Raw genomic sequence first — 54537 nt, forward strand, 5'->3', positions numbered from 1 at the left:
ATGATCACGTCCGACTGCTCCACCGACTTGAAGGTCTGGGTGCCGGCCGAGGTGCCCAGCGTCTGGCCCAGGCCGTAGCCGGTGGGCGAGTGGCAGACGCGGGCGCAGGTGTCGACGTTGTTATTGCCGAAGCCGGCGCGGATCAGTTTCTGCACCAGATAGGTTTCTTCGTTGGTGCAGCGGCTGGAGGTGATGCCGCCCACCGAATCCTTGCCGTACTTGGCCTGCAGGCGCTTGAACTCGCTGGCGGCGTAGCCGATGGCCTCGTCCCAGCTGACTTCGCGCCACGGGTCGGTGATCTTGCTGCGGATCATCGGCTTGGTGATGCGGTCCGGGTGGGTGGCGTAACCCCAGGCAAAGCGGCCCTTGACGCAGGCGTGGCCCTCGTTGGCCTTGCCGTCCTTCCACGGCGTCATGCGCACCACCTGGTTGCCCTTCATCTCGGCCTTGAAGCCGCAGCCGACGCCGCAGTAGGCGCAGGTGGTGATCTTGCTGTGTTCCGGCTGGCCGAACTGGATCACCGATTTTTCCTGCAGCGTGGCGGTGGGGCAGGCGTCGACGCAGGCGCCGCACGACACGCACTCGGATTCCATGAACGGCTGATCCTGTCCCGGCGACACGCGCGATTCGAAGCCGCGGCCGGAGATGGTCAGCGCGAAAGTGCCCTGGGTTTCCTCGCAGGCGCGCACGCAGCGGTTGCAGACGATGCACTTGGCCGGGTCGTAGCTGAAGTACGGGTTGGACTCGTCCTTCTTGCTGTCCAGGTGGTTGGCGCCGGCCAGGCCGTAGCGCACTTCGCGCAGGCCGGTAACGCCGGCCATGTCCTGCAGTTCGCAGTCACCGTTGGCCGCACACGTCAGGCAGTCCAGCGGGTGGTCGGAGATATACAGCTCCATCACCCCCTTGCGCAGGCTCTGCAGCTTGTCGCTCTGGGTGCGCACCACCATGCCGGCTTCGGCCGGGGTGGTACAGGAGGCGGGAAAGCCACGGCGGCCGTCGATTTCCACCAGGCACAGCCGGCAAGAGCCAAACGGCTCCAGGCTGTCGGTGGCGCACAGCTTGGGCACCATGGTGCCGGCCTCGGCGGCGGCGCGCATCAGCGAGGTGCCTTCCGGCACAGTGACCTGCTGGCCGTCGATTTCCAGGGTGACCATGCGCTCGGAGACGCGGGCCGGGGTGCCGAAGTCGGTGTCGTGAATCTGGGTGTTCATCGTCTGTTCCTTACTCTGCCGCGTCGTTGGCGCCGAAGTCTTCCGGGAAATGGTTCAGCGCCGACAGCACCGGGTAGGGCGTCATGCCGCCCATCGCGCACAGCGAGCCGTGCAGCATGGTGTCGCACAGGTCGCGCAGCAGGTGGATCTGCTGCGGACGGTTTTCATTCTGTTGAATGCGCTGGATCACCTCGACGCCGCGCGTCGAGCCGATGCGGCACGGGGTGCACTTGCCGCAGGATTCGATGGCGCAGAACTCCATCGCGTAGCGCGCCTGCTCGGCCATGTCCACGCGGTCGTCGAACGCCACCACGCCGCCGTGGCCGACCACCGCGCCCAGCGCGGCGAAGGCTTCGTAATCCAGCGGGGTGTCGAACTGCGATTCCGGCAGATAGGCGCCCAGCGGGCCGCCCACCTGCACCGCGCGGATCGGGCGGCCAGTGGCGCTGCCGCCACCAAAGTCATGCAGCAGCTCACGCAGCGTCAGGCCGAAGGCTTTTTCCACCAGCCCGCCATATTGCAGGTTGCCGGCCAGCTGGAACGGCAGCGTGCCGCGCGAACGGCCCATGCCGTAGCCGGCGTAGAAGGCGGCGCCGCGCGCCAGGATCACCGGCACGGTGGCCAGGGTAATCACGTTGTTGATCACGGTAGGTTGGCCGAACAGCCCGGCCAGCGCTGGCAGCGGCGGCTTGGCGCGCACCACGCCGCGCTTGCCCTCGATGCTTTCCAGCATCGCGGTTTCCTCGCCGCAGACGTAGGCGCCGGCGGCCTTGCGCACTTGCAGGCGGAAGGCGCGGCCGGAGCCGAGAATGTCGTCGCCGAGGAAGCCGGCGGCGGTGGCCAGGGCAATCGCCTGGTTCATTACCGCCACCGCGTGCGGGTATTCGGAGCGGATGTAGATGTAGCCTTCGCTGGCGCCCACCGCCAGGCCGGCAATGGTCATGCCCTCGATCAGCATGTACGGGTCGTCTTCCAGCACCATGCGGTCAGAGAAGGTACCGGAGTCGCCTTCGTCGGCATTGCACACCACGTACTTCTGCGCCGCCTGCGCCTGCGCCACGGTGCGCCACTTTATGCCGGCCGGGAACGCCGCGCCGCCACGACCGCGCAGGCCGGAATCCAGCACCGTCTGCACGATGTCGCTGCTGCTCAGCGCCAGCGCCTTGCGCAGGCCGGCAAAGCCTTCGTGCGCCTGGTAGTCGGCCAGCGACAGCGGGTCGGTAATGCCGACACGGGCGAAGGTCAGGCGTTCCTGCTGCTTGAGGTAGGGGATGTCGTCGGTCAGGCCGTGGCACAGCGGGTGCTCGGCGCCGGCCAGCAGCGTGTCGAACAGCGCCGCCACGTCCTCGGCCGCCACCGGGCCGTAGGCGACGCGGCCTTGTGCGGTCTGCACTTCCACCAGCGGCTCCAGCCAGAACAGCCCGCGCGAGCCGTTGCGCACCAGCTCGATGGCCACGCCGCGGCGGGCCGCTTCTGCGGCCAACGTGGCGGCAGTGTCGTCGGCGCCCAGCGCCAGCGCCGCGGAATCACGCGGCACGTACAGTTTGATTGCGCTCATGACGCCTCCTTCAGGCCGGCCAGCACGCGGTCCAGCTTGCCGGCGTCAACGCGGGAAAGCATCTTGTCATCGAGCTGGATATTGGGGCCGGTGGCGCACAGCCCCAGGCAGTACACCGGCTCCAGGCCGATGTCGCCGCTGCGGCCATGCAGGCTACAGCCCAGCGCCTGTTCGGCGTGCGCGGTCAGTTCGCGGCTGCCGCGCGCCTGACAGGCTTCGGCCTGGCAGATCTGCAGCGTGTGCGCCGCCGGCGGACTGGTGCGGAAGTGGTGGTAGAAAGTGATGACGCCGTGCACTTCGGCACGGCTCTGGTTCTGCGCCTGGGCGATATCGGCCACCGCCCAGTCCGGGATGTAGCCCAGCGTGTCCTGCACCGCGTGCAGGATAGGCAACAAGGCGCCGGCTTGCTGCTGGTGTGCCTGGAGGATGGCCTGGACTTGCGTGCGCGCCAGGTCTTGTTGCGTGGTCATGGAGGCTCCTCTGTTGAGCGTCTGCCGTGCGGGCATGTCATGGCGGGATTAACACGATTGTCGCGCCGAAGGCGGTGGCCGATCTGTCTTTATCCGACGCCAAATGGTCGAGAACACGCGACAGCCATATGCACTGCTAAGCATAATATCCGCCACGCTTTTGTGCAGAGTGCTAGCTTATGCGCCAGATATCAATATGAATCGCATGACCGGATAAATATGCAGCCAAAACATAATATGGCGTCGCAGCTGCGGGTACATAGCCAGCTGGTATGGGGCGTGGCGGGCGATGGCGGTGAGCAGATCCCCTTCCGGCTGATTGAGCTGCTGACCGCGGTGCATGCCCACGGCAGCCTGCTGACGGCGGCCAAGGCGTGCGATACCTCCTACCGCCATGCCTGGGGGCTGGTGCAGCAGGCGCAGCAGTTGCTGGGGGTGCCGCTGGTGACCATGGCGCGTGGCCGTGGCGCGCGGCTTACCCCGCTGGGCGAGCGGCTGGTGTGGGCCAACCACCGCATCAAGGCGCGCATCGGCCCGTTGCTGGAAACCCTGGCCTCGGAGATCGAATCCGAGCTGCGGCTGGCGTTGCAGGCGGTGGGTGCGCCGCTGCGGTTGCATGCCAGCCACGGTTTTGCGGTGGAAAAACTGATGCGTACGCTGAGCGAGGCCGGCATGGCGATCGACCTCAAATACCGCAGCAGCCAGGACGCGGTGGCGGCGCTGCAGGCTGGCGAGTGCGATCTGGCCGGCTTTCACGTGCCGCTGGGCGAGTTCGAACCGGCCATCGTCGCCAGCTACGCCGCCCACTTCGACCCGCAGAAGCATTGCGTGATCCACATCGTGACGCGGCGCCAGGGGCTGATGCTGGCGCGCGGCAACCCGCGCAAGGTCTACGACATCGCCGACCTGGCGCGGCCGGAGGTGCGCTTCGTCAACCGCCAGCCCGGCTCCGGCACGCGGCTGCTGCTGGACAAGCTGCTGCAGAAGGCGGGCGTGGCGCCGCAGCAGGTGCACGGTTACGAGCAGGCGGAGCTGACCCACGCCGCGGTGGCGGCCTTTATCGCCAGCGGCATGGCCGATGTCGGGCTGGGCATCGAAACCGCGGCGCGGCGCTTCGACCTGGATTTCCTACCGCAGCAGAACGAGCGCTATTTCTTTCTGCTACAGCGCGACATGCTGCAGCACCCGACGCTGCAGCGCATGTTGGCCGCCTTGCAAAGCACGGCGTTCCGCGACGCGGTCGGCCAGCTGGCCGGCTACGACGCCGCCAGCGCCGGTAGCGTGCTGGGGGTGGACGAGGCGTTTGCCAGCCTGCGCGCCTGAGCCGGCGGCCAGCAGGCTATTATCCGGAGATGCGGCTTGCGCCCCGCCTGTACGGCGCGGCGGGGCCATTTTGGCTGGCGGGCCGCAACAAGGTTGGCCGCAGCGCGCCAGCGCGCAGTATTCGAGTGGAGTGGCGATGACAATCGGAGTCGGTGGACAAACACAGGCGCAGGCGCTGGCAAGCCTGCACGACATGACCGCAGGTGTGCAGCCGATCGCGCTGGACGAATACCGCCAGCGTATCGCCCGCGCACAGCAGCGCATGCAGGCGCTGGGCATTGATGCCATGTACCTGCATGCCGGCACCAGCCTGACTTACTTTACCGGCCTGCAGTGGCGGCCGAGCGAGCGGCTGGTGGGCGCCATCCTGCCCAGCCGTGGCGAGGTGCAGTTCATCGCGCCGTGGTTCGAGCTGGGCACCATCCGCGACTTCATGCTGCTCGACGGCCCGGTGCATACCTGGCACGAGGATGAAAGCCCGTACCAGCTGCTGGCCGAGCTGTTGCACGGCCTGCTGCCGGCGCAGGCGGCAAGCGTGCTGGCGCTGGACGAGAGCACACCGTATTTCGTGGTGTCCGGCCTGCAGCAGCACTGCCGCCAGCTTAGCCTGCTGGATGCGCGGGTGATCACCGCCTGGTGCCGTATGCACAAGTCGGCGGCCGAGCTGGCGCTGATGCAGCGCGCCAAGCAGATGACGCTGGCGGTGCAGCAGGCGGTGGCCAGCACGCTGTACGCCGGCATCACCACCACCGAGGTGCAGGCCTTCATCCAGCAGGCGCACCGGCAGGTGGGCGCCAGCGGCTCCACCTTCTGCATCGTGCTGTTCGGCGAGGCCACCGCCTACCCGCACGGCGTGCGGCATGCGCAGACGCTCAAGGATGGCGACATGGTGCTGATCGACACCGGCTGCGCGCTGCACGGCTATCTGTCCGACATCACCCGCAGTTATGTGTTCGGCACGCCCAGCGCGCGGCAGCGGCAGGTGTGGAACGCGGAAAAGGCGGCGCAGGCGGCGGCGTTCGCCGCGGCGCAGATCGGCACCGCTTGCGGCGCGGTGGACCGTGCGGCGCGGCGCCAGCTGGAAGCCGACGGCTTCGGCCCGGGCTACGCCTTGCCCGGTCTGCCACACCGCACCGGGCATGGCATCGGGCTGGACATCCACGAGTGGCCATATCTGGTCAGCAGCGACCAGACACCGCTGGCCGCCGGCATGTGCTTCAGCAACGAGCCGATGATCTGTGTGCCGGGCGAGTTTGGCGTGCGGCTGGAGGACCATTTCTACATGACCGACGCCGGGCCGTGCTGGTTTACCCAGCCCAGCCACAGCATCGACGACCCGTTCGGGCTGGGCGGCTAGGCGCACCGCTGGTGCGCCGGCAAAGGTTGGCCGCAGCCGTCGCGTGCGGCCAACGTTGGTGGCGGGTGCGGGGTTTATTGCGGCAGGTGGTACTGCTGCAGCAGCTTGGCGAACTCGCCGCTCTTGTGCAGCGCCTGCAGCCCGCGGTTGAATTCGGCGGTCAGCCTGGCGTTGTCGGGGCGGGAGCGGGTGAAGCCGACGTACAGCGGCATCACCGCGACCGGCGGATTCTGCCAGTGGATTTTGGCAACCTGGGCGCTGGGCAGCGCCGGCAGCAGCGAGCTGGCCAGCACCTTGTCGATCAGCACCAGGTCCAGCCGGCCGGCGGCCAGTTTTTTCAGATTGGTCAGGTCGTCGTTGGCCGGCTCGACGCGCAGCCGGGCGGCGTCGAAGGCATCCGGGTTCTTGTAGTCGCGCACCACGCCGATCACATAGGGCTTGAGCGCCGCCAGCGTATCGACCGCCAGCGGCTTGTCGTGCCGCGCGTAAAAGCCGATCACGGTGTTGACCAGCGGCGCGCTGTAGCGCAGATAGTCGGCGCGCTCTGCCTGGTACCACACCGCCATCACGCCATCGAACTGGCCGCCGTGCACTTCGGCCATCAGCCGTGCCCAAGGGCGGTAGTGCAATTGCAGGCGGTAGCCGCGCTTGGCCAGCGCCGCACGGGTAATGGCGGCCACCACGCCATCGTTCGGCAACGCCGGCGAGAAGTAGGGCGGGTAATCGGTGGTGGCCAGATTGATGGTCTGGTCAGCCACGGCCGCTTTGCAGCACAGCAGCAGACAAAGGGCGCGGATCAGTCGTGACATAAAGCGTTTGCTCGTAGTGGCCGGCGAGCCGCTGCCGCGCGGGTAGTGCGTGGGCTGGCCGGTTTTGCGCCGGGCGCCGGGTTGACGCCAGACGCGCTGCACGGCCGGACATGGCCGTGGCCGCGGTGGCTGCCAAGGTTGGCCGCAGCGGCTGCCGGGTTTTTGCAGCAAGCTTGTACACTCGAAGCGGAATCCGCTGCAAGTGCCTTTACCATCGGGAGCGACCATGACATTAGCGCAACTGCTTGCCGATTATGGCTACCTGGCCGTTTTTTGCGGCACGGTGCTGGAGGGGGAAAGCATCCTGCTGCTGGCCGGCTTTGCCGCGCACCAGGGTTATCTGTCCTGGCCGCTGGTGGTGCTACTGGCGCTGTGCGGCGGTACGCTGGGCGACCAGCTGTTCTTCTGGCTGGGGCGCCGCTACAACACGGCGCTGCTGCGCCGCCTGCCGGCCGGCGAGCAGCGCGCCGAGCAGGTCAACCGCCTGCTGCTGCGCTACGACGCCGGGGTGATCATCGGCGTGCGCTTCATGTACGGCTTGCGCGTGATCGGCCCCATCGTGATCGGCATGAGCCGGGTGCCGGCCTGGCGCTTTGTCTGTTTCAACCTGCTGGGGGCGGCGATCTGGGCGCCGCTGATCGCCGGCACCGGCTTCCTGTTCGGCCAGTCGCTGCAGTGGCTGTTTGCCGATCTCAAGCGCTACCAGGAGACGGCGCTGCTGGCCGCGATCGCACTGCTTATCGTCGGCAAGCTGCTGCTGCGCTGGCGGCAGCGCCGGCGCTCAGATCACATCCGGGTCGATGAATAGCGGCGAGCCGTCGCTGAAGCGGGAAAGGCGGAACGGCGCCGGGTCGACCACCGGCGTGACGCCGCGAAGCAGGTCGGCCGCCAGCCGCCCGGCGCCGGGGCCAATGCCGAAGCCATGGGCGCTGAAGCCGGTGGCCAGCACCAGCCCCGGCAGCTGCGCCACCGGCGAGATGACCGGAATCAGGTCCGGGGTCAGGTCGATGCGCCCGGCCCAGGCGCCGGCCAGCGTGGTGTCGGCCAGGGGGGCACGGCCCTGTTTCAGCCGCTGCAGTGCGCGCCGCGCCACGCCCAGATCGGGCGCCGGATCGTAGATGCGCTCGGTTTCAAACACCGACACCTGGTCGGCGCGGCGGTTGCGATGCTGCCGCCAGTGCTGCACGAAATGCCGCAGGCCAAAATGCAGCTTGATATGGCGCCAGTTGCGCCACAGCAGCGGGGCGAAGTCGCGCAGGAAGCGCAGCCCGTCCGGCACCACATCAAAAATCTCGTCTTCGCGCAGCGTCAGGGTAAAGCCATCGTCCAGCCGGCGGCGCAGGCAGAAATCACTGGAGCAGAAGGTGCCGGGAATGATGGCGGCACTGGCGCTGGTGCGCGCCACGGTGGCGCGGACATTCAGTTGCGGCAGCCGCACGCCGTGCTGGCGCAGAAACAGCGACGACCAGGCGCCGGCCGCCAGCAGCACCGATGGGGCGCGAATGCTGCCGTGTTCGGTGATGACCCCGCCGACCTTGCCATCTTCCAGCAGCAGCGCCCGCGCCGCGGTGTGCTGGTGCAGGCTGACCCCGGCCTGGCGCGCGGCGGCGGCCAGTGCCGGCACCGCGACGCCGGGTTCGGCCCGGGCGTCGCTCGGGGTGGCGATGCCGCCCAGCCACGGCGCCGCACCGGATGGCAGCAGCGCTTCCGCCTGCGCCGCATCCAGCTCGTCGACCTGGATGCCGGCGGCGCGGCCATTGACTGCCCAGCGCTGCCAGCGCGCCAGTTCCTTGGCGTCGCGAGTCAGGCTGATCAGCCCGGTGCGGCGAAAGCCCAGATCGGTGGCGATGCTGGCCTGCAACTGCTCCCAGCGCGCCAGGCTGTGCACGATCAGCGGCAGCTCGCGCCGGTCGCGCCCCTGCTTGCGGACCCAGCCCCAGTTGCGGCTGGATTGCTCGGCGGCGATCAGCCCTTTTTCCAGTACCGCCACGCGCAAGCCGTGGGCGGCCAGCTCCAGCGCCGCGCTGATGCCGATGACGCCGCCACCAATGATGACCACATCGGCGCTGGCGGGCAGCGCGTCATCGCTGCTGGTGGGGGTAAAGGGCTGGGCGAGTGTGCTGGCGGCGGTAGCGGTAGACATGGCGGGCGAGGGGGCAGTGATGACAGAGACTGCGCAAACTAGGTGAACGGGCCGCGCGATGCAATCTCAATAAGTGATTTACATATGCCGGGCGGCGCCGTTACACCGCCGGCGGGCGGCACAGCGCGGTGCAGACCTCGCGCACGCAGCCGCGCAGCCAGCGGTGCCCCGGGTCGGCGTGCAGCCGCGGGTGCCACAGCAGCGATACCGTGATTTGCGGCGCCGGAAACGGCAGCGCAAAGCTGTGCATGCCGGCGCGCAGATTGCCGCTGTGCTGCTCGGGCACGCAGGCGATCAGGTCGCTGCCGCGGGCCAGCGTCAGCGCGGTGGCAAAGCCGCCGACGATGGTGACGATGTCGCGCGTCAGCCCGAACGGCTGCAGCGCGCTATCCAGCGGCCCGGTGACCACGCCGCGGCGCGAGATGGCGATATGCTGGCCGGCGGCAAACTGCGCCAGCGTGATGTCGCCGTGGCTCAGTGGGTGCCCCTGGCGCACCACGCCGATGAAGCGGTCGTGGAACAGCGTCTGCACGTGCAGCTCCGGGCTGGTGGCGGCGCCGACCACGCCGGTGTCCAGATCGACGCTGCCGTCCCGCAGCGGCGTGCTGTCCTTGTCCTGCTTGGGCAGGAAATGCAGCCGCACGCCGGGCGCCTGCTGGCCGATGCGCGCCAGCAGCGCGGCGCCGAAGTTCTCCACAAAACCATCGCTGCTGCGCAGGGTGAAGGTGCGCACCAGTTGGCTCAGGTCTGGCGTCTGCGCCGGGCGCAGCACCGTTTCGGCACCCTGCACCAGCTGGCTGACCTGCTCGCGCAGCTCCAGCGCCCGTGGCGTCGGCACCAGGCCGCGGCCGGCGCGCACCAGCAGCGGGTCGCCGGTGACCTCGCGCAGCCGCGCCAGCGACCGGCTCATTGCCGACGGGCTGAGCTGCAGGCGTTGCGCCGCACGCGCGACGCTGCCTTCGGCCAGCAGCACGTTGAGGGTCAGCAGCAGATTGAGATCGGGGAGTGCCATGAGGCACCTTGGCATAGCCGATAGCTGGCGTCAAACGCAACGATATAGTGCAACCCATGCGTCTTCCGCCATGTCAGGTCGCCGCCTATGCTGGCAGCAGTTACCTAGTGGAGAAGCCAGATCATGTCACCCCCCCCGTCTACCGCGCGTGCGGCCAACGTTGCCGCCGCGGCTCCCCGGCTGGCCTTGCTTGGCCTGTCGCTGCCGCTGCTGTTGTCCTCGCTGGCCACCAGCAGCGCCAACATCGCGCTACCGACCCTGGCCGTGGCCTGGCAGGCGTCGTTCCAGCAAGTGCAGTGGGTGGTGATCGGCTACCTGCTGGCCATCACCAGCCTGATCGTCAGCGTCGGGCGGCTGGGGGATCTGCTCGGCAGCCGCCGCCTGTTGCTGGGCGGCATCGCGCTGTTCAGCCTGGCGTCGCTGTTGTGCGCGCTGGCGCCGACGCTGCCGCTGCTGATCGCCGCCCGCGTGCTGCAGGGGCTGGGCGCGGCGGTGATGATGGCGCTGACGCTGGCGTTTGTCGGCGAGCTGGTGCCAAAGGAAAAAACCGGCAGCGTGATGGGGCTGCTGGGCACCACATCGGCGGTGGGCACCGCGCTGGGGCCGTCGCTGGGCGGCGTGCTGATCGCCGCGCTGGGCTGGCGCGCCATCTTCCTGCTCAACGTGCCGCTGGGGGGGCTGGCGCTGTGGCTGGCGTGGCGCCACCTGCCGCAGGTTGGCCGCAAGCCGGTGCGGCAATGGCGAGATTTCGATATTGCCGGCACCTTGCTGCTGGCCGCCGCCCTGGCCGCCTATGCGCTGGCGCTGACGCTGGGACGCGGCCAGTTCGGCAGCCGCAACCTGGCGTTGTTGGCGGCGGCATTGCTGGGCGGCGGGCTGTTTGTGTACACCGAGGCGCGGGTGACATCGCCCTTGCTGCAGCTGCGCTTGTTCCGCCAGCCCGTGCTGCGCAGCAGCCTGGCCAGCAGCCTGCTGGTGTCCACGGTGCTGATGGCCACGCTGGTGGTGGGGCCGTTCTATCTGGCGCAGGCGCTGGGGCTGGCCACCGGGACGGTGGGCATGGTGGTGGCGGTGGGGCCGCTGGTGGCGGCGCTGAGCGGGGTGCCGGCCGGGCGCCTGGTCGACCGCCTGGGCGCGGCGCGTATGGTGCTGCTGGCGCTGGCCGCCATCGCGCTGGCCTGCGGCTTGCTGGCGGTGCTGCCGCTGCGCTTCGGCGTGGCGGGCTATCTGCTGCCGATGGCGCTGCTGACCGCCGGCTATGCGCTGTTCCAGACCGCCAACAATACCCAGGCCATGGCCGCCATCGATGTGGCGCAGCGCGGGCTGATGTCCGGCATGCTCAATCTGGCGCGCAATCTGGGGCTGATCAGCGGCGCGGCGCTGATGGGGGCAGTGTTTGCCGCCAGCGGTGGCGGCAGCACCGCCAGCCCGGCGCTGGTGGCGCACGGCCTGCACACCACCTTTGCCGTGGCGCTGGCGCTGATCGCGCTGGCGTGGCTGTTGAGCGCCGCCGTGCGCCTGCGGCAGCCAGGGTTGGCCGCAGCGGCCGCCGATGGCCAGCAGCCGTAGCCTGGCGCTGGCCTGCGCGTGCCGGCTTAGGGTATGGCGGCTGCCGGCACGGTTACTTCATGCCACAACTGCTCGACGATAGCTTTCAGCTGCAGCGACTCCTGCCAGCGGTCGGTGATGTCCAGCCCGTCGGCGCCGGTGATGGCATACGGCGCCGGCCCCAGCTCGCAGGTGAACGACAGCGTGTCGCCCGCCGCCGCGCGCGCTCGCCAGCTGTGCATGCCGTAGCGCCACCAGTGCTGGAACTGCTGCAGCCACGGCTGGTGCTGGGCAAAGCGCAGCGGCACCTGCACCTGGTGGCCGTTGGATACCCGGCCGTGAAAGCCCCAGCTGTGATCCAGAATGGTGTGCATCTGCTGCTGGTCCGCCGCCGCCGGCGGCAGCGGCAACTCGCGCGCCACCACGTAGTGCGACAGGTCGGCCAGCAGCTTGAGGTCGGGCAGCTGCTCTAGCACGTCCAGCGTGAACAGCAGGTCGTTGGTCAGCCGGTAGCGGTGGGTTTCCACCAGCACCGGAAAGTCCACCTGCTCCGCCAGCCGCTGCCAGCCTTCCAGCACGCGGATCGCCTCGCGCAGCGTGCGCGGGCGCAGGTCGGCCTGGATGGTGATGTGGTGGCAGCCGAACTCGCTGCCCATCTCCAGCGCCGGCTGCAGGCCGTCGATGTCGGTGGGGAACACCTGGCCCTCGGCCTGCAGCCCCAGCTCCCGGGCGCTGGCCGCCAGCCGCTGCACGTGCGTGCGCCGGTAGTAGTGGTCGGTAAAGCCGTCGAAACCGGCGGCGGCCAGCTGCTGCAGGTTGTCCTCCACGCTGGCGGTGTGGCCGTGGGGATGGATGCCTTCCATCGCCCACATCGATTGAAAGATCAGCAACGGCTTAGACACTGGTCACTCCTTTTAGCAGGGATTTCAGGCTGCAGGCCGGGTCGGCCAGCGCGGCGGCGGACAGCGCCTTGCCGCTGCGGATCAGCATCTCCGCCAGCTTGATGTCGCGGGCGATGCTGTTGCCGGCGCCCCAGCCGCAGGCGCCCTGCAGGCGCTCCGCCGTATCGAGGTAGAACAGCAGCACGCCGTCATCCGGCAGCGCACGGGTTACACAGTTGGCCGCAGCCTGCAGCTGGCCGGCCAGTTGCAGGCTGTGGTCGAACTGGTCGGACCAGAACCACGGCAGCGCGGCATAGGCGTCGTCGGCACCCAGCAGGGTGCGCGCCACGTGGCGGCCCTGTTCCTCGGCGTTGCGCCAGGTTTCCAGCCGCTGCGGCTGGCCGCTGACGGGGCAGGGAAACTCGCAGGCGTCGCCCACCGCGTAGATGTGCGCGTCGCTGGTGCGCAGCCGGGCATCGACGCGGATGCCGTTGCCCACCGCCAGCCCGGCGGCGGCGGCCAGCTCGGTGTTGGGCTGGATGCCGATGCCGACCAGCACCGTGTCGCAGGCCAGCAGCTCACCATCGGCCAGCGCCACCGCGCTGACGCTGCCGTCGCCGCGGAAGGCCGCGATCTGGCAGCCAAGGCGCACTTCCACACCACGCGCGCGGTGCAGCGCCAGCAGTTTTTCGGAAATCAGCGGTGGCAAGGCGCGTGCGGCCAACCTGTCGCCGGCTTCCAGCACCGTCACTGCGCAGCCCAGCTGCCGCGCGCTGGCGGCCACTTCCAGGCCGATGAAACCGCCGCCGACCACCAGCAGCCGCTGCCCGGTGTGCAGCCGTGGCCGCAGAGCGGCGGCGTCGTCCAGCGTGCGCAGCAGCTGCACGCCGGCGAGATCGGCTCCCGGCAAGCTGGCATGGCGCGCGCGGCCGCCGGTGGCCAGCAGCAGCCGGTGGTAATCCAGCTCGCGGCCGTCGTGCAGGCGAATGCGCCGCGCCTGCGGCTGGATGGCGGCAACGCGCACGCCGGCCAGCCGCTCGATGGCTTGTGTCTGGTACTGCTCGGCGCTGCCGATGTGGCAGGCGTCCGCCGGCTGGCTGTCCAGCAGCAGCTGCTTGGACAGCGCCGGGCGCTCGTACGGCAGGTGCGACTCGTCGCCGATCAGCAGCAGGCGGCCGGCGTAGCCCTGTTCGCGCAGCGCCAGCGCGGCGCGGCCGCCGGCATGGCCGGCACCGACGATGATGATGGGGGCGGGATGGTTCATGGCGCGGCTCCGTTCAGGCGTCGGCCAGTGCGATCCACACCCGGCCGCCTTCCAGCTTCACCGGGTAGGTCTGCAGGTTGACGCATACCGGCGCGCCCAGCGCCTTGCCGCTGCGGTAGTCGAAGCGGCCGTTGTGCTTCGGGCATTCGATGATGTGGTCCATCACCAGGCCGTCGGCCAGATGCACTTTTTCGTGGGTGCAGGTGCCGGCGGTGGCGTAGAACTGGTCATCCGGCGCGCGGTAGATGGCATAGGTGCGGCCGGCGTGGTCGAAGCGCAGTACGTCTTCCTGCTCGATGTCATCGACATCACAGGCGGCGATCCAGTGGCTCATGGTGGGGCTCCTCGGGGTGGGTGTCGCCGGCGTTGGCCGGCGCTGTTGTCGGTGTTCAGGCGTAGCTGCGCACGGCTTCAGGGTTGGCCGCAACGCCGTGACTGGTCGGCAGTGGCGGCAGCTGGCGCGGGATGGTGTAGCCGGGGTCGCTGCGCTGGCGCCACAGCGCCGGAATGATCTCGCGGTAGGCGTCGGCCAGGCCGGGGTGGGCTGGCGGGCACTGCTCGCGGATCAGCGCGTGCAGCTTGGGCAGGTTGTAGAACGGCACCATCGGGAACATGTGGTGCTCCACGTGGTAGTTCATCTTCATGTACAGGAAGGCGAACAGCGGGTTGAAGATCACGGTACGGGTGTTCAGGCGGTGGTCCAGCACGTCCTCGGCCAGGCCAGCGTGCTGGGTGATGTTGAACACCTGGGTCAGCGGTGAGCCGTAGAAGCGCGGCAGCACGATGAACATTGCCGGCAGGATGCTGCCGCTGTAGATGCAGGCGGCGATGGTGGCGGCGAAGATCAGCGTGTAGACCTGACTGGCGCGGATCATGCGGCCAACCTCGGACGCCGGCACGAAGGAGCGGGTGGCGCTGCTGACGCTGCCGAAGGCGTGGCGGATGGTGCGCAGCAATTCGATGCTGCCGGACTTGAGGAAGAAGAAGTCGGCCAGCAGCCCGGCCAGTTTTACCGGGCGCGGAAAGGCGATTTCGCGGTCGTTGCCGACGATGATGGTGTCGGTATGGTGGCGGGCGTGGCTCCAGCGCCAGAACACGGTTTCATGCAGCGCCAGGAAGGAGGTGAGCTGGAAGAAGAAGGTGTTCAGCCAGCCAGTGCGAAACGGTGTGCCGTGCGACAGCTCGTGCGAGCCGTGCTCGCCGGCGGAATACAGCAGCCCGTACAGCAGGAAGGCCGGCACCGCCCACGGCGTGCCCCAGGCGTGGTAGGCCAGCACGCCGCTGCCGAGCAGCAGCGCCAGCCAGCTGCCCAGGTATTTCAGCGCCTGCCAGTCGTCGCGCTGCATCAGCTGCTTCATCTGCTTGCGGTCTACCTGGCAGGCAAACCACTGTGCCGAGACCAGCCCTTTGGCGGCGGCTTCTTGGCCGCACGGCCCTTCGAGACTGTAGTTCCGTGCTTTCATGTTTTTTATCATTTTTTATCATCCTCATGTGTATGTTTGTCTAGATGAAGCGGCCGTAACAACTTGTTGCCAATCAAGGCTGTTGCTCGGTAAATCGAGTATAATCAGCAACGTGAAAGGCACAATCCTGATGCCTCATTTTGCATCAGTAGCTATCACGACATCCTGCGATATATTTGATAAAAAACCTCATGATGGAGGGCAGCGGCATGGGGCCGACAATGACGGATGTGGCCAGAGAGGCCGGGGTGGGGCTGGCCACGGTGGACCGGGTGATCAACAAGCGCGCCAGCGTCAGCCAGGAGACGGCGGAGCGGGTGCTGGCGGCAGCCGAGAAGCTGGGCTTTCGCCGCGCCAGCCTGATCCGCGACCGGCTGGACGAGCGCACCGCCGGCTACCGGCTGGGCTTTATCCTGCAAAAGAGCAGCACCCACTTCTACAGCGAGCTGGGCAGCGTGCTGGAGGCGACGACCCGGACGCAGATGCAGCCCGCCGGCAAGGCGCTGGTGGCGTTTCTGGACGAGCTGACGCCGGAGCACGTGGTGGCCAAGCTGTACGAGCTGAGCAAGAAGGTGGACGCCATTGCGCTGGTGGCGGCCGATCACCCGCTGGTCAGCCAGGCCATCGACGACATCACGGCGCGCGGCATCCCGGTGTTCGCGCTGATTTCCGACCTCACCGCCGTCAGCTGTAGCGGCTATGTCGGCATCGACCACCGCAAGGTTGGCCGCACCGCGGCGTGGGCCATTTCCACCATCAGCCCGGCGCCGGGCAAGGTGGGGGTGATCGTCGGCAGCCACCGCTACCTGTGCCAGGAGCAGAGCGAGATGAGCTTCCGCTCCTATTTCCGCGAGTTCGCGCCGCAGTTCCAGGTGCTGGAAACGCTGATCAGCCTGGAAGACATCCACCTGGCGCAGTCGGCAACGCTGGAGCTGCTGAAGCAGCACCCGGACCTGACCGGCATCTATATCGCCGGCGGCGGCATCGAGGGCGTGCTGCAGGCGCTGAAGGACGGCAATCCACCGCCGGGGCTGGTGACGGTGTGCCTGGACCTGACCGCGGTGACGCGGCAGGCGCTGATCGAGCGGCGCATCAACATGGTGCTGTCGCACCCGCAGGAATGGCTGGCCAGCCGGCTGGTGGAGGCGATGGTGACCGCCATTCAGGACAAGGCGGCGCGCGGCTCGCTGCAGAACAGCCTGCCGTTCATCACCTACACCCCGGCCAACGTGTAGCGGCGCTCAGGTCGAGCCACGGATCAGCAGCTCGCCCGGCAGGTTGAGCGACTGCGGCGGCAGTTCGCCTTTCAGCATGCGGATAAGCGCCGCGACCATCTGCGGCAGCGGCTGGCGGTAGCTGGTGAGGTTGAACGACGGTGTGGCCGCCAGCTCGTCGCCGTCGTAACCGACAATGGCCAGATCCTGCGGTACGCGCAGGCCGAATTCATGGCGCGCGGTTTCGATGGCGCCAATGGCCAGCGCATCGTTTTCGCACATCAGCACGTCGATACGCTCAGCCGCCGAGGTGTGCTGCAGGTAGGCGCGCAGCACCTGCGCCGCGGCATTGCGGTCGTAGCTGCCGGCGCGCAGCTCCGGCACCGGGGCGCCGCAGTGTGGCTGCCAGAAGGTGTTGAAATGCTGTTTGCGTCCCAGCGCGGTGGACAGCGAGCGTGGCCCGGACATGAAGCCGGGGCGGCGGTAGCCGCGCTGCCACAGGTGCTGGTTGATCTCGGCCATCGACACCCTGGCATCGCAAGACACCGCCGGGATGTGCGCGATGGTGCTTTCCCGCGCCAGCACATATAGCGGCGGGCGCGAAGCGGGCAGCGCCTGCTCGTTCAGCGCCTCGTCCTTGAAGTCGGTGCCGACCAGGATCACCGCGTCTACCTGGCGCTGGTCGGCATCCAGGATGGCGGATAGATGATCGAAGTGCTGGTTGATGTTGATCAGCACCGCGGCCATCTGCTCGGCCTGCAGCGCCTGGGTCAGCACTTCCAGCACCGGCAGTTTGTATGGGTTGGCAAAATCGTCTACCAGGATTGCCACCAGATTGGTGGTCTTGGTCGCCAGGCTGCGCGCCAGCAGGTTGGGGCGGTAGCCCAGCTTGGCAGCCTCCTGCAGCACGCGTTCGCGGCTGTGTTCGGCGATGGATGCGCCGGGGGTGAAGGCACGGGTGACCGTCCATTTCGACACGCCGGCGGCACGTGCCACATCTGCCGCCGTGGCGCGGCTGGATTTGCTCATGTTGCCTCCGTGGAATTTATTTTCCGATTGTAATTTTAAAAGAAAATTATTTCTTGACTTCGTGTCGAGGCGGCTACTAATGTAACGCTATTGCAACCGGTAGCAAAGCGCTGGCAGCGAGCAAGGCCACAAGCCGGCGCGCTCGCTGCCAGGCCGCTCGGCCGGCAGTCTGCCGGTTTTTGCAACCGGTAGCATAAATGGGCGGCATGTTGCGCCGCCGCGTCGCCCACCCGGTCGTGGGCCGTGATGCGGCCAGGGCCGCCGGTTTTAGCAATAGGTTTGCAACCGGTTGCAAGCGCAAGGGCCGCACAGTGTCGGCCAAGCCTGAATACACCTTGGAGATTGAGATGAGCAGTCAGGATCAGCAGCAAGCCAGCCCGTTCACGCTGGCGGTATGTGCCGAAATGGTGTTTCGCGATTTACCCATCGTGGAGCGTATTCACCGCATTCACGACCTGGGCTTCCAGGTGGAAATCTGGGACTGGACCCGCCACGACATCGATGCGCTGGTGCGTACCGGCGCCACCTTCTCCTCGATGACCGGCTACATCCGCGGCACGCTGGCCGACGCTGCCGGTGCCGAGCAGCTGCTGCACACCGCGCGCGAATCGATCCCGGTGGCCAAGGCGCTGGGTATTCCGCGGCTGAACCTGCACGGCACCGGGCTGGACAACAAGGGCCTGCCGGTGCAGCCGGCGCACCACGTCAGCGGCTCCATGTGGCTGCAGGCGCGCGACACCCTCAATCAGCTGGCGGACTTGGGCGAGCGCGATGGGGTGACCTTCGTGCTGGAAAACCTGAATACCGCGGTGGATCACCCCGGCGTGCCGTTTGCCCGCGCCGAAGACTGCCTGGCGCTGGTGGCGGCGGTGAACCGCCCCGGCCTCAAGCTGATGCTCGACCTGTACCACGCCCAGATCGGCGAGGGCAACCTGATCGAGCTGCTGCACAAGTGTGCGCCGCATATCGGCGAAATCCAGGTCGCCGACGTACCCGGCCGCTGCGAGCCGGGTACCGGCGAGATCAACTATCCGGCCATCGCCCGGGCGCTGCAGGCGCTGGGCTACCGCGGCAGCATCGGCCTAGAAGCATTTGCCTCCGGCGACGACGAGCTGGCGCTGCGCCGCTTCCGCGACGCCTTCACGCTGCCGGCCTGAGCCAGCTGCTGCATTCATCCCCCACAACATAAAGGAGTGAGACATGTCTTCCACCAAACCTGTCGCCGTGGCGCTGATTGGCGCCGGCCGCATCGGCGCCTCGCATGCCGAGATCGTTGCCCGCCGCCTGAAAAACGCCACCCTGGCCGCCATCGCTGACCCGGCGCCCGGTGCCGCCGCGAAGTTGGCCGACAAGCTGGAATGCCCGCTGGCCTACACCGATGTCGATGAGCTGCTGGCCAACCCGGCGATCGAGGCGGTGATCATCGCCACACCGGCACGTTTCCATACCAACCTGGCGGTCGCCGCCGCCCGCGCCGGCAAGGCGGTGTTCTGCGAAAAGCCGATGGCGCTGACGCTGGCGGACGCCGAGCTGGCCATCGCCGCGGCGCGCGAGGCCGGGGTGCCGCTGCAGGTGGGCTTCAACCGCCGCTGGGACCGCGCCTTTGCCGACGGCAAGGCGGCGATCGAGGCCGGCAAGGTCGGCACGCCGCAATTGCTGCGCTCGCTGACCCGCGACCCGGGCCCGTTTGGCGCCGACCCGGCGCGCATCCCGTCGTGGACGGTGTTCTTCGAAACCCTGATCCACGACTTCGATACCCTGCTGTGGCTGAACGCCGGCGCTCGGGCGACCGAGGTGTACGCGGTGGCCGACGCGCTGGTGCGCCCGGACTTCAAGGACAAGGGTTTTCTGGATACCGCGGTGGTTACCATCCGTTTTGATAATGGTGCGGTGGCAGTCGCGGAGGCCAACTTCTGCGCCACCTATGGCTACGACATCCGTGGCGAGGTATTCGGCTCCGGCGGCATGATCAGCATGGGCGATGTGCGCCGCTCCAGCATGACGCTGTTCGACAAGGATGGTGTTTCCAACGATACCTGGCGGCTGGATACCGACCATTTCATCGACGGCTACACCGCCGAGCTGCATGCCTTCGTGGCCTCGGTGCGCAGCGGCCGCAACAGCGGCCCGGACGGGGCGGATGCCAAGGCGGCGCTGGAAATCGCGCTGGCCTGCATTGCCTCGGTGACCGAGCGCCGCCCGGTGGCGCTGGCCGACATCCGCGGCCGCTAGTGGTCACCGCAGTAGTCATAACCGTCCGTCCGCGCCGCTGGCCATGCGGTGCCTGTTGCCGGCGCGGACGGGCAACGCAGTAGCAGTCTGAAACAGCGTCATTTTCCGGCGGTCTTCCTGCGGGGAGGCGGCAGGTAATTCGGTGGTACTTAAATAAAATACAGGAGATACACCAATGAAACGTTTCATCAAACATGCTGGTTCTGTGGTGCTGGTTTCCCTTGCCATGCAGGCCATGCCGGCCTCCGCCGCCCGGCTGGGCGTGACCATGGCTACCTTCGACAACAATTTCCTGACCATTCTGCGCAACAACATGAAGAGTTACGCCGCCAGCCAGAAGGGGGTGAACCTGCAGCTGGAGGACGCGCAGAACGACGTTGGCCGCCAGATCAGCCAGGTGCAGAATTTCATCGCGCAGAAGGTGGACGCCATCGTGGTCAGCGCGGTGGATACCAGCACCACGCCCAAGATCACCAAGCTGGCGCAGGCTGCCGGCATCCCGCTGGTGTTCGTCAACCGCATGCCCACCGACAAGACCCTGCCGCCGAAAGTGGCGTTTGTCGGCTCGGATGACTCGGTGTCCGGCACCATTCAGATGAAAGAGGTGTGCCGCCAGCTCAACGGCAAGGGCAGCGTGGTGATCATGATGGGCGACCTGGCCACGCAGGAGGCGCGGCTGCGCACCAAGTACGCGGAAGAGGTGATGGCCAAGGCGCCGTGCAACGGCATCAAGGTGGTGGAAAAGCAGACCGCCAAGTGGTCGCGTACCGAAGGCCGCGATCTGGTGATGAACTGGATGACCGCCGGCCTGAAGTTCGATGCCGTAGTGGCCAACAACGACGAAATGGCGCTGGGCGCGATCCAGGCGCTGAAGTCTTCCGGCAAGCTGGACAAGACCGTGGTCGCCGGCATCGACGCCACTCAGGATGCGCTGAACGCGATGAAGACTGGCGACATGAAGGTAACGGTATTCCAGGACGCCGCAGCCCAGGGCAAGGGCGCGGTGGATGCGGCGATCCGGCTGGCGGCCGGCGAGAAGGTGCCCAGCATGATCTGGGTGCCGTACGAGCTGGTGACCGCGGCCAACTACAAGAACTATCAGAATCGTAACTGACCGTTCCTGCCTGGTGGCATCGTGGCGCTGCCGCCAGGCAGGTGTGGTGGTGTGCTAGTGCAGTGCTCTCCCTGTTTCGACGTTTTCGGCACCCGCGTGGTGCCGTTTTTTTTTGTGTGGCGGGCCTGCTGGCGGTAGTCACCGGCGCGGCGGGCCGCCGCATGCAACAAGCGCCAACCGGATGGCTGGCGCTTGCGCGTGAGCGCCGGCCAGGCTGCCGGCCGGCAAAGGTTGGCCGCAGCCTAAGCCTGCAGCTCCGGCAGGTTGGCAAACAGCTGCAGCGCGTCCGGATTGGCCAGCGCGGTCAGGTTGTTTACCGGCTCGTTGTGGATCACGTTTTTCACCGCCAGCTCCACGATCTTGCCGCTGATGGTCTTGGGGATGTCGGCCACGGCGATGATCTTGGCCGGCACGTGGCGCGGGCTGGCGCCGTTCTTGATCTTGTCCTTTATGCGGCCAACCAGCTCGTTGTCCAGCTCCTGGCCCTCGCGCAGCTTGACGAACAGCACCACGCGTTCGTCGTCCAGCCAGCGTTGGCCCACCACGATGCTTTCCAGCACCGCGTCGAAGGTTTCCACCTGGCGGTAGATCTCGGCGGTGCCGATGCGCACGCCGCCCGGGTTCAGCACCGCGTCGGAGCGGCCGTAGATGATCATGCCATCGTGTGCGGTCAGCTCGGCGTAGTCACCGTGGCACCAGGTGTCAGCGTAGCGCTCGAAATAGGCCTTGCGGTATTTCTCGCCGCTGTCGTCGCCCCAGAAGCCCACCGGCATCGACGGGAACGGCTGGGTGCACACCAGTTCGCCCTTCTCGCCGCGCACCGGCTTGCCGGCGTCGTTCCAGATTTCCACCGCCATGCCCAGGCCGCGGCACTGCAGCTCGCCGCGGTACACCGGCAGGCTGGCGCAGCCCAGCGCAAAGCAGGACACGATGTCGGTGCCGCCGGAAATGGACGCCAGGTTGATATCCGCCTTGATCGCCTGGTACACCCAGTCGAAGCTTTCCGCCACCAGTGGTGAGCCGGTGGAAAACACCGCGCGCAGGCAGGTGAGGTCGTAGTCGCGGCCCGGCTGCAGGTTGATCTTGCGCAGGCCGTCGATGTACTTGGCCGAGGTGCCGAAGTGGGTGCAGCGGTAGGCCTGGGCGTAGTCCCACAGCACGCGGCCGCCCTTGGCGAACGGCGAGCCGTCGAACAGCATCAGCGTGGCGCCGCTGGCCAGGCCGGATACCAGCCAGTTCCACATCATCCAGCCGCAGGTGGTGAAGTAGAACAGGCGGTCGCCGGCGTGGATGTCGGCGTGCAGCTGGTGTTCCTTCAGGTGCTGCAGCAGGGTGCCACCGTGGCCATGCACGATGCACTTGGGTTTGCCGGTGGTGCCGCTGGAGTACAGGATGAACAGCGGGTGGTTGAACGGCAGCGGGGTGAACTCTACCCGGCTACCCACCAGCCCGGCGACAAAGCCGTCCAGCGTCACCGCGTGCGGCAGGCTGGCGGCCAGCTCGTCGCTGTCGCCGACATAGGGCACCACGATGATTTTTTCCACCGACGGCAGGCCGGCGGCAATCACCTGCAGCTTGTCGGCGATGTCGATGCGCTTGCCGTTGTAGAAGTAGCCGTCCGGGCAGAACAGCAGCCGCGGTGCGGTCTGGCCGAAGCGGTCGATGGCGCCGTCGGTGCCGAAGTCCGGCGAGCAGCTGGTCCACACCGCGCCCAGGCTGGCGGCCGCCAGCATGGCGGCCAGGGTTTCCGGCATATTGGGCATGTAGCCGGCGACGCGGTCGCCCGGCTGGATGCCGTGCACCTGCATCGCCTGCTGCAGGCGCGACACCAGGTCGTTCAGCTCCCACCAGCTCAGCTCGCGCTTGACCTGGTCTTCACCCCAGAACGTCACCGCCAGCGTGTCGTCGCGGCGGCGCAGCAGGTTCTCGGCGTAGTTGAGCCGGGCTTCCGGAAAGAAGCGCGCATCACGCATATTGCCGTCGTGCTGCAGCGCAATGCTGCCCTTGTCGCCCACCACGCCGCAGTAATCCCACACATGGTTCCAGAAGCGGCCGGGCTGGCTGACGCTGCCTTGCCACAGGCTGGCGTAGTCCGGGTAGGCGCGGTTATCGGCCAGGGCGGCCAGCTTGCCGAAGGCGGTCAGGTGGCTGGCGGCGATGCGCGACGCGCTGGGTTGCCACAGCGGGGTATCCGGTGCCTGCATTGTGCGTTCTCCTCTGGTGGGGCAGGTTGCTGCGATTTATGCGGATGGGGCAGTGTACTGCAGTGCCGCGATCAAGGTGGCGACCGCGGCAGCTGCGGCCAACGTTGGCCGCAGCGGTGTCATTTACTGCCCCCGCGGCACGGGGGCAGGGCGGGGCTTAGCCCGGGATGGCGCGCACGGTGTTGTCGATGGCGCCAAAGATGCTGTGACCGGCGGCATCGAACATCTCGATATGCACGCGGTCGCCGTGTTTCATGAAGGCGGTGCGCGGCTGGCCCTGTTCGATGGTCTCGTACATGCGTACCTCCGCCAGGCAGCAGTAGCCGACGCCGCCGTTTTCCACGCTGGAGCCCCACAGGTCGCCCTGCTTGTTGGACACCGTGCCGCTGCCGATGATGGAGCCGGCGCCCAGCTCGCGGGTCTTGGCCACGTGCGCCACCAGCTGCGCAAAGTTGAAGGTCATGTCCACGCCGGCATTGGGCTGGCCGAACACGGTGCCGTTCAGCGCCACGGTCAGCGGCAGGTGCAGCTTGCTGTCGTGCCAGGCGCTGCCCAGCTCGTCCGGGGTTACCGCCACCGGCGAGAATGCCGATGCCGGCTTGCTCTGGAAGAAGCCGAAGCCCTTGGCCAGCTCGTTCGGAATCAGGTTGCGCAGGCTGACGTCGTTGACCAGCATCACCAGGCGGATGGCGCGGGCGCAATCGTCCACGCTGGCGCCCAGCGCCACGTCGCCGGTGACCACCGCCACTTCGGCCTCGAAGTCGATGCCCCAGCTTTCGGCGGCGACTACTTCGTCGCGCGGGCCGATGAAGCGGTCGGAGCCGCCCTGGTACATCAGCGGGTCGGTATGGAAGCTGGCCGGCAGCTCGGCACCGCGCGCCTTGCGCACCAGCTCCACGTGGTTGATGTAGGCGGAGCCGTCGGCCCACTGGTAGGCGCGCGGCAGCGGACTGGCGCACTGGTGCTGGTCGAACGGCTGCATGTTGGCCGCAGTGCCGGCATTCAGTTGTTCGTACACCACGTGCAGTTGCGGCGCGCAGTCATGCCAGTTGTCCAGTGCTGCCTGCAGGGTGGCGGCGATGTGGCCCACGGTGCAGCAGCGGGTCAGGGCGCGGTTGACGACTACCAGTGTGCCGTCGCGGCCGCCGTGGTTCAGGGTGGCGAGTTTCATGTCAGTTTTGCTCCTTGTAGCTGCCGTCGTGCATCCAGCGCGCATGCTGCGGCGCTTTCTTGGTCACTGCCCACTCGTTGAGCATGTCCCATTTCACATCATCCAGCATCTGCAGCATTGTCGGGGTGGCGGTGTTGCAGGCCAGTTCCAGGCGGTGACCGTTGGGGTCGAAGAAATAGATCGACTGGAAAATGGTGTGGTCGGTGGGGCCGATCACGTCGATGCCGGCCGCCTGCAGCCGCGCCTTGGTGGCCAGCAGCGTGTCCATGCTGTCCACCTCCAGCGCCAGGTGCTGCACCCAGGCCGGGGTGTTCGGGTCGCGGCCCATCTCGGCGCGGGTGGGCAGCTCGAAGAAGGCCAGGATATTGCCCTGGCCGGCATCCAGGAACACGTGCATGTACGGGTCCGGCGCCTTGGTGGACGGCACTTCGTTCTCGGCGATGGCGAGCACGAATTTCATGTCCAGGTGTTTTACGTACCACTCCACGGTTTCTTTCGCGTCTTTGCAGCGATAGGCCACGTGGTGGATTTTGTTGATCAGCATGGTGTTGTCTCCCGGTGCGTGCAGGTCTGGCTGCGGGTGGAACCATACGACAAGATTAGATAATGATCAATCGATTTGCTATTAACGAATAACGTAACCGTCACAGGGCTGCTACACTTGCCCGCGAATCCGCCATACGACTGCAGATCATGGAACTCGAAAAAGACACTCGCCGCGGCATCCAGTCCATTGAAGTGGGCGGCGCGCTGCTGCAAACCCTGGTGCGCTTCGGCACCCCGATGATGCTGAAAGACCTGGCGCGCGAGGCCGGCATGCCGCCGGCCAAGGCGCATCCCTACCTGGTGAGCTTCGGCAAGCTGGGGCTGATCGAGCAGGACAGCGTCACCGGCCTGTACCAGCTGGGCAGCTTCGCCTTGCAGATGGGGCTGACCGCGCTGCACGAGCTGGACGCCATCAAGGTGGCCAGCGAGCAGGCCGCCATGCTGTCGCTGGCGATCCAGCAGAACGTGGCGTTGGCGGTGTGGGGCAACCACGGTCCCACCGTGGTGCGCATCCAGGAATGCAACCGCATCGTGCACATCAATATGCGCGCCGGCAGCGTGATGTCGCTGCTGGATTCCGCCACCGGCCGTGTGTTTGCCGCCTACCTGCCGGCGCATCTCACTGCCGAGCTGCAACAGCAGGAGCTGGCGCACAAGCCGGCGGCCGAGCGCCCGGATGTGGCCGCCATGCTGGCCGAAGTGCGTGCGCACGGCATGGCGCGTGCGGTGGGCTACCCGCTGGCCGGCATCAATGCGCTGTCGGCGCCGGTGTTCGACAACGGCGGCCAGCTGGCGCTGGTGATCACCACGCTGGGGCCGGCGGCCGAGTTCGACCCGGACTGGCACGGCACGCTGGCGCAGCAGCTGCGCGGCTGTGCGGCCAACGTCTCCACCCTGCTGGGCTATCGCGGCAACGCCTAGCCGGCAAGGTTGGCCGCAGCGGGTATAACGAAGCATCGGCCGCTGATACGCTGGAGGTGCCGCATGTTTACCGATCGTCAACAAGCCGCGGCACAACTGCTGCAGGCGCTGGCCGGCTACCGCGGGCAACAGCCGCTGGTGCTGGGCATCCCGCGCGGCGCGGTGCCGATGGCGCGGCAGATCGCCGACGGGCTGCAGGGCGAGCTGGACGTGGTGCTGGTGCGCAAGCTGGGCGCGCCGTGGTCGCCGGAGCTGGCCATCGGCGCGGTGGACGAAAGCGGCGCGGTGTATCTGGACGCACTGGCGGCCAGCATCGACCCGGGTTACATCCGGGAGGAAACACAGCGTCAGTTGGCGGTGATCCGCCAGCGCCGCGCCAGCTATACCCCGGTGCGGGCGGCGGTGCCGGTGGCCGGACGGCTGGTGATCGTGGTGGATGACGGTCTGGCCACCGGCGCCACCATGTTGGCCGCCTTGCAGGCGTTGCGGCGACAGCAGCCGGCGCGGCTGGTGTGCGCGGTGCCGGTGGCACCGGCGGACACCCTGCGGCGGGTCCGGCAGGTGGCCGACACTGTGGTGTGCCTGCAGGTGCCGCATGGTTTTTCCGCCGTCGGCCAGTTTTATCGTCATTTTGAGCAGGTCAGCGACGACGAGGTGATGGCCGCGCTGGCAAGCCCGCCGCCGCCGCATCCCCGCTGAATCGGCTTCATGCCGGGCTGTAGCCGCGGGCCTTGGCATACTTGGAGCCCGGTTCGCGCACCAGTGCCTCGGCAATGAACCAGGCGGTATCGGCCAGTTTGTCCAGATCCACCCCGGTGTGATAACCCAGCCCGTGCAGCAGATACACCACGTCTTCGGTGGCCACGTTGCCGGAGGCGCCCTTGGCATACGGGCAGCCGCCCAGGCCGGCCACCGAGCTGTCGAAGGTACGCACCCCGGCCTGCAGCGCGGTGTGGATGTTGGCAATCGCCATGCCGTAGGTGTCGTGGAAATGGCCGGCCAGCTTGGTCACCGGCACCACTTCCGTCACTGCATCCAGCATCGCCGTTACCTTGTTCGGCGTGCCCACGCCGATGGTGTCGCCCAGCGAAATCTCGTAGCAGCCCATGTTGTACAGCGCCCGCGCCACCTCGGCCACCTTGTACGGGGCGATGTCGCCTTCGTACGGGCAGCCCAGCACGCAGGACACATAGCCGCGCACCTTGATGCCGGCCGCCAGCGCGCGTTTCATCACTGACTCGAAGCGCTGCAGGCTCTCGGCAATACTGGCGTTGATGTTCTTGTGGCTGAACGCCTCACTGGCGGCGCCGAACACCGCGATCTCGCGCACGCCGGCTTCCAGCGCCGCATCCAGCCCCTTGTCGTTGGGCACCAGCACCGGGTAGTCGATGTGGCTGTCCATATCCAGCGCCTGCAGCACCTGCAGGCTGTCGGCCATCTGCGGCACCCACTTCGGCGACACGAAGGCGCCGGCCTCGATGCAGCTCAGGCCGCTGGCGGCCAGCTTGTGGATCAGCTCCAGCTTGGTGGCCAGCGCGACGGTGTGCTTTTCATTCTGCAGCCCGTCGCGCGGGCCGACTTCGACGATTTTTACGTGGGTCATGTTGTATCTCGCAAATTGTTCACTAGTGGATCTGGCCATCAATAACGGCGCAGCCAAAAGCCAAGGCGGATGATTACCAAGCCAATTGCTATCCAGAACATCTGCAGCAACGTTGATGTGATGCCGATCGGAATGAGCGGCTCCAAAGCGTGCAATACACCACTGTACCTGGATGGTATTTTTAACTTTTGTGGTGACTCGGCTAACCACTCATAGAGCTTTCCCCACCCTGCAAGGGGAGGGCGGGCCGCGATGTCGTAATACAAGTCGTAGCAATGGATTGCTGTAAACAGTAATCCGGCCACAACTATCAGCCACGCGGCCCGCTTGCCGCTCCTGTCATTGCCTTGCAGTGGCTGATAACGCTGCATCGTGACTCAGTCCGCCTCGAAATCCACCAGCTCGTCGCCGTCGCTGACCTGCTCGCCGGCGGCAAAGTAGAACGCCAGCACCTTGCCGTCTGCCGGCGCGGCGATGGTATGTTCCATCTTCATCGCTTCCAGGATCAGCAGCGGCTCGCCCTTGGCGACAGTCTGGCCGTTTTCGGCCAGCAGTGCCACCACGCGGCCCGGCATCGGTGCCTTGAGATGGGTCTCGCCGTGCACGCCTGCTTCTTCATAGGCGTAAGGGTCGTGGTAGTCCACGGCAATGCGCTCGCCGTCGGCAAACAGCACGCGCTGCAGCCCGTGGCGCACCAGGGTGGCCTGCAGCTGCTTGCCGCCAAGCTTGGTCGCAAGGCGCGAGCCTTGCAGGCTGGCGCTGGCGTGGAAAGTGTCATCGCCGATATTGAGCACGAAGTCCTTGCCGTCGTAACGCAGCAGCACGTCGCAACGCTGCTCGCCATGGGCAAAGCCGAGGCGGCGCTCCAGCGTGCCGTTCAGGCGCCAGCCCTGCAGCGCGCCGAAGGCGTGGCTGTCGCCGCTGGCTGCGGCCAACGTTTCGCCCACTGCCAGCAGCGCCAGCTGCTCGCTGGACGGTGCGGCGGGGACGGGCAGCAAGCTGTCGTGGTAACGGGCGATCAGGCCGGTGTCCACGTCGCCGCTGGCAAACGCCGGGTTGGCGGCAATGCGGCGCAGGAAGCGGATATTGGTGGTGACGCCCACCACCTGGTAGGCGGCCAGCGCGGCGTCCAGCTGCTGCAGTGCCGCCTCGCGCGTTTCGCCCCACACGATCAGCTTGGCGATCATCGGGTCGTAGAACGGCGAAATGGTATCGCCCTGCAGCACGCCGGTATCGACGCGCACGTGGGCGGATTCCGCCGGTGGTTGCAGGTGCACCAGCGTGCCGGTGGCCGGCAGGAAGCCCTTGTCCGGGTCTTCGGCGTAGATACGCGCCTCGATGCTGTGGCCGTGGATCGCCAGCTGCTGCTGTTGCAGCGGCAAAGGTTGGCCGCAGGCCACTTTCAGCTGCCACGCCACCAGATCCTGGCCTGTGATCATCTCGGTAACCGGATGCTCCACCTGCAGGCGGGTGTTCATTTCCATGAAGTAGAACTGCCCCGACTCCACGTCCATGATGAATTCCACGGTGCCGGCGCCGACATAGCCGACGGCGCGCGCGGCAGCCACCGCCGCTTCGCCCATTGCCTGGCGGGTTTCGGCCGGCAGGTGCGGCGCCGGGGCTTCTTCCAGTACTTTCTGGTGGCGGCGCTGCACCGAGCAGTCACGCTCGAACAGGTAGACGCAGCCGCCCAGGCTGTCGGCGAACACCTGGATTTCCACATGGCGCGGGCGGGTCAGGTATTTCTCCACCAGCACCTTGTCGTCGCCGAAGCTGGCGCGTGCCTCGCGCTGGCAGCTGGCCAACGCGGCGATAAAGTCGTCACTGCGCTCCACGATGCGCATGCCCTTGCCACCACCGCCGGCGCTGGCCTTGATCAGCACCGGGTAGCCCATCTTGTCGGCTTCGGCCTTCAGGAACTGTTCATCCTGATTGTCGCCGTGGTAGCCGGGCACCAGCGGCACGTTGGCTTTTTCCATCAGCGCCTTGGCGGCGGACTTGCTGCCCATGGCGGCGATGGCGGAAGCCGGCGGACCGATGAAGGCGATGCCGGCGGCCTCGCAGGCGGCAGCGAAGTCTTCGTTCTCCGACAGGAAGCCGTAGCCCGGATGCACTGCCTGTGCGCCGCTTTGCTTGGCAAGGTCGAGGATCAGATCGGCCTTGAGGTAGGACTCGGCGGCCGGCGCCGGCCCCAGGCGGTAGGCTTCATCCGCCAGTTTGACAAAGCGGGCGCTGGCGTCGGCATCGGAATACACCGCCACGGTGCGGATGCCCATGGCGCGGGCGGTCTTGATCACGCGGCAGGCGATTTCGCCGCGGTTGGCAATCAGAATCTTGGTGAACATATCGGGTTGATCCCTTTTCTTGTGTCTGCCCTGCAATGGTCCGGGCATGGTGGGCACGCTGCGCTTTGCCCACCCTACAGTGGCGGTACTCGAGCATCGGGTGGGCTAAGGCTATCCGGCCGTGCCCACCAAGCTGGTGTTGCTGGCTGGCGCGCGATGCTTGCCCATCCTGCGTCCATGTGTGCTCCCTGCGGCCAACGTTGGCCGCAGGGGCAGGGTGCTCAGTCCTTGTTCCAGCGTGGCGGGCGCTTGTCGAAGAAGGCCGCCAGCCCCTCGCGCGCTTCTTCGGTGATGCGGATGGCGGCGATGCGGTGCGCGGTGTCGGACAGCAGTTCGTCGGCAAACGGCGAGCTGTCGCGCAGTGCGCCCAGCAGCTCCTTGGCGGCGGACAGAGCGTGCGGGCCGCCGCGGCACAGTTCGGCGGCTACCTCGGCCACGCGGGCATCCAGCTGCGCCTCGTCCACCACTTCGTGCACCAGGCCGATGCGCAGCGCACTGGCGGCATCGATGCGCTCGGCGCTGAGGAAGTAGCGCCGTGCCTGGCGCCAGCCGATGGCGTCCGCCACGTACGGGCCGATGGTGGCCGGGATCAAGCCCAGTCGCACCTCGGTCAGCGCGAACTTGGCGCCCGGGGTGGCGATGGCGATGTCGCACACCGCGGTGAGGCCGGTGCCGCCGGCCATGGCGGCGCCATGGATGCGGGCGATCACCGGCTTCTTGCTGCGGTAAATGCCTTTCAGCATCGCCGCCAGCTTGCCGGCGTCTTCCAGGTTCTGCGCCTCGCTGTAGCCGGCGGCGCGGCGCATCCAGTCCAGATCGGCGCCGGCGGAGAAGCTCTTGCCGCGCCCGGCCAGCACGATCACGCGCACGCTGTCGTCGTGGTTCAGCTCGCGGAACGCCGCTGCCAGATCGCCGATCAGGTGCTCGTTCATCGCATTGTGCAGCTCCGGGCGATTCATCCACACGGTGGCGATCTGGCCGGCGCGTTCGATTTCCAGGGTGCTGTAAGTCATTGGAAAACCCTTTCTTTATTTGCCACGGACCTGGCGGTCATTACCGCGGTGGTTGTCCATGCTGGCGCTACTGGCGGCGGGTTGGAACATCACATGCGGAACACGCCAAAGCGCGTTTTTTCCACCGGCGCCGACAGTGTCGCTTCCAGCGCCAGGCTCAGCACCTCGCGCGTCTGCGCCGGGTCGATCACGCCGTCGTCCCACAGCCGCGCACTGGCGTAGTAGGGGTGGCCCTGCTGCTCGTACTGTTCGCGCACCGGCGCTTTCAGCGCTTCTTCCTGCTCCGCGGTGAAGGCGTCGCCCAGCTGTTCCTTTTTCACCTGCGCCAGTACGCCGGCGGCCTGTTCGCCACCCATCACCGAGATGCGGGCATTCGGCCACATCCACAAAAAGCGCGGCGAGTAGGCGCGGCCGCACATGCCGTAGTTGCCGGCGCCGAAGCTGCCGCCGATCAGCACGGTGAACTTGGGCACGCTGGCGCAGGCCACCGCGGTGACCAGCTTGGCGCCGTCCTTGGCGATGCCGCCGTTCTCGTATTTCTTGCCGACCATGAAACCGGTGATGTTCTGCAGGAAGATCAGCGGGATGCCGCGCTGGCAGCACAGCTCGACGAAGTGCGCGCCCTTGAGCGCGGATTCGCTGAACAGGATGCCGTTGTTGGCGATGATGCCGACACGGTAGCCGTTAAGACGGGCAAAGCCGGTGACCAGGGTAGTGCCGTAGTTCTGCTTGAATTCGTCGAAGTCGGAATCGTCCACCAGCCGGGCGATGATCTCGCGCACGTCGAACGGCTTTTTCGCGTCGGCCGGAATCACACCGTAAATTTCGTCGGCGGCGTAGCGCGGCGGGCGCGGCTCGCTGCGATCCAGCTCGCCCTGCTTACGCCAGTTGAGGTCGGACACGATGCGGCGGGCGATGCCCAGCGCGTGGGCATCGTTCTGCGCCAGATGGTCGGCCACGCCGGAAATCCGGGTATGCACGTCGCCACCGCCCAGTTCTTCCGCTGTCACCACCTCGCCGGTGGCGGCTTTCACCAGCGGCGGGCCGCCGAGGAAGATGGTGCCCTGGTCCTTGACGATCACCGTCTCGTCGCTCATCGCCGGCACGTAGGCGCCGCCGGCGGTGCAGCTGCCCATCACCACCGCGATCTGCGGGATGCCGGCGGCGGACAGCTGGGCCTGGTTGAAAAAGATGCGGCCGAAGTGGTCGCGATCGGGGAATACCTCGTCCTGCAGCGGCAGGAAGGCGCCGCCGGAATCGACCAGGTAGACACAGGGCAGGCGGTTTTCGCGGGCGATTTCCTGCGCGCGCAGGTGCTTTTTCACCGTCATCGGGTAGTAGGTGCCGCCCTTGACGGTGGCATCGTTGGCCACGACCAGGCATTCGATGCCGCTGATGCGGCCGATGCCGGTAATCACTCCGGCGCCAGGCGCGTCATCGCCATACATGCCGTATGCGGCCAACTGCGACAGCTCCAGGAACGGCGAGCCGGGGTCGAGCAGCAGGTTGATGCGCTCGCGCGGCAGCAGCTTGCCGCGTGCCACGTGCTTGTCGCGCGCCTTGTCGCCGCCACCCAGCGCAGCGCGGGCGACCTTGTCTTTCAGATCGGCCACGATGGCATGCATCTTGGCGGCATTGGCCTGGAAGTCGGCGGCGCGGGGGGAGAGCTTGGATTCGATTACTGGCATGGGTAAGAACCTTTTATTCCGGCCACGGAAGCCACGGCAGGCATGGAAGCCACTTCCACGCACTGCCAGGGGTCGGGGGATGGGTTGTGCCGTGGGTTCTGTGGCAAAAATCAGCGGGTTTCGGCCATCAGCTCGCGACCGATCAGCCAGCGGCGGATCTCGCTGGTGCCGGCACCGATTTCGTACAGCTTGGCATCGCGCAGCAGGCGGCCGGTGGGGTATTCGTTGATGTAGCCGTTGCCGCCCAAGCACTGGATGGCGTCCAGTGACATCTGGGTGGCGTTCTCGGCGGCGTAGAGGATGGCGCCGGCGGCATCCTTGCGGGTCTGACGGCCGGATTCGCCGCGGTCCAGTGCCTGGCCCACGGCGTAGACGTAGGCGCGGCTGGCGGACAGCTTCACGTACATATCGGCCAGCTTGCCCTGCATCAGCTGGAAGTCGCCGATGGCCTGGCCGAACTGTTTGCGGTCATTCAGGTACGGCACCACCACGTCCATGCACGCCTGCATGATGCCCAGCGGGCCGGCGGACAGCACCGCGCGTTCGAAGTCCAGACCGCTCATCAGCACCTTGACGCCGTTGCCTTCGCCGCCCAGCACGTTGGCCGCAGGCACGAAACAGTCGTCAAAGAAGATCGGGTAGGTGTTGGAGCCGCGCATGCCCAGCTTGTCCAGCTTGCTGCCGTGGCTGAAGCCTTTAAAACCCTTTTCCACGATGAAGGCGGTGATGCCTTTCGGGCCGGCGTTGATGTCGGTCTTGGCGTATACCACCAGGGTGTCGGCATCGCCGCCGTTGGTGATCCACATCTTGCTGCCATTCAGCAGGTAGCCGCCGTCCACCTTGTCGGCTTTCAGTTTCATGCTCACCACGTCGGAGCCGGCGTTCGGCTCGGACATGGCCAGCGCGCCGACGTGTTCGCCGGAAATCAGCTTGGGCAGGTATTTCTGCTTCTGCTCGGCATTGCCGTTCTTATAGATCTGGTTCACGCACAGGTTGGAGTGCGCGCCGTAGGAGAGGGCTACCGAGGCGCTGGCGCGGGAGATTTCTTCCATGGCGATCATGTGCGCCAGGTAGCCCATGTTGGCGCCGCCGTACTCTTCCGACACGGTGATGCCCAGCAGGCCCAGGTCGCCGAACTTCTGCCACAGGTCGGCCGGGAACAGGTTGTCGCGGTCGATATCGGCGGCACGCGGCGCGATCTCGCTCTGGGCGAAGTCGCGCACGGTTTCGCGCAGCATGTCGTAGGTTTCACCAAAGTCAAAGCGCAGGCTGCTGTACATGTTTCTCTCCTCTGTGTTCGGTGCGGGGTGGCGGCGCATGGCTTCTTGATAGCTGCTTTTCACCCCGCTGATGGTCTTATCTTGAATTACGCTTACGTTAACGTCAATACGCAATGACAAAACCATCCACAGCGGATGGTCTACAACGACTCAGGGTGTGGCGTCCTTGCCGGTCATGGTGTCGATTACCTGACGGCAGTGGCTTTCCAGGATGTCGATCTCGGCCAGCACCGCGTCGATATCCTGGCGCTGCTCTTCCAGCTGCAGCTTGCGGTCGGACAGCAGCTGCAGCAGTTTCAGCGATTGGCTGGCCTCGTCGCGCGCCAGTTCGTACAGGTCCAGAATCTCGCGGATCTCCGACAGCGCCAGACCAATGCGCTTGCCGCGCAGGATCAGCTTCAGTCGCGCGCGATCGCGGTGGGTAAACAGGCGCTGGCGGCCTTCGCGCTGTGGCTCGATCAGGCCCTGTTCTTCGTAGAAACGGATAGTGCGTAGCGTGATGTCGAAATCGCGGGCGAGATCGGAAATGGTAAAGAGGCGTTCTTCGCTCATGGTGGTTCCTGTTGGTCTGGCGCGATTGTAGCGTTTTTTGTCCCTACTGCCCGACAAGTACTTGAGCTTACGTTAACGTAATAGTAAGTTATCTGCAAAACGACAACAGCATCGCCAAGCGGAGAGACCTCACCATGACCCTCACAGCCAGTTACGTACATGGCGGCAGCGAGCAGCCGCTGATCGGCCAGACCATCGGCCAGTTTTTCGATGCCGCCTGCCAGCGCCATGCCGGGCGCGACGCGCTGATCGTGCGCCAGCAGGGCGTGCGCTGGAGTTATGCCCAGTTTGGCGAGCAGGTGACACGGCTGGCCTGTGGCCTGCGCCGGCTGGGGCTGCAGCCGGGCGAGCGCATCGGCATCTGGTCACAGAACAATACCGAATGGGTGTTGATGCAGTTCGCCACTGCCAAGGCCGGGCTGGTGCTGGTGAATATCAACCCGGCTTACCGCCGTAGCGAGCTGGAGTACGCGCTGAACAAGGTGGGTTGCCGCGCGCTGGTGCTGTCGCCCAGCTTCAAGAGCAGCGACTATCTGGCGATGCTGAACGACCTGGCGCCAGAGTTGGCCGCCAGCCAGCCGGGGCAGTTGCAGGCAGCCAAGCTGCCCGATCTGCGCTGGGTGATCCGCCTGGGCAACGAGGCGACGCCCGGCATGCTGAACTTTGACAGCCTGCTGACCGAACCCGCCGCCAGCGAACGTCAGGCCTTGGTCGAACTGGGGCAGACGCTGCAGTTCGACGACGCCATCAACATCCAGTTCACCTCCGGCACCACCGGCAGCCCCAAGGGCGCCACCCTGACGCACCACAACATCCTCAACAACGGCTTTTTCGTCGGCGAGGCGATGCGGCTGACCGAACACGACCGGCTGTGCATTCCGGTGCCGCTGTACCACTGCTTCGGCATGGTGCTGGGCGTACTGGCCTGCCTCACCCACGGCAGCACCATCGTCTTCCCGTCGGAGGCCTTCGAGCCGCTGGCGGTGCTGCAGACGGTGGCGGAAGAAAAATGCACTGCGTTGCACGGCGTGCCGACCATGTTCATCGCGGTGCTGGATCACCCGCGCTTCGCCGAGTTCGACCTGTCCACGCTGCGCACCGGCATCATGGCCGGCAGCCCGTGCCCGATCGAGGTGATGAAGCGGGTGGTGGCGCAGATGCACATGGCCGAAGTCACCATCGCCTACGGCATGACCGAGACCAGCCCGGTCAGCTTCCAGAGCTACACCGACACGCCGCTGGAAAAAAAGGTGGCCACCGTTGGCCGCATCCACCCGCATGTGGAAGTGAAGATTGTCGATCCGCAAGGCCGCATCGTGCCGCGCGGCGAAACCGGCGAGCTGCTCACCCGCGGTTACTCGGTGATGCTGGGTTACTGGGGCGACGAGGAGAAAACCCGCGAAGCCATCGACGCCGCCGGCTGGATGCACACCGGCGACCTGGCGGTGCTGGATGCCGACGGCTACTGCAATATCGTCGGCCGGGTGAAGGATATGGTGATTCGCGGCGGCGAGAACGTGTATCCGCGCGAGATCGAGGAATTTCTTTACCGTCATCCCAAGGTGCAGGACGTGCAGGTGGTGGGGGTGCCGGATGCCAAGTACGGCGAGGAGCTGTGTGCGTGGATACGGCTGCGCGATGGCGAAAGCTGCACCGTGGAAGAGATCCGCGCCTTCTGTGACGGCCAGATCGCGCACTACAAGATTCCGCGTTACATCGAGTTCGTCGACAGCTTTCCGATGACCATCACCGGCAAGATCCAGAAATTCATGATGCGCCAGCAGATGAAGCAGAAGCTGGGCCTGGAAGAGAGCAAGACGGCCTGAGCAGGCCGGTTGTCCCTGATTGCCCCGCAGCTGCGGGGCTTTTTTATGGTCATGCCGCTGACTTGCGCGGCGGCCACCATGACGGAAGCCGACTAAACTGAAACGATCGGCTACAATGCGCGCCATTATTGATGGAGATTGATCATGACCCAATTCGACGAGGCCGACCTCACCCGCCTGGAACTGCTGCTGACCCCGCTGTCGCAGGCCGGCACCACCATGCGTCCGGATGAAGTGCAGGGTTTCTTCGCCGCGCTGGTGTGCGGGCCGGATCGCCTGGATATCGATACCTGGCTGCCGGAAGTGCTGGGCGATGCGCCGGCTTTCGACAATGCCGAAAATGAAGCCGAAGTACGCGTGCTGCTGCAGAAATTCTACGACGCCACCGCCGAAGCCATGGCGGATGGCGATCTGCCGGAAATGGTGCTGTACGAGGAAGAAGGCGGCGAAGAGGCCGACTTCCGCCCGTGGTGCAATGCCTTTATGTACGCGCTGGACGTGGTGCCGACCGACTGGTTCGAAGCGGCCGACGACGAAGGTTTCGAAGACCTGCTGATGCCGGTGATGGCGCTGGGCGGCATGTTCGATGGCGAAGACGGCGAAGCGGCGCTGCTGCAGTTTGGCGAAACCGAGCTGAACGGCTTCAAGAGCGAGTTCGAAGACGCACTGCTGGCGGTATACAGCTATTGGCGCGCCAAGGAACAGGCGCCGGTTACCCTGCGTCGCGAAGGCGACAAGGTTGGCCGCAACGATCCGTGCCCGTGCGGCAGCGGCAAGAAGTACAAGGCCTGCCACGGCCGCAACTGAGCGGCGGCCAACCAGGCGAGATGTTCAGCGGCTACCGGACCCGGCACAGTCGGGCCGTGCCTGACAGGTGATGGCATCCGCCGCCGTCCTGCTGTTATGACCAGCCCGCAGGGCTGCGCCATGCTCACAAACCCCGTGCCCCGGCACGGGGTTTGTTTTTGCCGGCTACACTCAGAACGTAACCGGGAGAAGCATCATGAAGCTGGGGCTGGAAGCAATGCTGCAGCTGTTGCAGGAGGTGGAGCAGGGCGATCCGCTGGATTTTGCCGATCTGCCGATGGACGAAGAGCAGCTGCGGCGGCTGGTGATGATCGATCTGCTGCAGCGGGATGAGGCGCTGCAGGCCGAGGCCAGCCCGGAGGAATGCCAGCTGATCTACATGCTGTCCACCGCGCGGCTGGTGTTGGAAAACCTGCTGCTGCACCTGCAGTTGCTGCGGCTGGAGCAGCCGGAAGGCACCGCCGCGGAGCAGCTGCAGGCGCTGCTGCGGCGCTTTCGCGGCCCGCGATGATGGCTCAGGGTTGGCCGCAGCATGAAAAACGGCGCCGCAAGGGCGCCGTTTGCGTTGGCCGCAAGGTTGATCAGAAGGCGAAGTGCTCGTCTTCCAGTGCCATCAACGGCTGGGCGCCGCTCTTGATGCTCACCTTCAGTGCTTCCACTTCCGGCAGTAGCTTGGCGTAGTAGAAGCGGGCGGTGGTGATCTTGGCCTGATAGAAGGCATCGGCACCGGTTTCCAGCTTGGCGTAGGCCACTTCCGCCATGCACGCCCACAGCCAGGCATAGGTCAGGTGACCGACCAGGCGCAGGTAGTCGGTGGCGGCGGCGCCGGCAGCGTCGCGATCCTGCATCGCGGCCATGCCCACGCCCATGGTGATGTCGCCGACTTCCTTCAGCAGCTTGCTCAGCGGGCCGACAAACTCGGCCAGCTGCGCATTGCCTTCATTGGCCTGGCAGAACTTGTGGATCTGCTTGCTGAACTTGCGCAGCTTGGCGCCCTGGTCCATCAGCACCTTGCGGCCCAACAGGTCGATGGCCTGGATGCCGTTGGTGCCTTCGTAGATCTGCGAAATGCGGCAGTCGCGCACCAGTTGCTCCATGCCCCATTCGCGGATGAAGCCGTGGCCGCCGAATACCTGCATGCCAAGGTTGGCCGCATGGTAGCCGTTGTCGGTCATGAACGCCTTGGCGACCGGGGTCAGCAGTGCCACCAGATCGGCGGCGTCCTGACGCGCGTCGGCGTCCGGGTGCTTGTCCTCGATGTCCAGCTGCAGCGCCAGCAGCGCCGACAGCGCGCGGCCGGCCTCGGTGTAGGCCTTCTGCGTCAGCAGCATGCGGCGCACGTCCGGGTGCACGATGATCGGGTCGGCGGCTTTCTCCGGGAATTTCGGTCCGGTTAGCGCGCGCATCTGCAGACGCTCGCGAGCGTAGGCCAGCGCACCCTGGTAAGACGCCTCGCCAATGCCCAGCCCCTGCATGCCGCAGCCCAGGCGCGCGGCGTTCATCATGGTGAACATGCAGGCCAGGCCCTTGTTCGGCTCGCCGATCAGCCAGCCCTTGGCGCCATCGAGGTTGATCACCGCGGTGGCATTAGCCTTGATGCCCATCTTGTGTTCCAGGCTGCCGCAGTACACGCTGTTGCGGCTGCGATCCTGGTGGAACTTGGGCACGATGAACAGCGAAATGCCCTTCACGTCCTTGGGGGCGTCCGGCAGGCGCGCCAGCACCAGGTGGATGATGTTGTCGGACAGGTCGTGCTCGCCGGCGGAGATGAAAATCTTGGTGCCGGTAATGGTGTAGCTGCCGTCGCCGTTCGGCTCGGCCTTGGATTTGAGCAGGCCCAGATCGGTGCCGCAATGCGGCTCGGTCAAACACATGGTGCCGGTCCAGCTGCCATCCACCAGATGAGGCAGGTAGGTGGCCTTCTGTTCATCCGTGCCGTGGGCGTGGATGGCGGAATAGGCGCCGTGCGACAGGCCGGGGTACATCGACCACGCCACGTTGGCCGCACACTGCATTTCCATCACCGGGAAGGCCAGCGATTTGGGCATGCCCTGGCCACCGAAGGCCGGGTCGCAGTCCAGCGCCGGGAAGCCCAGTTCGCAATACTGTTTGTATGCCGCCTTGAAACCCACCGGCGTGGTTACCGACTTGGTGGCGGCATCGAACTGGCAGCCTTCCTCGTCGGCCTGGCGGTTCAGCGGCGCCAGCTCGTTCTCGCAGAATTGGGCGGCGGCCTCCAGATAAGAGCTGAAGATGTCCTGGCTGGCCTCCTGGTAACCCGGCAGTGAGGGCAGAATCTCCTGAACTTTGATCAGCTCGTTCAGGACAAAGTCAAAATCGCGCAGCGGTGCTTTATAAGCAGGCATCATGGTCTCCGTTGTTGTCGCGCGACCCGGCGCGTGGCCGGGTCGGTTTCCTCGTGTTGGCCGGGTGGGCGGCCGTAGTGCTCTGCTCGTGCGGCAGAACTAATCAAACGACTGTTTAAATTATTCCAGCCGTTTTGGCAACTTACATTTCTGAACACCATTCGCTGGAGCTGGCATGGCAAGACTGAAGCGCTGGGTACGCGGCAAGATGGAAATCGCCCATGGCTGGCTGCAGGCGCCGGCGTTGCGCTTTCTGCGTCCTTATCTGGACCGGCCGGAGCTGTGGAGCGTGCAGCGCCGCAACGTGGCGCGTGCGGTGGCGGTGGGCATGTTTGCCGGACTGATGCCGGGGCCGACACAGATGCTGGCCGCCGGCGCGCTGGCGTTGCTTTTTCGCATCAACCTGCCGGTAGCGCTGATCTGCACTCTGTATACCAACCCGTTTACCTATCTGCCGTTGTACTTCCTGGCGTTTCGCTTCGGTTTACTGTTACTTGGTCAGCATACGACGGCTACAATGCCGATCATGCCGGCGGGTGCCTGGTATGACATTGCATTTTGGGGGCCACAACTTGCCCATTGGCTGACAGAATATGGCAAGCCCCTGCTGCTGGGGGTGCCGGCGCTGGGGTTGACGCTTGGCGTGCTGGGCTACTGTCTTGTCATGCTGTGCTGGCGCCTGGCCGTGCAACATCAATGGCAACACCGAAAGACACAGCGTGGATCTGACCGAAAAAACTCTCCGTAGCGAACAGGTATTCAGTGGCGGCTTTCTGCAAGTGACCCGGGCAGAAGTCTCGCTGCCCGACGGCAAGGTGGCGACACGCGAATTCATCCGTCACCCGGGTGCGGCGGCGGTGCTGGCGCTGACCGACGATGGCCAGCTGGTGATGGAGCGGCAGTATCGCTATCCGGCCGGGCGCGAGTTCTGGGAAATTCCCGCGGGCAAACTGGATCCGGCGGAGTTGCCGCACGACACCGCCCGGCGCGAGCTACTGGAAGAAACCGGCTTTACGGCCCGGCAGTGGCTTTATTTGGGCAAGGCCTGGCCGTGTATCGGCTATGCCGACGAGGTGATCCACTACTACCTGGCCACCGGCCTGCAGCTGCAGCAACGGCAGCTGGACGAGGGCGAGTTCCTGGAAGTGCTGCTGCTGCCGCTGGATGAAGTGCAGCAGATGGCGTTGAGCGGGGAAATCGCGGACAGCAAGACCATTGTCGGCCTGCACTGGCTGGCCGCATGGCAACAGGGGAAGCTCGCTGGTGAAACCGTTTGAGAGCCACTACCAGGATCGCCGCGTTGGCCGCCGCATGCGCATGGGCTGCCGTGCCAAGTTCAAATCGCTGCACACCGGCGAGACGCACTATGGCGAGTGTGTCGACCTGTCGGTGGACGGCATGGCCATCCGTTGCTCTTACGTGCCGCAGCACGGCGAGAAGCTGGAAGTGGTGGTAATCGTGCCCGGGGTCGGCAGCGTGCCGATGCGGCCACTGGAGGCTACGGTGGAAGTGCGCCGCTGCAACGAGGTGGAGCGCGGCAAACTGTATGAGATCGGTGCCCGCATTCTGCAGCGCCGTGCATGAATACAGAATAATTAAGCCAGCATTAAAAAAGCCGACGGAATGTCGGCTTTTTCTTACTTGCACTTTTTTGCTGTGCTATACCCAATCAAAGAACAGCTTTTCCGCGACAGCTGACAACTTGGCAAGGGGGATCTGGCACGGCAATCACGCTTCTGCCAGGGTCTCGTTTGCCTCCACCAGGAGGGTGACGCCATGACCCCAGACATCTTCAGTCACTACGCTTCCCGTTACGACCGCACCCGCGAAGAGGAATACACCATTCAGGAGTTCCTCGAACTGTGCAAACGTGAGCCGATGGCCTATGCCTCGGCCGCCGAACGCATGCTGATGGCGATCGGCGAGCCGGAGGTGATCGATACCCGTCACGATCAGCGGCTCTCCCGTATTTTCAGCAACAAGATGATCCGCGTGTACCCGGCCTTCCGCGAATTTTTTGGAATGGAAGAGGCCATCGAGCAAGTGGTGGCCTACTTCCGCCATGCGGCACAGGGGCTGGAAGAGAAGAAACAGATCCTGTACCTGCTGGGTCCGGTGGGTGGTGGTAAGTCGTCGATTGCCGAAAAGCTGAAGGAGCTGATGGAGCGGGTGCCGTTCTACTGCATCAAGGGCAGCCCCGTGAACGAGTCGCCGCTGGGGCTGTTCAACTACGATGAGGATGGCGCCCTGCTGGAAGAACAATACGGCATTCCACGCCGCTATCTGCGCGCCATTCCCAGCCCGTGGGCAGTGAAGCGTCTGCACGAGTTCAACGGCGACATCAGCCAGTTTCGCGTGGTGAAGCGCTACCCGTCGGTGCTGAAGCAGATCGCGGTGGCCAAGACCGAACCGGGCGACGAGAACAACCAGGACATCAGCTCGCTGGTGGGCAAGGTGGATATCCGCAAGCTGGAAAGCTACGCCCAGGACGACCCGGATGCCTACAGCTACTCTGGCGGCCTGTGCCTGGCCAACCAGGGCTTGCTGGAATTCGTGGAGATGTTCAAGGCGCCGATCAAGGTGTTGCACCCGCTGCTGACTGCCACCCAGGAAGGCAACTTCAAGGGCACCGAGGGCTTTGGCGCCATTCCGTTCGACGGCATCATCCTGGCGCACTCCAACGAAAGCGAATGGAAGCAGTTCCGCAACAACAAGAACAACGAAGCCTTCCTCGATCGTATCTACATCGTCAAGGTGCCGTACTGCTTGCGGGTGTCGGACGAAATCCGTATCTACGACAAACTGCTGAGCAACTCTTCGCTGTCCGGCTCGCCCTGCGCACCGGGCACGCTGAAAATGATGGCGCAATTCGCGGTGCTGTCGCGGCTGAAAGATCCGGAGAACTCCAGCCTGTACAGCAAGATGCAGGTGTACGATGGTGAGAACCTGAAGGACACCGATCCGAAAGCCAAGTCGCTGCAGGAATACCGCGACTTTGCCGGGGTGGACGAGGGCATGAACGGGCTTTCCACCCGCTTTGCCTACAAGATTCTGTCCAAGGTGTTCAACTTCGACCACACCGAGGTGGCGGCCAACCCGGTACACCTGTTGTACGTACTGGAACAACAGGTAGAGCGCGAGCAGTTTCCGCCGGAGCTGGAGCAGAAGTACCTTACCTTCATCAAGGAGTATCTGGCGCCGAAGTACGTCGAGTTCATCGGCAAGGAAATCCAGACCGCCTATCTGGAAAGCTACAGCGAATACGGCCAGAACATTTTTGACCGCTACGTCACCTTTGCCGACTTCTGGATCCAGGATCAGGAATACCGTGACCCGGACACCGGCGAGAGCTTCGATCGTACGTCGCTGAATGCCGAGCTGGAGAAAATCGAGAAACCGGCGGGGATTTCCAACCCGAAGGACTTCCGCAACGAGATCGTCAACTTCGTACTGCGGGCGCGGGCCAGCAATGCCGGCAAGAATCCGCAGTGGACCAGCTATGAAAAGCTGCGCACCGTGATCGAGAAAAAGATGTTCTCCAATACGGAAGAACTGCTGCCAGTGATCAGTTTCAATGCCAAGGCCAGCACCGACGAGGCGAAAAAGCACGAAGACTTCGTCAATCGTATGGTGATCAAGGGCTACACGCCGAAGCAGGTACGGCTGCTGTGCGAGTGGTATCTGCGTGTGCGCAAGTCGTCCTGAGTCGCAGGTAGCAGGTTGGCCGCCAAGTGCGGCCAACCGCTGCCGGTTTCGCCGTCAGCAGGCTAGGAGGCAAGCATGTCGCATATTATCGACAGAAGACTGAACGGCAAGAACAAGTCTGCCGTCAACCGCGAGCGCTTCCTGCGGCGTTTCAAAGCCCAGATCAAAGAAGCGGTCGGCAAGGCCATCAAGGGGCGCAGCATCACCGACATCGAAAACGGTGAGAGCGTATCCATTCCGGTAAAGGATATTTCCGAACCGGCCTTTCACCACGGGCGTGGCGGCGTGGCCGACCATGTGCACCCGGGCAACGAGGAGTTCATCGAGGGCGACCGCCTGAATCGTCCGCAGGGTGGCGGTGGCAGCGGTGGTGGCGGCAAGGCCAGTAACGAGGGCGAGGGCGAGGACGACTTCGTGTTCCAGCTGTCACGCGAAGAGTTCATGAACGTGTTCTTCGAAGACCTGGCGCTGCCCAACCTGATCAAGACCCAGCTGGTGGGGATTGAGGAAATGAAGCCGGTGCGTGCCGGCTACACCAACGACGGCACTCCTGCCAACATCAGCATCGTGCGCAGCCTGCGCGGCGCACTGGCCCGGCGGGTGGCGATGGGGGCGCCGACACTGCGCGAGCTGCGCGAGGCAGAAGAAGACCTGGACACGCTGCTGGAGTCCGACGAGGACAACGGCGTGGAAGTGCGCGCACGGCGCAAGCAGATTCATGCCTTGCGCGACAAGGTGAACCGCATCCCGTTCATCGATCCGTTCGACCTGCGCTACAACAACCGGGTGAAGCAGCCCAAGCCCACCAGCAAGGCGGTGATGTTCTGCCTGATGGACGTGTCCGGCTCGATGGATGAAGGCAAGAAGGACATGGCCAAGCGCTTCTTCATCCTGCTGTACCTGTTCTTGCAGCGTAATTACGAGAAGATCGAGGTGGTGTTCATCCGTCACCACACCAGTGCGGTGGAAGTGAACGAGCATGACTTTTTCCACTCGCGCGAATCCGGCGGCACGGTGGTGTCATCGGCGCTGAACCTGATGGCGGACGTGGTGAAAAAACGCTACGCCAACAGCGAGTGGAACATCTATGCCGCGCAGGCGTCTGATGGAGATAACTGGGACAGCGATTCGGCCAACTGCAGCCGCATTCTGCAGGAGCAGCTACTGCCGTGGTGCCAGTATTTTGCCTACATCGAAATCACCGAAGGCGAGCCGCAGAACCTGTGGTACGAGTACGTGAAAGTGGCTGAACACAGCAAGCACTTCGCCATGCAGAAGATCCGCACGCCGGCCGACATCTACCCGGTGTTCCGCGAACTGTTCAAGCGGCAGCCGGCCACCCGCTAAGGTTGGCCGCAGCGCACAAGGGGAGGGAGAGCGCATGAAACCCATCTCTACCGGGTCCGAATGGACCTTCGACCTGATCAACGAATACGACAAGGCGATCCGCGTGATTGCCCTGGAAGAGTTCAAGCTGGACTGCTACCCCAACCAGCTGGAAATCATCACCGCCGAGCAGATGATGGATGCCTACTCGTCGGTCGGCATGCCGGTGAACTATCACCACTGGAGCTTCGGCAAGCATTTCGTCTCCACCGAGAAAGGCTACAAGCGCGGCCAGATGGGGCTGGCGTATGAAATCGTGATCAACTCCAACCCCTGCATTGCCTATCTGATGGAAGAAAACTCCATGACCATGCAGGCGCTGGTGATCGCGCACGCCGCCTATGGCCATAACAGCTTCTTCAAGGGCAACTATCTGTTCCGCACCTGGACCGACGCCTCGGCCATCATCGACTACCTGGTGTTTGCCAAGCAGTACATCAGCCGCTGCGAAGAGCGTTACGGCATCGAGGCGGTGGAAGAGCTGCTGGACTCCTGCCACGCACTGATGAATTACGGCGTGGACCGCTACAAGCGGCCGCAGAAATTGTCGCTGGCCGAGGAGCAGGCGCGGCTGCACGAGCGCGAGCAGTACCTGCAGACGCAGGTCAACGACCTGTGGCGCACCATTCCGCGCCGTGAGCGCGATGACAGCAACCGTGCCGCACCGCGCTTTCCGGCCGAGCCGCAGGAAAACATCCTGTATTTCATCGAGAAATCCGCCCCGCTGCTGGAGCCGTGGCAGCGCGAGATCGTGCGCATCGTGCGCAAGGTGGCGCAGTATTTCTACCCGCAGCGCCAGACCCAGGTGATGAACGAGGGCTGGGCCACCTTCTGGCACTACACCATCCTCAACCGCCTGTTCGAAAAGGGGCTGGTCACCGATGGCTTCATGATGGAGTTTTTGCAAAGCCACACCAATGTGGTGTACCAGCCGCCGGTAACGGCACGCTGGTACAACGGCATCAACCCGTATGCGCTGGGTTTTTCCATGTACCAGGACATCAAGCGCATCTGCGAAAACCCTACCGCCGAGGACCGCGAATGGTTCCCGGACATCGCCGGCCAGCCGTGGCGGCCGGTGCTGGAGTTCGCGATGAAGAACTTCAAGGATGAAAGCTTCGTGTCGCAATACCTGTCGCCCAAGCTGATTCGCGACTTCCGCTTCTTTGCCATTCGCGATGACGATCAGGACGACAAACTGGAAGTGGCGGCCATCCATGACGATGCCGGCTACCGTCGCATCCGTACCATGCTGTCCGAGCAATACAACCTGGGCTCGCGCGAGCCGAATATCCAGGTGTGGTCGGTGAACGTGCGTGGCGACCGCAGCTTGACGCTGCGTCATACCCGACATAATCGCAAACCGCTGGATGACGGTAGCGCGCAGGAGGTGCTCAAACATGTGGCGCGACTATGGGGCTTCGATGTGCGGCTGGAGAGCGTGGATGCCGATGGCAGCGTGCAGCAGCGTTTCGAAGTAAAACCGGAAGTGCCGGCCATGGCGTAAGGGTTGGCCGCATGACGCAAAGACAAGGCCGGGCAGATGCCCGGCCTTGTCTTTGTGGTGTGTAGTGGTGGCCTAGCCGGCAATAAAGGCGCGGCGGCCGTTGTCGTCGCGCAGTTCGCGCAGCGGCGTATCGTACAGCGCCTGCAGCAGCGGCAGCTGCAGGGTGTCGTCGGCAGAGCCGCTGGCCACGGCGCGGCCGGCTTTCAGTAGCAGCACGCGATCGGCATGCTGCACCGCCAGATTGACATCGTGCAGCACCGCCACCATCCCCAGTTGGTGTTGCCGGGCGATCTGCCGCAGGCTGGCCAGCTGCAGGTTGGCCGCACCGATGTCCAGCGCGGCGGTGGGTTCGTCCAGCAGCAGATAGCGCGGAGCGCTGTCGCTGCTCAGCAGCTGGTGCAGGGCGCGGGCCAGATGGACACGGGCCAGCTCGCCGCCGGACAAGCTGGCGCAGTCACGGTGCAACAGGTCGTGAATGCAGGTGTAGTCGATGGCCTGCTGCCGGGCCGCCGGGCTGTGCTCGGCTACGCCGATGGTCAGCAGAGTGTCCACCGCCATGCCGGCAGGTCGGGCCGGTTGCTGCTCCACCAGCGCGCGCTGCCGAGCTAGTTGGGCGGCAGACAGTGCGGCCAACGGTTTGCCATCCAGCCAGACTGCGCCCGACAGCGGGCGCGTGGCACCGCCCAGCAGGTGCAGCAGGGTGCTTTTACCGGCGCCGTTGGGCCCCAGGATGACGCTGAGTTCACCCGGCCGCAGCGTGGCGCTGACATCGTCCAGGCGGGCCGGGTGTTGCAGGCACAGGGCGCGCGCTTCAAGCATGCGCGCCTCGCTGCCTGGCCAGCAGGTAGAGGAAGAACGGGGCCCCGGCCAGGCTGGTAATCACGCCGACCGGCAATTCGGCCGGGTACAGTGCCTGGCTGGCAATCAGGTCGGCCAGCACTGCTAGCAGCGCACCAGCCAGCGGCGTCAGCAGCAGCAGCGGTCGCAGCTGCAGGCCGATCAGCCGACGCAGGATGTGCGGCGCCATCAGGCCGATAAAGCCGACCATGCCGCATTGCGCCACTACCAGTCCACAGGCCAGCGTAGCCAGCAGCACCGTGCGCCAGCCCTCGCGGCCAACGTCGAAGCCGCCGTAGAACGCGGCGCGGTCACCCAGCTGCAGCGCCTGCAGGAAGGCGGCCTGCCGCCACAGCAAACAGGCGATCACGCCGGCTGCTGTCAGCAGTAGGGCGGCTTGCGTCGCACTGGCACCGGCAAAGCTGCCCATCAGCCAGAAGGTGACATTGCGCAGGCCGCCATCGGGCAGGGTGGTAATCAGCAGGGTAAGCAGGCTGCCGCATAGCGCGTTGACGGCCACGCCGGCCAGCAGCAGCTTGGCGGCGGCGCGGCCGTGCGCCAGGGTCTGGATCGCCAGCAGCGCCAGCGTGGCGCCGGCAAACGCCGCCACGGAAACCAGCTGTGCCGGCCAGGCGGCGGCCAGCGCCAGTGCGGCGGCCAGCGCGCCGCCACCGGAAATGCCGATCAGGCCGGGCTCGGCCAGGTCGTTATGAAAACGGGCCTGAATGGCCAGCCCGGCACAAGCCAGCAACGCACCGGCTGCGGCGGCGCTGACGATGCGCGGCAGGCGCAGCTCCAGCAGCAGCATGCGCTGCAGCGGGTCGTGTCCCGGTAGTTGCAGCAAGGCGGCGACACTGCTGGCGACATCGTGGCCGGCGAGCAGTGAAATGACACTGGCCAGCCCGGTAAGGCTGGCCAGTAGTAGTAACCACGAGCGGGTGGTCATCGGGCGGGCTTAGCGCAGGCCAAGCACGTCCTGCATGTCGAACAGGCCGTGCGGCTTGGCGGACAGCCATTTGGCCGCGCGCACCGCACCATTGGCGAAGGTGGCGCGGCTGGAGGCTTTGTGGGTGATTTCCACGCGCTCGCCCAGCGCGGCGAACAGCACGGTGTGGTCGCCCACCACATCGCCGGCGCGCACGGTGGCAAAGCCGATGGCGCCCGGATCGCGTTCGCCGGTCACGCCTTCACGGCCGTAGACGGCACACTGCTTCAGGTCGCGGCCCAGCGCCTCGGCCACCACTTCGCCCATGCGCAGTGCGGTGCCGGATGGTGCATCCACCTTGAAGCGGTGGTGCGCTTCGGTGATCTCGATATCGTAACCTTCGTTCAGCACGCGCGCTGCCATGTCCAGCAGCTTGAAGGTGAGGTTCACCCCCACGCTGAAGTTGGCCGCAAACACGATGCCGATCTTTTCGGCGGCAGCCTTGATGGCGGCTTTGCCGGCATCATCAAAGCCGGTGGTGCCGATGATCAGCTGCACGTTGTTTGCCACGCAGGCCGCCATATGCGCCAGCGTGCCTTCCGGACGGGTGAAATCGATCACCACATCGGCGCCGGCCAGTGCGGCGTTGAAATCCGAACTGATCTTGACGCCGGTATCCCGGCCCATGAACAGACCGGCATCCTGGCCGATGAACGGGGAGCCTTCACGCTCCAGCGCGGCGTGCAGGCGGGTATCGGCGGCATCAAGGACGGATTCGATCAGCGTGCGGCCCATGCGGCCACCGGCGCCGACGATAACGATGTTCAGGGTACTCATTGCTTGACTTGTCCAATCGGGTTGCTGGCTTCCAGTTGCGGGCGCAGCGCCGGGAAGGCCTGGCCGTCCACGCGTTCTACCTGGTCATTGGCGTTGAAGTACACCACCAGGTTCTTTTCCTCGCTCGGCTTACCCGGACGCTCGATGCGGTACAGGTAGTCCCAGCGATTGGCGTGGAAAATGTCGGTCAGAAGCGGGGTGCCCAGCAGGAAGCGCACCTGCGAGCGGTTCATGCCCGGCTTCACGCGGGCGACCGCGTCTTCGGTCACGTAGTTACCCTGCTGGATATCCATGCGGTGCGCGGTAAACCAGTTCATCGGGTTGAGGCTGCTGCAGCCTGCCAGCAACAGCACAGACAGCATCAGCACGGGCTTGAGCAGTTTTGCCATGAGAACCTTCACATTTGGGGAATCTGCTGAAAGGCTTTATCATACTGGAAGACCGCCAACCACGATATACACCGCAAAACACATGAACAAAGCCAGCCACCTGAAGGGCATCGGCCTGAAAGCCACCGGTCCACGCCTGCGCATTCTCGATCTGTTTGAAACCAGCAACGACCGCCACCTGTCGGCAGAGGACGTGTACAAAAAACTGCTGGCCGAGGATGCGGATATCGGCCTGGCCACCATTTATCGTGTGCTGACTCAGTTCGAGCAGGCGGGTATTCTGGTGCGCCACCATTTCGAATCCGGCAAGGCCGTGTACGAGTTGAACGAAGGCGGCCATCACGACCACATGGTGTGCTACCGCTGTGGCAAGGTGACCGAGTTCTTCGATCCGCAGATCGAAGAACTGCAGAACCGCATTGCCGCCGCGCACGGCTTTACCATCCAGGAACACTCGCTGTACCTGTATGGCGAGTGCAGCGAGTGCGCCAGCACCGAGCACAAACCCTACCGCAGATGATCCCCATTCTGGGTGATGCCTACGTCTTTCCTCCGCTGACGCGCGCATTAACCGAGCCGGACGGGCTGTTGGCCGCCGGCGGCGATCTTTCCAGTGGCCGGCTATTGGCCGGCTATCAGCGCGGCATCTTTCCCTGGTTTTCTCCCGGCGACCCAATACTGTGGTGGGCACCATCGCAGCGCATGGTGCTGGAGCCCGACGGCGTGCGGGTGACCCGCTCGCTGGCCAAGGCGCTGCGCAACAAGCCTTACACCTTTCGCTTCGATACCGCGTTTGAGCAGGTGGTGCGCGAATGTGCCGCCCCGCGCGACGGCCAGTCCGGCACCTGGATCACCGAAGAAATGATTGCCGCCTATTGCGCACTGCATGCCGCCGGACACGCCCATTCCGCCGAAGTCTGGCAGCAGGGCCGGCTGGTGGGCGGCCTGTACGGCGTGGCGGTTGGCCGCATGTTCTATGGCGAATCGATGTTCCACCGGGTGAGCGATGCTTCCAAGATTGCGCTGGTGCGCGCGGCGGAATGCCTGTTCGCCAATGGTTTCGGCATGATCGATTGCCAGATGTTTACGCCGCACCTGGAAAGCCTGGGCGCGCATCTCGTCCACCGTGACGAATTTGTTGCTAGACTCGAAACGTATACCGTACAGCCAGCACCTGCTGCCCTGTGGGCCACCGAGTTTTGCAATGAGCCATCGTGACGATGCAGTAGCCATCATTCATTTCTATGCCACCGCGCCCTATGCCTGCAGCTATCTGGACGCGCGGCAGGCGCGCTCGCAGGTGGCGATCCCGGCGGATGCCATCGACAGCAGCGTGTACTCCAAGCTGGTGGGGCTGGGCTTCCGGCGCAGTGGCCACTTCACCTACCGTCCCTACTGCGATGACTGCCATGCCTGCACCCCAGTACGCATCCCGGTAGCGCGTTTTGTGCCGGACCGCAGCCAGCGGCGAACCGCGCGCCGGCATGGCAACCTTGTCAGCACCATCCTGCCACTGACGTTTGTCGAAGAACACTACCAGCTGTATTGCCGCTACCAGAAGGCACGCCACGATGGTGGAGGCATGTCGGAGGACGATCCGGCGCAGTACGCCGAATTCATCCTGAAGAGCCGGGTGGAAAGCTGGCTGGTGGAATTCCGCGAGGACGGCGTGCTGCGCATGGTGAGCCTGATCGACCGGCTGGATGATGGTCTGTCGGCGGTGTACACCTTTTTCGATCCGGATATTCCGGGGGCCGCCTATGGCGTGTATGGCGTGTTGTGGCAGGTGGAACTGGCGCGCCGCCTGGGTTTGCCGCATGTGTACCTGGGCTACTGGATCGGTGAATCGCCCAAGATGGTGTACAAGCAGCGCTATCAGCCGCTGGAAAAGCTGGAAGAGGGGCGCTGGGTAGCGTTTCCGCCGCCTGCCGCCGACTCGTAAGCTGTCGCCAGATGCAACAAAGCCCGCCTAGGCGGGCTTTTGCGTTGCCAGGTTGGCCGCAGCGTCAGCGCGACTGCAGTGCGCTGGCACACTCGGCAATCAGGCCCGGGCCACGATAGATCAGGCCGGAATACAGCTGCACCAGCGTGGCACCGGCGGCGATCTTCTCTTGTGCGTCTTCGCCGCACAGAATGCCGCCCACGCCGATGATGGGCAGTGCGCCGTCCAGCGCGGTGGCCAGATTGCGGATCAGCTGGGTGGAGCGCTGACGTACCGGCGCACCGGACAGACCGCCGGTCTCGTGTTCCAGCGGATGGCCGGCAATTTCGCTGCGCGACAGTGTGGTGTTGGTGGCGATCACCGCATCCAGCTTGTGTTGCATCAGCAGGCGGGCGATGGCCTCGGTCTGCTCGGCATCCAGATCCGGTGCGATCTTCACCGCCAGCGGTACGTAGCGGCCGTACTGGTCTGCCAGTCGCGACTGGCGGTTTTTCAGCGCCAGCAGCAGGTCGGACAGTTCATCGGCCTGCTGCAGTTGGCGCAGGTTCTTGGTGTTGGGCGAAGAGATATTGACCGCGACGTAGCTGGCGCATTCGTACACCTTGTCCAGGCAGGTCAGGTAGTCGTCCTTGGCATTTTCGATCGGCGTACTGGCGTTCTTGCCGATGTTGATGCCCAGAATCCCCTTGAAGCGGCTTTGGCGCACGTTCTGCAGCAGTACGTCCACGCCCTTGTTGTTGAAGCCCATGCGGTTGATGATGCCGCGGTGCTCCGGCACGCGGAACAGGCGCGGCTTGGGGTTGCCGTCCTGCGGGCGCGGGGTGATGGTGCCGATTTCGAGGAAACCGAAGCCCAGCGCCGCCAGTGCGTCGATATGGTCGCCGTTCTTGTCCAGACCGGCGGCCAGGCCGACCGGATTCGGGAAGGTGAGTCCCATGGCTTTTACCGGATTGCGGCCAACCTTGCCGGCTAACAGACCGGTGAGCTGCAGCTGGTGGGCGACATCCAGCATTTTCAGCGTCATCTCATGCGCTTTTTCGGCATCGGTCTTGAACAGCAAGGGGCGTATCAGGGGGTAAAGCATGGTAACTCCGGGATATGAAAACGCCCGGCATTATAACCGGGCGCGATGTCTGGTGGGGTTAGACGATCTGACAAGCGTCGTCAAAGGCAAAACGCGGCGCGCGCGCATGCAGCTTGCTGGCCTCGCCGTAGCCCAGATTGATCAGGAAATTGGACTTGACGGTGCCGTCCGGGAAGAACGCGGCGTCCACCGCGGCATTGTCAAAGCCGGACATCGGGCCGCAATCCAGCCCTAGGGCGCGCGCCGCCATGATCAGGTAGGCGCCCTGCAGCGAGCTGTTGCGGAAGGCGGTGCTCTGGATCACCGCGTCGTTGCCGGCAAACCAGCTGCGCGCGTCCGGGCTGTGCGGAAACAGCTTGCCCAGTTGCTCGTAGAACTGCATGTCCATGCCGACGATGACGGTCACCGGAGCCAGCATGGTCTTGTCGACATTACCGGCAGACAGGCAGGGCTTGAGTTTGGCCTTGGCTTCCGGCGATTGCACGAACACAAAGCGCGCCGGCGAACAGTTGGCGCTGGTGGGGGCCATTTTCAGCAGGTCGAACAGTTCGTGCAGGGTGGTTTCGCTCACCTTGCGCTCTTGCCAGTGGGTGTGGGTGCGGGCATCGGTAAACAGTTGCGCCAGAGCGGCCGGTGTGATGTGCGTGGTCATGATGGATTCCTCGGCGTAGCCGTTACGGAGTGGGTACACGGTTGCCGCCTGCCGGCAGGCTATCCTGCGGCAGCGCGGTGTTGGAAATGATGGTGATCGCCACGCGGCGGTTCTTGGCGCGGCCTTCGGTGCTGTTGTTGTCGGCGGCGGGCTTGGTTTCGGCGCGGCCAACGGCGACCAGCCGCTCCGGCGCAATGCCGTTTTCCATGAACAGGCGCACGATGCTGCCGGCGCGTGCGGCGGACAGCTCCCAGTTGGACGGATACATCGCGTTACGGATCGGGGTGTTGTCGGTGAAGCCTTCCACCCGGATCTGGTTATCCACGCTGGCGAGTTGGCGTGCCACATCGGCCAGCAGCTGCGGCGAGTTGCCCAGCGGGCTGGCCTGACCGGCGGGGAAGAGCGCGGTGTCGCGGATCTCGACATGAATGCCTTCGTCGTCCTGGCGCATGGACAGCTGGCCGCCCTGGATCAGTGGCGACAGCGTCTTGGCCAGACCGCTGGTGAGTGTTTCCAGCTTTTGCCGCTCCCGCAGCCGGGCTTCGCCCTTGACCGCGGTGGCAATCGGCTTGGTGTTGGGCAGTTCGATCATGGTGTTGGCGCTGCCGGCCGGCGGCGTGGCCTGGATCGCCAGGCTGCCCTCGCGGAAGGCGTCCACCATGGCGCTGGACAGTACACGGTATTTGCCTTCGTTTACCTGCGAGATCGAGTACATCACCACAAAAAAGGCGAACAGCAGGGTGATGAAGTCGGCGTAGGAAACCAGCCAGCGCTCGTGATTCTCGTGTTCTTCTTCCTGTCTGCGGCGTCGCGCCATGTGTTGCCCCCTTGGGTAGAACAATGCGGCCTGCGGCCAACCTGTTGTGGTGCGGTCTAGCGCCAGCGGGTATCGAACAGGGTTTGGACGCTGCCGCGGAACATCACGCCCATCTGGCGCGCCACGCGGCTGGCAAAGTCGTCATCCGGCGTGTAATCCACCAGGGTATCGGCCTTGATGATGTCGCGGGCCACCGAGTTTATCGAGCCCAGACCATCGGCCAGCCCCAGCGGGATGGCGCTGCTTCCCAGCCAGACGCGGCCGCTGAACAGGTCTGGATCATTGTGCAAACGTTGGCCGCGGCCCTGTTTCACCACGGCGATGAACTGCTGGTGGATCTCGTTCAGCAGCGACTGGCGAATGGCTTCCTGGCGCGGGTCCTGCGGCGAGAACGGGTCGCCCATGCCCTTGTTGCTGCCGGCGGTGGCCAGGCGGCGTTCGATGCCGAGCTTGCCCATTGCCTTGTCAAAGCCGAAGCCTTCGGAAATCACGCCGATGGAGCCGACCAGACTGGCCTTGTCCACGTAGATGCGGTCTGCCGCCGCGGCGATGTAGTAGCAGCCGGAGGCGCAGACTTCTTCCACCACCACATACAACGGTACCGCCGGGTGGCGTTTTTTCAGCAGGCGGATTTCATCGTTGGCAATACCGGACAGGGCGGGGCTGCCGCCTGGGCTATTGGCACGGATGATGATGCCGCGGGTGTTCGGGTCGTCGTAGGCCTGCTTCAGGCCTTCTACCAGCTTGGCGCCGGCCTGGCCCTCGCTGTCGATCACCCCTTCCAGTGCCACCATGGCGGTATGTTTGCCGGCATGTTCGCGCTCGAAGCCCGAGCTGCTGAACAGCAGAAATAGCAGGCCGATGGCGACGCCAAGCCACATCAGGCGAAAGAAGGTTTTCCAGCGGCGTGTCCGACGCTGCTCGATCAGGCCGGCGCTGGCCAGCTTTTCGATCAATTGGCGTTCCCAGTGTGGTTCGTGTTCCAAGGTTATCCTCGTGTCACTTGTCCATGACGGGCAAATAGTATACCTGGCCGTCGATTTCTTCGACCTGCAGCTTGAACAGGCTGCGGCCATAGCAAGGGCCGGCGATGCACTGCCCGCTATCTGGCAGGTACAAGGCGCCATGCAGGCTGCAGATCAGATACTGGCCGCTGCTGTCAAAGAAGCGGCCGTCCTGCCAGTCCAGTTCCGTGGGGACATGCCGGCAGCGGTTCAGATAGGCGTGTACCGCGCCGCCGCTGCGAATGGCAAACGCCGGTGCGGTCTCGCCGGGAATCTGTACCTCGAAGCGCACGCCACGGCCACCGTCTTGCAGCTGCTCGCTGCGGGCAATCAGTTGCCGCTGAGCAGCCATGCCTGCAGTTCGGCAAAACTGTGGAAGATGGCGCGCGGTTCGCAGTCTTCCAGGTCTTCCAGCGGGTGGGCGCCGTAGCTGACACCGGCGGCCATGGTGCCGGCGTTGCGTGCCATCAGCAGGTCGTGGGTGGTGTCGCCCACCATCAGC

The 54537-nt window shown here is 65.2% G+C and carries 55 protein-coding genes and 1 pseudogene (2 of these 56 cut by a window edge); 22 read left to right on the plus strand and 34 right to left on the minus strand.

What is annotated here, in order from left to right:
• The 3 genes in view from fdhF to ABNW52_RS05530 are tightly spaced (at most 10 nt apart) and all read right to left on the minus strand, a layout consistent with a single transcriptional unit that may run on beyond the window.
• Positions 1-1211 carry the 5' portion of a formate dehydrogenase subunit alpha gene (fdhF, locus tag ABNW52_RS05520; protein ID WP_349585173.1) on the minus strand. Its footprint begins 1648 nt before the window's first position, so only the first 1211 of its 2859 coding nucleotides appear in the window; it begins with the start codon at positions 1209-1211; its stop codon lies beyond the left edge, outside the window.
• A gap of 10 nt (positions 1212-1221) precedes the next feature.
• Positions 1222-2769: a formate dehydrogenase beta subunit gene (locus ABNW52_RS05525; protein WP_349585176.1), complete on the minus strand. Its 1548-nt coding sequence runs from the start codon at positions 2767-2769 to the stop codon at positions 1222-1224.
• Positions 2766-3239 carry a formate dehydrogenase subunit gamma gene (locus tag ABNW52_RS05530; RefSeq protein ID WP_349585179.1) on the minus strand — a complete coding sequence of 158 codons (474 nt, stop codon included), beginning with the start codon at positions 3237-3239 and terminating at the stop codon, positions 2766-2768. Before ABNW52_RS05530 ends, ABNW52_RS05525 begins: the two co-directional genes overlap by 4 nt.
• 219 nt (positions 3240-3458) lie before the next feature.
• Here ABNW52_RS05530 and ABNW52_RS05535 point away from each other — a divergent pair, with 219 nt between their 5' ends.
• Both ABNW52_RS05535 and ABNW52_RS05540 read left to right on the plus strand, forming a co-directional pair.
• Positions 3459-4562, plus strand: coding sequence for a substrate-binding domain-containing protein (locus ABNW52_RS05535; RefSeq protein ID WP_349585182.1), 1104 nt, complete (start codon positions 3459-3461; stop codon positions 4560-4562).
• 136 nt (positions 4563-4698) lie between these two features.
• The gene (locus tag ABNW52_RS05540; protein WP_349585185.1) at positions 4699-5919 is read left to right on the plus strand and encodes a M24 family metallopeptidase; all 1221 of its coding nucleotides are present in this window, start codon (positions 4699-4701) and stop codon (positions 5917-5919) included.
• 74 nt (positions 5920-5993) lie between these two features.
• Here ABNW52_RS05540 and ABNW52_RS05545 read toward each other — a convergent pair whose 3' ends face one another.
• Positions 5994-6728, minus strand: a complete 735-nt coding sequence (locus ABNW52_RS05545; RefSeq protein ID WP_349585188.1) for a substrate-binding periplasmic protein — start codon at positions 6726-6728, stop codon at positions 5994-5996.
• Positions 6729-6954: 226 nt separating this feature from the next.
• Here ABNW52_RS05545 and ABNW52_RS05550 point away from each other — a divergent pair, with 226 nt between their 5' ends.
• Positions 6955-7536 (plus strand): DedA family protein, encoded by a 582-nt coding sequence (locus ABNW52_RS05550; RefSeq protein WP_349585191.1) that lies wholly within the window; start codon positions 6955-6957, stop codon positions 7534-7536.
• Here ABNW52_RS05550 and ABNW52_RS05555 read toward each other — a convergent pair.
• Both ABNW52_RS05555 and ABNW52_RS05560 read right to left on the minus strand, forming a co-directional pair.
• Positions 7510-8871: an NAD(P)/FAD-dependent oxidoreductase gene (locus ABNW52_RS05555; protein WP_349585194.1), complete on the minus strand. Its 1362-nt coding sequence runs from the start codon at positions 8869-8871 to the stop codon at positions 7510-7512. The two genes, ABNW52_RS05550 and ABNW52_RS05555, sit on opposite strands and share 27 nt — an antisense overlap.
• A gap of 100 nt (positions 8872-8971) precedes the next feature.
• A complete protein-coding gene (locus ABNW52_RS05560) occupies positions 8972-9883 on the minus strand; it encodes a LysR family transcriptional regulator (RefSeq protein ID WP_349585197.1) in 912 nt (303 codons plus the stop codon).
• 123 nt (positions 9884-10006) lie between these two features.
• Between ABNW52_RS05560 and ABNW52_RS05565 the strand changes: the two genes are divergently transcribed.
• The gene (locus tag ABNW52_RS05565; RefSeq protein ID WP_349585199.1) at positions 10007-11452 is read left to right on the plus strand and encodes an MFS transporter; all 1446 of its coding nucleotides are present in this window, start codon (positions 10007-10009) and stop codon (positions 11450-11452) included.
• A 26-nt stretch (positions 11453-11478) separates the two neighbouring features.
• Here ABNW52_RS05565 and ABNW52_RS05570 read toward each other — a convergent pair whose 3' ends face one another.
• The 4 genes from ABNW52_RS05570 to ABNW52_RS05585 are packed head-to-tail and all read right to left on the minus strand — an operon-like array spanning position 11479 to position 15039.
• Positions 11479-12333, minus strand: coding sequence for a sugar phosphate isomerase/epimerase family protein (locus ABNW52_RS05570; RefSeq protein ID WP_349585202.1), 855 nt, complete (start codon positions 12331-12333; stop codon positions 11479-11481).
• On the minus strand, positions 12326-13576 hold the full coding sequence (locus ABNW52_RS05575) for an NAD(P)/FAD-dependent oxidoreductase (protein WP_349585205.1): 1251 nt from the start codon (positions 13574-13576) through the stop codon (positions 12326-12328). The genes ABNW52_RS05570 and ABNW52_RS05575 overlap by 8 nt, the downstream gene beginning before the upstream one ends.
• Before the next feature lie 13 nt (positions 13577-13589).
• Complete coding sequence (locus tag ABNW52_RS05580; RefSeq protein ID WP_189372395.1) at positions 13590-13910, minus strand: MocE family 2Fe-2S type ferredoxin; 321 nt, start codon at positions 13908-13910, stop codon at positions 13590-13592.
• A gap of 55 nt (positions 13911-13965) precedes the next feature.
• Positions 13966-15039 carry a fatty acid desaturase gene (locus ABNW52_RS05585; protein ID WP_349585208.1) on the minus strand — a complete coding sequence of 358 codons (1074 nt, stop codon included), beginning with the start codon at positions 15037-15039 and terminating at the stop codon, positions 13966-13968.
• A 191-nt stretch (positions 15040-15230) separates the two neighbouring features.
• On the opposite strand from ABNW52_RS05585, the gene ABNW52_RS05590 reads away from it, so the two are divergent.
• Positions 15231-16274: a LacI family DNA-binding transcriptional regulator gene (locus ABNW52_RS05590; RefSeq protein ID WP_349585211.1), complete on the plus strand. Its 1044-nt coding sequence runs from the start codon at positions 15231-15233 to the stop codon at positions 16272-16274.
• 6 nt (positions 16275-16280) lie between these two features.
• Here the strand turns inward: ABNW52_RS05590 and ABNW52_RS05595 are convergent, their stop codons facing one another.
• Complete coding sequence (locus ABNW52_RS05595) at positions 16281-17282, minus strand: LacI family DNA-binding transcriptional regulator (protein WP_349585213.1); 1002 nt, start codon at positions 17280-17282, stop codon at positions 16281-16283.
• Positions 17283-17629: 347 nt separating this feature from the next.
• On the opposite strand from ABNW52_RS05595, the gene ABNW52_RS05600 reads away from it, so the two are divergent.
• Positions 17630-18439, plus strand: a complete 810-nt coding sequence (locus tag ABNW52_RS05600) for a TIM barrel protein (protein ID WP_349585216.1) — start codon at positions 17630-17632, stop codon at positions 18437-18439.
• A 43-nt stretch (positions 18440-18482) separates the two neighbouring features.
• Complete coding sequence (locus tag ABNW52_RS05605) at positions 18483-19514, plus strand: Gfo/Idh/MocA family oxidoreductase (RefSeq protein ID WP_349585219.1); 1032 nt, start codon at positions 18483-18485, stop codon at positions 19512-19514.
• A gap of 15 nt (positions 19515-19529) precedes the next feature.
• Here ABNW52_RS05605 and ABNW52_RS05610 read toward each other — a convergent pair whose 3' ends face one another.
• The gene (locus ABNW52_RS05610; protein WP_349585221.1) at positions 19530-19703 is read right to left on the minus strand and encodes a hypothetical protein; all 174 of its coding nucleotides are present in this window, start codon (positions 19701-19703) and stop codon (positions 19530-19532) included.
• On the opposite strand from ABNW52_RS05610, the gene ABNW52_RS05615 reads away from it, so the two are divergent.
• Positions 19690-20628 (plus strand): sugar ABC transporter substrate-binding protein, encoded by a 939-nt coding sequence (locus ABNW52_RS05615; RefSeq protein WP_349585224.1) that lies wholly within the window; start codon positions 19690-19692, stop codon positions 20626-20628. The genes ABNW52_RS05610 and ABNW52_RS05615 overlap by 14 nt on opposite strands.
• A gap of 242 nt (positions 20629-20870) precedes the next feature.
• Here ABNW52_RS05615 and ABNW52_RS05620 read toward each other — a convergent pair whose 3' ends face one another.
• The 3 genes from ABNW52_RS05620 to ABNW52_RS05630 form a co-directional block, all read right to left on the minus strand.
• The gene (locus ABNW52_RS05620) at positions 20871-22832 is read right to left on the minus strand and encodes an acetoacetate--CoA ligase (RefSeq protein WP_349585226.1); all 1962 of its coding nucleotides are present in this window, start codon (positions 22830-22832) and stop codon (positions 20871-20873) included.
• 157 nt (positions 22833-22989) lie between these two features.
• Positions 22990-24003 carry a fumarylacetoacetate hydrolase family protein gene (locus ABNW52_RS05625; protein WP_349585227.1) on the minus strand — a complete coding sequence of 338 codons (1014 nt, stop codon included), beginning with the start codon at positions 24001-24003 and terminating at the stop codon, positions 22990-22992.
• A gap of 1 nt (position 24004) precedes the next feature.
• Positions 24005-24547, minus strand: a complete 543-nt coding sequence (locus tag ABNW52_RS05630) for a VOC family protein (protein WP_349585229.1) — start codon at positions 24545-24547, stop codon at positions 24005-24007.
• 149 nt (positions 24548-24696) lie between these two features.
• On the opposite strand from ABNW52_RS05630, the gene ABNW52_RS05635 reads away from it, so the two are divergent.
• Together ABNW52_RS05635 and ABNW52_RS05640 are read left to right on the plus strand one after the other, a co-directional pair.
• Positions 24697-25470 carry an IclR family transcriptional regulator gene (locus ABNW52_RS05635; RefSeq protein WP_349585232.1) on the plus strand — a complete coding sequence of 258 codons (774 nt, stop codon included), beginning with the start codon at positions 24697-24699 and terminating at the stop codon, positions 25468-25470.
• Between the two features lie 63 nt (positions 25471-25533).
• Positions 25534-26169, plus strand: a complete 636-nt coding sequence (locus ABNW52_RS05640; protein WP_349585235.1) for a phosphoribosyltransferase — start codon at positions 25534-25536, stop codon at positions 26167-26169.
• 7 nt (positions 26170-26176) lie between these two features.
• On the opposite strand, the gene ABNW52_RS05645 is transcribed toward ABNW52_RS05640, so the two are convergent.
• The 8 genes and pseudogenes from ABNW52_RS05645 to ABNW52_RS05675 form a co-directional block, all read right to left on the minus strand.
• A complete protein-coding gene (locus tag ABNW52_RS05645) occupies positions 26177-27073 on the minus strand; it encodes a hydroxymethylglutaryl-CoA lyase (protein ID WP_349585238.1) in 897 nt (298 codons plus the stop codon).
• 38 nt (positions 27074-27111) lie between these two features.
• Positions 27112-27444: a hypothetical protein gene (locus ABNW52_RS05650; protein WP_349585240.1), complete on the minus strand. Its 333-nt coding sequence runs from the start codon at positions 27442-27444 to the stop codon at positions 27112-27114.
• 6 nt (positions 27445-27450) lie between these two features.
• On the minus strand, positions 27451-28107 hold the full coding sequence (locus tag ABNW52_RS18605; protein ID WP_465270724.1) for a biotin/lipoyl-containing protein: 657 nt from the start codon (positions 28105-28107) through the stop codon (positions 27451-27453).
• Positions 28105-29418 (minus strand): annotated as a pseudogene (locus ABNW52_RS05655) (acetyl-CoA carboxylase biotin carboxylase subunit); the annotation flags it as partial. The pseudogene ABNW52_RS05655 and the gene ABNW52_RS18605, both read right to left, overlap by 3 nt.
• 221 nt (positions 29419-29639) lie before the next feature.
• Positions 29640-30431 (minus strand): enoyl-CoA hydratase/isomerase family protein, encoded by a 792-nt coding sequence (locus ABNW52_RS05660; RefSeq protein WP_349585245.1) that lies wholly within the window; start codon positions 30429-30431, stop codon positions 29640-29642.
• An 89-nt stretch (positions 30432-30520) separates the two neighbouring features.
• The gene (locus tag ABNW52_RS05665) at positions 30521-32119 is read right to left on the minus strand and encodes a carboxyl transferase domain-containing protein (RefSeq protein WP_349585248.1); all 1599 of its coding nucleotides are present in this window, start codon (positions 32117-32119) and stop codon (positions 30521-30523) included.
• A 110-nt stretch (positions 32120-32229) separates the two neighbouring features.
• Positions 32230-33399, minus strand: coding sequence for an isovaleryl-CoA dehydrogenase (locus ABNW52_RS05670; protein ID WP_349585251.1), 1170 nt, complete (start codon positions 33397-33399; stop codon positions 32230-32232).
• Positions 33400-33549: 150 nt separating this feature from the next.
• Entirely contained in the window at positions 33550-33951 is a 402-nt protein-coding gene (locus tag ABNW52_RS05675) for a MerR family transcriptional regulator (RefSeq protein ID WP_349585254.1), read from the minus strand.
• Positions 33952-34085: 134 nt separating this feature from the next.
• Here ABNW52_RS05675 and ABNW52_RS05680 point away from each other — a divergent pair, with 134 nt between their 5' ends.
• From ABNW52_RS05680 to ABNW52_RS05690, 3 genes are all read left to right on the plus strand, one after another.
• Positions 34086-35777: an AMP-binding protein gene (locus tag ABNW52_RS05680; RefSeq protein WP_349585257.1), complete on the plus strand. Its 1692-nt coding sequence runs from the start codon at positions 34086-34088 to the stop codon at positions 35775-35777.
• Between the two features lie 144 nt (positions 35778-35921).
• Positions 35922-36584, plus strand: coding sequence for a YecA family protein (locus ABNW52_RS05685; RefSeq protein WP_349585260.1), 663 nt, complete (start codon positions 35922-35924; stop codon positions 36582-36584).
• A 196-nt stretch (positions 36585-36780) separates the two neighbouring features.
• Positions 36781-37095, plus strand: a complete 315-nt coding sequence (locus ABNW52_RS05690; RefSeq protein ID WP_349585262.1) for a hypothetical protein — start codon at positions 36781-36783, stop codon at positions 37093-37095.
• Positions 37096-37165: 70 nt separating this feature from the next.
• On the opposite strand, the gene ABNW52_RS05695 is transcribed toward ABNW52_RS05690, so the two are convergent.
• Positions 37166-38953 (minus strand): acyl-CoA dehydrogenase C-terminal domain-containing protein, encoded by a 1788-nt coding sequence (locus tag ABNW52_RS05695; protein WP_386107145.1) that lies wholly within the window; start codon positions 38951-38953, stop codon positions 37166-37168.
• A 172-nt stretch (positions 38954-39125) separates the two neighbouring features.
• Here ABNW52_RS05695 and ABNW52_RS05700 point away from each other — a divergent pair, with 172 nt between their 5' ends.
• The 6 genes from ABNW52_RS05700 to ABNW52_RS05725 all read left to right on the plus strand — a co-directional run bounded on the left by ABNW52_RS05700 (position 39126) and on the right by ABNW52_RS05725 (position 45548).
• A complete protein-coding gene (locus ABNW52_RS05700; RefSeq protein ID WP_349585265.1) occupies positions 39126-39698 on the plus strand; it encodes a DUF2062 domain-containing protein in 573 nt (190 codons plus the stop codon).
• On the plus strand, positions 39670-40227 hold the full coding sequence (locus ABNW52_RS05705; protein WP_349585268.1) for an NUDIX hydrolase: 558 nt from the start codon (positions 39670-39672) through the stop codon (positions 40225-40227). Before ABNW52_RS05700 ends, ABNW52_RS05705 begins: the two co-directional genes overlap by 29 nt.
• Positions 40214-40534 carry a PilZ domain-containing protein gene (locus ABNW52_RS05710; RefSeq protein WP_349585271.1) on the plus strand — a complete coding sequence of 107 codons (321 nt, stop codon included), beginning with the start codon at positions 40214-40216 and terminating at the stop codon, positions 40532-40534. The genes ABNW52_RS05705 and ABNW52_RS05710 overlap by 14 nt, the downstream gene beginning before the upstream one ends.
• A 192-nt stretch (positions 40535-40726) precedes the next feature.
• Positions 40727-42655 carry a PrkA family serine protein kinase gene (locus tag ABNW52_RS05715; protein ID WP_349585273.1) on the plus strand — a complete coding sequence of 643 codons (1929 nt, stop codon included), beginning with the start codon at positions 40727-40729 and terminating at the stop codon, positions 42653-42655.
• A 75-nt stretch (positions 42656-42730) separates the two neighbouring features.
• A complete protein-coding gene (locus tag ABNW52_RS05720) occupies positions 42731-44002 on the plus strand; it encodes a YeaH/YhbH family protein (RefSeq protein WP_349585276.1) in 1272 nt (423 codons plus the stop codon).
• A gap of 34 nt (positions 44003-44036) precedes the next feature.
• On the plus strand, positions 44037-45548 hold the full coding sequence (locus ABNW52_RS05725) for a SpoVR family protein (protein WP_349585279.1): 1512 nt from the start codon (positions 44037-44039) through the stop codon (positions 45546-45548).
• Between the two features lie 72 nt (positions 45549-45620).
• Here the strand turns inward: ABNW52_RS05725 and ABNW52_RS05730 are convergent, their stop codons facing one another.
• From ABNW52_RS05730 to ABNW52_RS05745, 4 genes are read right to left on the minus strand one after another with little or no spacing between them, the layout of a single operon-like run.
• Positions 45621-46367: an ABC transporter ATP-binding protein gene (locus ABNW52_RS05730; RefSeq protein WP_349585282.1), complete on the minus strand. Its 747-nt coding sequence runs from the start codon at positions 46365-46367 to the stop codon at positions 45621-45623.
• Positions 46360-47331 (minus strand): FecCD family ABC transporter permease, encoded by a 972-nt coding sequence (locus ABNW52_RS05735; protein WP_349585285.1) that lies wholly within the window; start codon positions 47329-47331, stop codon positions 46360-46362. Before ABNW52_RS05735 ends, ABNW52_RS05730 begins: the two co-directional genes overlap by 8 nt.
• A 9-nt stretch (positions 47332-47340) precedes the next feature.
• On the minus strand, positions 47341-48147 hold the full coding sequence (gene dapB / locus ABNW52_RS05740) for a 4-hydroxy-tetrahydrodipicolinate reductase (RefSeq protein WP_349585287.1): 807 nt from the start codon (positions 48145-48147) through the stop codon (positions 47341-47343).
• Complete coding sequence (locus ABNW52_RS05745; protein ID WP_349585290.1) at positions 48144-48536, minus strand: outer membrane protein assembly factor BamE; 393 nt, start codon at positions 48534-48536, stop codon at positions 48144-48146. Before ABNW52_RS05745 ends, dapB begins: the two co-directional genes overlap by 4 nt.
• A gap of 82 nt (positions 48537-48618) precedes the next feature.
• On the opposite strand from ABNW52_RS05745, the gene fur reads away from it, so the two are divergent.
• The 3 genes from fur to ABNW52_RS05760 are packed head-to-tail and all read left to right on the plus strand — an operon-like array spanning position 48619 to position 50478.
• A complete protein-coding gene (gene fur / locus ABNW52_RS05750; protein WP_349585293.1) occupies positions 48619-49056 on the plus strand; it encodes a ferric iron uptake transcriptional regulator in 438 nt (145 codons plus the stop codon).
• Positions 49053-49754 (plus strand): leucyl/phenylalanyl-tRNA--protein transferase, encoded by a 702-nt coding sequence (aat, locus tag ABNW52_RS05755; RefSeq protein WP_349585296.1) that lies wholly within the window; start codon positions 49053-49055, stop codon positions 49752-49754. Before fur ends, aat begins: the two co-directional genes overlap by 4 nt.
• Positions 49741-50478, plus strand: a complete 738-nt coding sequence (locus ABNW52_RS05760) for an arginyltransferase (protein ID WP_349585299.1) — start codon at positions 49741-49743, stop codon at positions 50476-50478. Before aat ends, ABNW52_RS05760 begins: the two co-directional genes overlap by 14 nt.
• Positions 50479-50542: 64 nt before the next feature.
• Here the strand turns inward: ABNW52_RS05760 and ABNW52_RS05765 are convergent, their stop codons facing one another.
• The 6 genes in view from ABNW52_RS05765 to ABNW52_RS05790 are tightly spaced (at most 58 nt apart) and all read right to left on the minus strand, a layout consistent with a single transcriptional unit that may run on beyond the window.
• The gene (locus tag ABNW52_RS05765; protein WP_349585302.1) at positions 50543-51562 is read right to left on the minus strand and encodes a quinone-dependent dihydroorotate dehydrogenase; all 1020 of its coding nucleotides are present in this window, start codon (positions 51560-51562) and stop codon (positions 50543-50545) included.
• Positions 51563-51620: 58 nt separating this feature from the next.
• Positions 51621-52253 (minus strand): malonic semialdehyde reductase, encoded by a 633-nt coding sequence (locus ABNW52_RS05770; RefSeq protein ID WP_349585305.1) that lies wholly within the window; start codon positions 52251-52253, stop codon positions 51621-51623.
• The gene (motD, locus tag ABNW52_RS05775; protein WP_349585308.1) at positions 52237-53031 is read right to left on the minus strand and encodes a flagellar motor protein MotD; all 795 of its coding nucleotides are present in this window, start codon (positions 53029-53031) and stop codon (positions 52237-52239) included. The genes ABNW52_RS05770 and motD overlap by 17 nt, the downstream gene beginning before the upstream one ends.
• 56 nt (positions 53032-53087) lie before the next feature.
• The gene (locus ABNW52_RS05780; RefSeq protein ID WP_349585311.1) at positions 53088-54017 is read right to left on the minus strand and encodes a S49 family peptidase; all 930 of its coding nucleotides are present in this window, start codon (positions 54015-54017) and stop codon (positions 53088-53090) included.
• 13 nt (positions 54018-54030) lie between these two features.
• Positions 54031-54387: a Rieske (2Fe-2S) protein gene (locus tag ABNW52_RS05785; protein ID WP_349585314.1), complete on the minus strand. Its 357-nt coding sequence runs from the start codon at positions 54385-54387 to the stop codon at positions 54031-54033.
• On the minus strand, positions 54366-54537 hold the 3' portion of the coding sequence (locus tag ABNW52_RS05790; protein ID WP_349585317.1) for an HAD-IA family hydrolase. The gene runs 485 nt beyond the window's last position; the window shows 172 of its 657 coding nt (coding positions 486-657); the start codon falls outside the window, past its right edge; its stop codon occupies positions 54366-54368. The genes ABNW52_RS05785 and ABNW52_RS05790 overlap by 22 nt, the downstream gene beginning before the upstream one ends.

The organism is Vogesella oryzagri, assembly GCF_040148885.1.
Taxonomy (GTDB): domain Bacteria; phylum Pseudomonadota; class Gammaproteobacteria; order Burkholderiales; family Chromobacteriaceae; genus Vogesella; species Vogesella oryzagri.

Coding starts and splice junctions, on each gene's coding strand:
- ABNW52_RS05600 (WP_349585216.1), top strand. CDS start 17,630: ATGAGCAGTCAGGATCAGCAGCAAGCCAGCCCGTTCACGCTGGCGGTA.
- ABNW52_RS05730 (WP_349585282.1), bottom strand. CDS start 46,367: ATGCTTGAAGCGCGCGCCCTGTGCCTGCAACACCCGGCCCGCCTGGAC.
- ABNW52_RS05650 (WP_349585240.1), bottom strand. CDS start 27,444: ATGCAGCGTTATCAGCCACTGCAAGGCAATGACAGGAGCGGCAAGCGG.
- ABNW52_RS05675 (WP_349585254.1), bottom strand. CDS start 33,951: ATGAGCGAAGAACGCCTCTTTACCATTTCCGATCTCGCCCGCGATTTC.
- ABNW52_RS05720 (WP_349585276.1), top strand. CDS start 42,731: ATGTCGCATATTATCGACAGAAGACTGAACGGCAAGAACAAGTCTGCC.
- ABNW52_RS05715 (WP_349585273.1), top strand. CDS start 40,727: ATGACCCCAGACATCTTCAGTCACTACGCTTCCCGTTACGACCGCACC.
- ABNW52_RS05630 (WP_349585229.1), bottom strand. CDS start 24,547: ATGCTGATCAACAAAATCCACCACGTGGCCTATCGCTGCAAAGACGCG.
- ABNW52_RS05690 (WP_349585262.1), top strand. CDS start 36,781: ATGAAGCTGGGGCTGGAAGCAATGCTGCAGCTGTTGCAGGAGGTGGAG.
- dapB (WP_349585287.1), bottom strand. CDS start 48,147: ATGAGTACCCTGAACATCGTTATCGTCGGCGCCGGTGGCCGCATGGGC.
- ABNW52_RS05700 (WP_349585265.1), top strand. CDS start 39,126: ATGGCAAGACTGAAGCGCTGGGTACGCGGCAAGATGGAAATCGCCCAT.
- ABNW52_RS05735 (WP_349585285.1), bottom strand. CDS start 47,331: ATGACCACCCGCTCGTGGTTACTACTACTGGCCAGCCTTACCGGGCTG.
- ABNW52_RS05545 (WP_349585188.1), bottom strand. CDS start 6,728: ATGTCACGACTGATCCGCGCCCTTTGTCTGCTGCTGTGCTGCAAAGCG.
- ABNW52_RS05540 (WP_349585185.1), top strand. CDS start 4,699: ATGACAATCGGAGTCGGTGGACAAACACAGGCGCAGGCGCTGGCAAGC.
- ABNW52_RS05595 (WP_349585213.1), bottom strand. CDS start 17,282: ATGAGCAAATCCAGCCGCGCCACGGCGGCAGATGTGGCACGTGCCGCC.
- ABNW52_RS05565 (WP_349585199.1), top strand. CDS start 10,007: ATGTCACCCCCCCCGTCTACCGCGCGTGCGGCCAACGTTGCCGCCGCG.
- ABNW52_RS05665 (WP_349585248.1), bottom strand. CDS start 32,119: ATGCCAGTAATCGAATCCAAGCTCTCCCCCCGCGCCGCCGACTTCCAG.
- ABNW52_RS05575 (WP_349585205.1), bottom strand. CDS start 13,576: ATGAACCATCCCGCCCCCATCATCATCGTCGGTGCCGGCCATGCCGGC.
- ABNW52_RS05525 (WP_349585176.1), bottom strand. CDS start 2,769: ATGAGCGCAATCAAACTGTACGTGCCGCGTGATTCCGCGGCGCTGGCG.
- motD (WP_349585308.1), bottom strand. CDS start 53,031: ATGGCGCGACGCCGCAGACAGGAAGAAGAACACGAGAATCACGAGCGC.
- ABNW52_RS05765 (WP_349585302.1), bottom strand. CDS start 51,562: ATGCTTTACCCCCTGATACGCCCCTTGCTGTTCAAGACCGATGCCGAA.
- ABNW52_RS05580 (WP_189372395.1), bottom strand. CDS start 13,910: ATGAGCCACTGGATCGCCGCCTGTGATGTCGATGACATCGAGCAGGAA.
- ABNW52_RS05695 (WP_386107145.1), bottom strand. CDS start 38,953: ATGATGCCTGCTTATAAAGCACCGCTGCGCGATTTTGACTTTGTCCTG.
- ABNW52_RS05560 (WP_349585197.1), bottom strand. CDS start 9,883: ATGGCACTCCCCGATCTCAATCTGCTGCTGACCCTCAACGTGCTGCTG.
- ABNW52_RS05620 (WP_349585226.1), bottom strand. CDS start 22,832: ATGCAGGCACCGGATACCCCGCTGTGGCAACCCAGCGCGTCGCGCATC.
- aat (WP_349585296.1), top strand. CDS start 49,053: ATGATCCCCATTCTGGGTGATGCCTACGTCTTTCCTCCGCTGACGCGC.
- ABNW52_RS05670 (WP_349585251.1), bottom strand. CDS start 33,399: ATGTACAGCAGCCTGCGCTTTGACTTTGGTGAAACCTACGACATGCTG.
- ABNW52_RS05635 (WP_349585232.1), top strand. CDS start 24,697: ATGGAACTCGAAAAAGACACTCGCCGCGGCATCCAGTCCATTGAAGTG.
- ABNW52_RS05745 (WP_349585290.1), bottom strand. CDS start 48,536: ATGGCAAAACTGCTCAAGCCCGTGCTGATGCTGTCTGTGCTGTTGCTG.
- fur (WP_349585293.1), top strand. CDS start 48,619: ATGAACAAAGCCAGCCACCTGAAGGGCATCGGCCTGAAAGCCACCGGT.
- ABNW52_RS05550 (WP_349585191.1), top strand. CDS start 6,955: ATGACATTAGCGCAACTGCTTGCCGATTATGGCTACCTGGCCGTTTTT.
- ABNW52_RS05660 (WP_349585245.1), bottom strand. CDS start 30,431: ATGACTTACAGCACCCTGGAAATCGAACGCGCCGGCCAGATCGCCACC.
- ABNW52_RS05610 (WP_349585221.1), bottom strand. CDS start 19,703: ATGAAACGTTTCATTGGTGTATCTCCTGTATTTTATTTAAGTACCACC.
- ABNW52_RS05645 (WP_349585238.1), bottom strand. CDS start 27,073: ATGACCCACGTAAAAATCGTCGAAGTCGGCCCGCGCGACGGGCTGCAG.
- ABNW52_RS05725 (WP_349585279.1), top strand. CDS start 44,037: ATGAAACCCATCTCTACCGGGTCCGAATGGACCTTCGACCTGATCAAC.
- ABNW52_RS05760 (WP_349585299.1), top strand. CDS start 49,741: ATGAGCCATCGTGACGATGCAGTAGCCATCATTCATTTCTATGCCACC.
- ABNW52_RS05590 (WP_349585211.1), top strand. CDS start 15,231: ATGATGGAGGGCAGCGGCATGGGGCCGACAATGACGGATGTGGCCAGA.
- ABNW52_RS05555 (WP_349585194.1), bottom strand. CDS start 8,871: ATGTCTACCGCTACCGCCGCCAGCACACTCGCCCAGCCCTTTACCCCC.
- ABNW52_RS05605 (WP_349585219.1), top strand. CDS start 18,483: ATGTCTTCCACCAAACCTGTCGCCGTGGCGCTGATTGGCGCCGGCCGC.
- ABNW52_RS05585 (WP_349585208.1), bottom strand. CDS start 15,039: ATGAAAGCACGGAACTACAGTCTCGAAGGGCCGTGCGGCCAAGAAGCC.
- ABNW52_RS05680 (WP_349585257.1), top strand. CDS start 34,086: ATGACCCTCACAGCCAGTTACGTACATGGCGGCAGCGAGCAGCCGCTG.
- ABNW52_RS05640 (WP_349585235.1), top strand. CDS start 25,534: ATGTTTACCGATCGTCAACAAGCCGCGGCACAACTGCTGCAGGCGCTG.
- ABNW52_RS05685 (WP_349585260.1), top strand. CDS start 35,922: ATGACCCAATTCGACGAGGCCGACCTCACCCGCCTGGAACTGCTGCTG.
- ABNW52_RS05535 (WP_349585182.1), top strand. CDS start 3,459: ATGCAGCCAAAACATAATATGGCGTCGCAGCTGCGGGTACATAGCCAG.
- ABNW52_RS05615 (WP_349585224.1), top strand. CDS start 19,690: ATGAAACGTTTCATCAAACATGCTGGTTCTGTGGTGCTGGTTTCCCTT.
- ABNW52_RS05530 (WP_349585179.1), bottom strand. CDS start 3,239: ATGACCACGCAACAAGACCTGGCGCGCACGCAAGTCCAGGCCATCCTC.
- ABNW52_RS05785 (WP_349585314.1), bottom strand. CDS start 54,387: ATGGCTGCTCAGCGGCAACTGATTGCCCGCAGCGAGCAGCTGCAAGAC.
- ABNW52_RS05625 (WP_349585227.1), bottom strand. CDS start 24,003: ATGAAACTCGCCACCCTGAACCACGGCGGCCGCGACGGCACACTGGTA.